Source organism: Sphingomonas sp. DC1600-2 (assembly GCF_049897605.1).
Classification (GTDB): Bacteria; Pseudomonadota; Alphaproteobacteria; order Sphingomonadales; family Sphingomonadaceae; genus Sphingomonas.
In genome coordinates this window covers 334999-392669 of the sequence record NZ_JAFCWO010000001.1, presented here as the reverse complement: position 1 = coordinate 392669, position 57671 = coordinate 334999, and the positions used below count along the sequence as shown (strand labels likewise).

Below are 57671 nucleotides of genomic sequence, written 5' to 3'. Positions count from 1 at the left end.
TGGGGCGATCGCGAACGCTTCTTCCAGACCTATTTCACGACCTATCCCGGCAAATATACCACCGGCGACGGCGCACGCCGCGATGCCGATGGCTATTGGTGGATCACCGGTCGCGTCGATGACGTCATCAACGTCTCGGGCCACCGCATGGGCACCGCCGAGGTCGAAAGCGCGCTGGTGCTGCACCCGGAAGTAGCCGAAGCCGCCGTCGTCGGCATGCCGCACGATATCAAGGGCCAGGGCATTTACGCCTATGTCACGCTCAATTCAGGGAACACCCCGTCCGAGGCGTTGCGCAAGGAGCTGATCGGCTGGGTCCGCAAGGAAATCGGCCCGATCGCCGCGCCCGACAAGCTGCAATTCGCGCCAGGCCTGCCCAAGACGCGCTCGGGCAAGATCATGCGCCGCATCCTGCGCAAGATCGCCGAGGGCGACGTGTCGAGCCTGGGCGATACCAGCACGCTCGCCGATCCGTCCGTGGTCGATGATCTGGTAGCCAACCGCGTGGCCTGACGCCCGCGCAGGCACGTGTTGCGGAGCCCCCACCCCACTGTTATGGTCAAGCATAACACAGGTTTTAGGGGGCTCCTTCATGCGTATATCCACCTTCGCCCGGCTCGCCGCCGCGGCCGCCATCGTCGCGCTCGCGGCACCCACGCTTGCCAAGGATGCCAAGAGCGGGCCGCGCTACGGCACCTTCGGCGTCGATCTGACGACGCAGAACAAGGCGATCAAGCCGGGCGACGATTTCTGGACCTTCGCCAATGGGGCGTGGGACAAGCGCACGCAGATCGCCGCAGATCGCACCTCGGCCGGCTATTGGGTGGTGATCAGCGACGAAGCCGAGCAGCACGTCCGCGACATCCTGACCGATCTTGCCGCCAATCCCTCAAGCTTTGGTGCATCGGGCAAGCAGATCGGCGATCTCTATGCGAGCTGGATGGACCAGGCCGCGATCGATGCGCACGGCACCGCGCCGCTCCAGCCCTATCTCGCCAAGATCGCCGCCGTGCAGGACAAGGCCGCACTGCAGACGCTGTTCGCCAGCGTCGGCTATGCCTCGCCGGTCGAGCTCGGCCAATTGCCCAATCCGTCCGACCCGACCCGCTATGTCGCTGCCGCCAGCCAGGGCGGGCTCGGCATGGGCGGGCGCGATTACTACCTGCTCGAAGGCGCGAAATATGACGGCTTCCGCAAGGCCTATCGCGACTATGTGATCCAGATGCAGACGCTGGCGGGCATCCCCGATGCCGCGACCAAGGCCGATGCGATCATCGCGCTCGAAACCGCGATGGCCAAGGAGCAGTGGAGCCCCGAGCGCCAGCGCAATCTGATGGAAATGTTCAAGCCGATGGACCGTGCGGGCATGAAAGCGCTCGCGCCGCAATTCGACTGGGATTTGATGCTGAAGACCGCCGGGCTCGACAGCATCCCGACCGTGATCATGGCGACCAGCACCGCGCTGACCGCCAATGGCAAATTGCTCGATTCGGTGCCGCTGCAGACATGGAAGGACTGGGTCGCGTTCCGCTTCGTCAGCGATCACGCACAATTCCTGCCCAAGGCGTTCGACGATGCGAGCTTCGCCTTTTACGGCAAGACGCTACGCGACCAGCCGACCCAGCGCGACCGCTGGAAGCGCGGTGTTGCCCTCGTCAATGGTGCGTTGGGCGAGGCGGTCGGGCAGATTTACGTGGCGCGCTATTTCCCGCCCGAGAGCGAAGCCAAAATGGGCGAGCTGATCGGCGATCTGCGCGGCGCACTTGGCGAAAGGCTCACGGCGAATAGCTGGATGGACGCCAAGACCAAGGCGGCGGCGCTTGCCAAGCTCGACAAGTTCGACCCGCGCATCGGCCACCCGGTCAAGTACATCGACTATGCCAGCCTCAAGATCGATCGCGGCGATCTGCTCGGCAATGCGATGCGCAGCGGCGAGTTTCAGCACCAGCTCGATCTCGACCGGCTGACCAAGCCCGTCGATCGCAGCCTGTGGGACATGACCCCGCAGACGGTGAACGCCTATTACAATCCGCTCTCGAACCAGATCACCTTCCCCGCCGCCATCCTGCAGCCGCCCTTCTTCGATCCCAAGGCCGATGCCGCGGTCAATTACGGCGCGATCGGCGCGGTGATCGGGCATGAAATCGGCCACGGCTTTGACGATCAGGGCAGCCTGTTCGACGGGACCGGCAAGATCAGCAACTGGTGGACGCCCGAATCCAAAAAGGCCTTCACCGCGCGCACCGCCGTGCTCGGCAAGCAATATGACGGCTATGAACCGATCCCCGGCACGCACATCAAGGGGTCGCTCACCATGGGCGAGAATATCGGCGATCTCGGTGGCGTGGAAATGGCCTATGCCGCCTATCAGCGCTATCAGGCCAAGCACGGCAAGGCACCCGTGATCGGCGGGCTGACCGGCGACCAGCGCTTCTTCCTCGCCTGGGCGCAAGTCTGGCAGGAAAAGGACCGCGAAGGCGCGCTGCGCCAGCAATTGCTGACCAATGCGCACAGCCCGGCCTTCTTCCGCGTCAACGGCGTCGTGCGCAATGTCGATGCCTGGTACAAAGCCTTTAACGTCAAGCCCGGCGACAAGCTGTACCTCGCCCCCGCCGACCGGGTGCATATCTGGTAAGGTGAATGAGACCGGTCGTCCTTCCCGCCGCGCGGGAAGGGCGATCGGTTACCGCAGCAGCACCAGTTCCTCCGCCATCGACGGATGCAGTGCGACCGTCTGGTCGAAGGCGTCCTTGGTCAGCCCGGCCTTCACCGCCACTGCCGCCGCCTGCAAAATCTCGGGTGCATCTGGACCGATCATGTGCAGCCCGAGCACCACGCCGGACTCGGCATGGCACACCATCTTGTACAGTGCGCGTTCGTTGCGGCCGGCCAGCACATTCTTCATCGGGCGGAAGTCCGAGGTATAGACCTTGACCGAACCGAACTTGTTCTTCGCCTGCGCCTCGGTCAGGCCGACGCCCGCCATCGGCGGATGGCTGAACACCGCGCTCGGGATATTCTCATAATCGACACGGTGCGGCTTGTTGCCAAACAGCGTATCGGCAAAGGCCTGCCCCTCGCGGATCGCGACTGGGGTCAGTTGCACGCGATTGGTCACGTCGCCGACGGCATAGATGCTGTCGCAGCTCGATTTGTTGTCGGCATCGACGACGATCGCGCCCTTGTCGTCCAGCGCAACGCCCGCCGCTTCCAGGCCCAGCCCCGCGGTATTGGGGGTGCGTCCGGTCGCGAACAGCACGCAATCGACCTCAATCGGTTCATGATTGGTCATCGACACCAGCAAGCTGCCATCGGCCTGCTTCTCGATGCCGCGGAACGCCGCGTTGAAGCGGAAATCGAGGCCCTTCATCATCGAGATCTGCAGCAGCCGGTCGCGGATCGATTCGTCATAACCGCGCAGGATCACATCGCTGCGGTTGATCAGCGTCACCTTCGCGCCGAATTCGTTGAAGATACCGGCAAATTCATTGGCGATATAGCCCGCCCCCGCGATCAGGATGCGCTTGGGCACGGCGTCGAGATGGAACACTTCGTTCGAGGTGATGCCATGTTCGTGCCCCGGGCATTCCGGCACCACCGGCGTCGCGCCGACCGCGATCAGAATGTATTTCGCGGTCACCTCGCGCCCGTCGCCCAGCCGCACGCTGTGCGGCCCGGTCACCTCCGCGCGATCGAGGATGATGTCGACGCCATTGTTGTTGAGCGTGGCGGTATAGGCACCGTTGATGCGGCTGACTTCTTCCATGACGTTGTCGCGAAGGCGGACCCAGTCGAAGCCGAGATTGTCGGGCACGTCCCAGCCGAAGCGCTTGGCGTCCTTCAGATCCTCGGCGAAATGCGCGCCGTAGACGAGCAGCTTCTTGGGCACGCAACCGCGGATAACGCAGGTGCCGCCGACGCGATATTCCTCGGCCACCGCCACCTTCGCACCATGCGCCGCCGCAACGCGCGACGCACGCGTGCCGCCGGAGCCGGCACCGATGACGAAGAGGTCGTAATCATAAGAAGCGGTGGTCATTGAAAGCTCCGTTAAGGAAATTCAGCGCAAGCCCGCGCGCCGCATCGGCATCGCGTCGATCGCGGCGATCAGGGTTGCGGGGGTAATCGGATCGGTCTGGCGCAGGGCTACATGCCCGTCCTTGCCGATCAACAGGACCGTGAAACGATCACGCGGTAGCGACCAAAGCTGGCGCAACGCCGCCGCGGAATCGCGCACGCCCGCCACGCGATCCGCCATGACCGTGACGATCACGACGTCGCGCGCGGCGAGCGGTTCCTGGCTTGCAGCAAGCGCAGCGATCTGCTGCTGCGCTTGCCGATCGGTTTCGGCGGGCGCGGCGATGACAAGCAATCGGTGGTGATGACGCATCTCCACCACCGATTGGGTCATCAACGCCAGCGCCGCCAGCAACATCAGCCGAACGCGCGCTTGATCAGGTCGGTGGTCGACACGTCGAACTCTTGCCCGCCCGCATCGGCCGCCTTGGCCATTTCCTTGCCCAACTCGACGCCGAACTGGTCGAACGGATTGATGCCGAGCAGCACGCCATTCACGAACACGCGCTGCTCGTAAAACGCGATCAGCGCGCCGAGCGTGCGCGCGTCGAGCACTTCGAGCAGGATCGTCGAGCTTGGCCGATCGCCCGAATAGCTGCGCGCGAGATCGTCATTGGGCCGCCCCTTCATCAGCGCCGCCCCTTGCGCAAAGGCATTGAGCAGCAATTGGCGGTGATGTTCCTCGGCCAGCGTATCGCCCGGCTCGATCACCGCGACGAATTCGACCGGCACCAGATGCGTGCCCTGATGCAGCAACTGGAACACGGCATGCTGCGCATCGGTGCCGACCCCGCCCCAGGTGATCGCCGCGCTCGGTCGGCCGAGCGGCTTGCCGTCGATCGTCACGCCCTTGCCGTTCGATTCCATTTCCAGCTGCTGGAGATAGGACGGCAGCAACCGCAACCGCTCGTCATAGGCGAAGGTCGCGCGCGTCTCGGCGTGGCGGACCTGCGTGTAATAGAGATCGGCAAACGCTGCCAAAGCCGGCGCATTCTGGCTGAGCGACGTCTGGCGGAAATGGCGGTCCATTTCGCCCGCACCGTCGAGCATGTCCTGGAAATTGTCCCATCCGAGCGCCAGCGCCGCCGGGAAGCCGATCGACGACCACAGGGAATAGCGCCCGCCAACCGACTCGGCGAAGGGCAGCACGCGCGTTTCATCGACGCCCCATTCGACCGCCTTGTCGGGGTCGGCGGTCAGCGCAACGACGCGGCCATAAACGTCATCCACCCCGCCTTCGCCCATCCACTGCAGCACCGATTCGGCGTTGGTCAGCGTTTCCTTGGTGGTGAAGGTCTTCGACGCGATCACCAGCAACGTGGCGGTCGGATCGAACTTCTTGAACACCTCTTCCAGTGCCGCACCGTCGATGTTGGAGACGATCGCGACGTCGTAGCGGCTGTCTTCGCGCCCCAGCGCGTCGATCAGCAGATCGGGCCCAAGTGCCGATCCGCCGATGCCCACGTGCAGCACATGGCGAATCGGCCCGAGCGCCTCGCCCTCGATCGCGTCGATCAACGCGCGCATGCGCGCGTGCAGCACCCGGGCCTGGGCGACATCGTCGACACTGCCTTCGCCACGCTCGGCGACATGGGTGACGGCGCGGCCTTCGGTGGTGTTGATGATCTCGCCCGCGAACAGCGCCTCGCGCTTGCCCGCCAGGTCCTGCGCCTTGGCCAGCGCCTCGAACGCGGCCACCGCTTGCGCCGTCAAATGCGTCTTCGACCAGTCGAAATGCAGGCCAGCCACATCGACGCTGAAGGCCGCCAGCCGGTTGGGGTCTTCGGCGAACAGGGTTTCCAGGCGCGGCGCGGGCAAGGCTTCGATCGCGGTCCAGTCGGCAGGCATTAGGGCACCTCTTTGGTCAATGGGGGCGGGGGGAGGGTCCGCCTTAGATTGCCCTAGCGCCGCGCGGTTACAACCGCCAGCTTGACGCGACACCGGAGCCGCACCAAACCGCGCGCATGGCCGACCCCACCTCCCCCGCCCGCAAATCCGAAACGCGCGAGACGCTCGTCTTCTTGCTGAAGCTCGCGGTGATCGTATTCGTGTTCCGCAGCTTCGTGTTCGCGCCGTTCAGCATCCCGTCGCAATCGATGCTGCCGCGATTGTACATCGGCGACTATCTGTTCGTGTCGAAATGGAATTACGGCTATTCGCGCTGGTCGCTGCCGTGGGGCGTTCCGCTGATCCCGGGCCGCATCCTTGGGCGCGATCCGGCACGCGGCGACGTGGTGGTGTTTCGCGGCCCGCCCGGAGAGGATCACGATGTTATCAAGCGCGTGATCGGCCTGCCCGGCGACACCATCCAGATGCGCCACGGCCAGGTGATTCTCAACGGCACGCCCGTGCCCAAGGTCCGTGTCGCCGATTTCACCATCCCGCTCAGCCCGAATTATCCCGGCGGCAGCGAATGCCCGAGCGAGTTCGAGGACAGCCTGAACGGCACCCCGATCTGCCGCTATCAGCAATTCCGTGAGACGCTGCCGAACGGCAAAAGCTACAACGTGCTCGACCGGGGCGAGCAGCCCAATGCCGATGAGACTGGCGTCTATGCCGTCCCCGCCGGGCATATCTTCGTGATGGGCGACAATCGCGACGACAGCGGCGACAGCCGCTTCGATCCGCCCGAAGGCATGGGCATGGTGCCGATGGAGCGCGTCGAGGGCAAGGCAGTCTTGTCGTTCTTCTCGACCGATGGTTCGGCCAACTGGTTCCTGCCGTGGACGTGGTTTTCGGCGGCGCGCTGGAGCCGGATCGGGGCAGGTTTTTGAGCAACACGCTGCACGACTGGCTGACCGCGGCGCTGGGCCACGCCCCGCTCGACCTGATACCGTTCGAACGCGCGCTGACGCATGGCAGTCAGGCCGCAGCGAATTATGAGCGGCTCGAATTTCTGGGCGACCGCGTGCTCGGGCTGGTGATGGCCGAATGGCTGTTCGAGCTGTTCCCGGGCGAGCCCGAGGGCGCCTTGTCCAAGCGGCTGAATGCGCTGGTGACGGGCGCGGTCTGCGCCGATGTCGCACGCGGCCTTGGCGTCGCCGCGCAGCTCCGCCTCGGCAAGCAAGCGCGCGACGATGGCGCGGCCGACAGCGACAATGTGCTGGGCGACGTGATGGAGGCACTGATCGGTGCCTTATACCTCGAAGCGGGGCTGGACGGCGCGCGCCGCGCGATCCGCAAGATCTGGGCGGACCGCCCCAGCCGCCAGATCGCCGCCCCGCAACACCCCAAATCCGCGCTGCAGGAATGGGCCGCCGCGCACAACCGCAAGACGCCGGCTTATGACGTGGTCGAGCGCTCTGGCCCCCACCACGCCCCGCGCTTCCGCGTAAAGGCCACGCTCGGCACCTTTGCCGAAGCCGAAGCCGAAGGCAGCTCCAAACAGGAAGCCGAAACGGCGGCGGCGGCGGCGTTGCTCGCCAAATTGCGCTAAGCGCGCGACAGGTTCAGGGCGAACGGTGTATGGGGGGCGGACGGTATCGTTACTTCCGTTCGCCCTGAGCCTGTCGAAGGGCACCTTCCCACACGGGCGAGGCTGACATATGGCGTTCTGGGCCTATCTCTTGCGCTGTTCCGACGGTAGCTTCTACACCGGCCATACCGAAGCGCTTGAACATCGCATCGGCCAGCATCAGTCCGGCCAGATCCCCGGCTACACGCACACCCGCCGCCCGGTGACCCTGGTTTGGAGCCAGGACTTCCCCTCTCGCCTCGAAGCGCTGGAGGCAGAGCGCCAGATCAAGGGGTGGAGCCGCGCCAAGAAACAGGCACTGATCGCTGGCGATTGGGAACGGCTTTCCTTACTGGCACGGAATCGCCAAGATACGAGCAGCCCTTCGACAGGCTCAGGGCGAACGGAATTGGCGGGCGATGTCTCCCGTACCGTTCGCCCTGAGCCTGTCGAAGCGCCCGCACTACCCAAGGACCACCAATGACTGACCCCACCCCCCAACATTGCGGCCTCGTTGCCATTCTCGGCGCGCCCAATGCGGGCAAATCCACCTTGGTCAATGCGCTGGTCGGGCAGAAGGTCGCGATCGTCAGCCCCAAGGCGCAGACCACGCGCGTGCGGCTGATGGGCGTCGCGATCGAGGGCGACACGCAGCTCCTGCTGGTCGACACGCCCGGCATCTTCGAGCCCAAGCGGCGGCTCGATCGCGCCATGGTGCAGGCGGCCTGGGGCGGTGCCGAAGGGGCCGACGTGCTCGCGCTGGTGGTCGATGCCAAAGGCGGGCTCGGCGCGAAGGTCACCGATATTGCCGAAGCAATCAAGGACCGCCGCGAACCCAAATACCTCATCCTCAACAAGGTCGATCTGGCCGACAAGGGCAAGCTGCTGCTGCATGCCGAGAAATTGACCGGCATGGTCGATTTCGCCGAGACCTTCTTCGTCAGCGCGGCGACCGGCGACGGCCTGCCCGAACTGAAGGCGCATCTCGCCAAGGCGATGCCCGAGGGCCCCTGGCATTTCCCCGAGGATCAGGTGTCCGACGCAAGCGAGCGCAGCCTCGCCTCCGAAGTGACGCGCGAGCAGCTCTATCTCCAGCTCCACGCCGAACTGCCGTATGCCTCGGCGATCGAGACCGAACAGTATAAGGAGCGCGAGGACGGCTCGGTCGAGATCCACCAGCAGATTTTGGTCGAGCGCCCGACCCAGCGCGCGATCGTGCTCGGCAAGGGCGGCGCGCGCATCAAGGAAATCGGCGCGCGCGCGCGGGCGGAACTCAGCGAGATCATGGGCCGCCCGGTCCATCTCTATCTGCACGTAAAGGTGCGCCCCGGCTGGGACGACGAACGCGACGTCTATCGCGAAATGGGGCTGGACTGGGTGGAATGAGCAAGACCGTGAAGGCCGCGCTGGTCCAGGCCGCCCCTATCCCGCTGGCGATCGGCGACGGCATCACCGCCCTGCTCGATCACGTTGCCGATGCCGCCGATATCGGCGCACAGTTGGTCGCGTTCGGCGAGACGTTTCTCGGGGGCTATCCGATCTGGCTGGATGAAGCGCCCAATGCGGCCTTGTGGGATCATCGCGGGACACAGGCATTGCATGCGATCCTGCTCGACCAGGCGCTGCGCCCCGACGATCCACGCCTGGAACCGCTGCAGCAATTGGTCGATGCAGCCAATATTCTCGTTTCCGTCGGCGCGCATGAACGGGTGCGCTCGAGCCTGACCAACACCCAATATCTCTTCCGCCCGGGCTTGCCGCCGCTGCTCCATCGCAAGCTGGTGCCGACGCATGGCGAACGCATGATCTGGGGCCGGGGCGACGGCTCGACGCTCGATGTGCATCAAGCACCGTGGGGCACCGTCGGATCGCTGATCTGCTGGGAGCATTGGATGCCACTTGCGCGGGCAGCAATGCACCATGCGGGCGAAGCCGTGCATGTCGCGGCGTGGCCGACGGTGCGCCCGATGTACCGCGTCGCCTCGCAGCATTATGCGTTTGAGGGGCGTTGCTTCGTGCTTGCGGCCGGGCTGGTCCAGCACCGCCGCGACTTGTTGGACGGGCTCGACCGCGTTGGCGGCAATGCCGATGCGCGCGACCTGATCCTCGGCATGGCGGATACCGACCTGCAATCCGGCGGAAGTTGCATCATCGCCCCCGACGGGACGATCCTGGCGGAAACCGGTGCCGAACCTGACCTGTTGATCGCCGATCTCGATCTCCATGCCATCGGGCGCGGACTGACCGCGCTCGACACCGATGGTCATTATGCCCGGCCCGACGTCTTCGAATTGCGGGTCGATCGTCGGCCCCGGCTGGGCGTGGCCGATGCCGAGGACGGATTCGCGCAGGGCTGAACGTTCAGGAAAGGCTCGTCAGCAGCGCATCGACCCAGGCTGGCACCAATTCTCCCGCGGGGCCGAGCCGGGTTTCGTGAAAATAGCCGCTGCCCGCCGACCGCTCCAGGTTCAGTTCCAGCGTCCGCGCGCCCGCATAGCGCGCACCCTGCACAAAACCGGCGGCGGGATACACCGCGCCCGACGTACCAATCGAAACGAACAGGTCAGCCTCCCCCAGCGCGCGCTCGATCCGGTCCATCGCATAGGGCATTTCCCCGAAGAATACGATGTCGGGACGCAGCGCCAGCCTCCCGCACGCGCCGCACGGTGCCCCGGGCGGCAGAGCCGTTACCCAGCGCACACGCGCGCCGCAGGCGGCACAAAGGGCCGATTGCAATTCGCCATGCATATGCACCAACCGCGCAGCGCCCGCGCGCTCATGCAGATCATCGACATTTTGCGTGACGATCAACAGTTCGCCACGCCACGCCGCATCGAGCCGCGCGAGCGCGACATGCGCCGCATTGGGGACAACAGCCGACAGCGCGGCGCGGCGTGCATCATAAAACCGATGGACCAAAGCCGGATCGGCGGCGAGCGCATGAGGCGTACATACATCCTCGACGCGGTGCCCCTCCCACAAGCCGCCAGGACCGCGAAACGTGGCAATTCCACTTTCGGCCGAAACACCAGCACCGGTCAGGATCACAAGATTGTGCGCGTCGGACATTAGACCACGCATAACTTAATCCTCGCCCCCGTGCCACGTCCGGTACCGTCATTCGACAAGATCCGTCCGTCGCCTCGGACAACAGAAGCGTCTGCACTTATATATGGTTAATATTTAAATAATTATTACAAAACGTTCTGCCGACACGATGCTCACTATTCCGACGCTCTACAATATAAAAAAATGAGCGATTGGATTTTAGAATGAACTTTCTTGCCCAAGTTAAAATCGGTAAACGATTGCTTATCATTGGCGCAGCATCACTGGCCGGTCTTTCGCTCGTATTGATCTTGTCGGTAAATCAGCTGAATTCGGCTTTGCGACAGGGCTTTAACGAGCGCACCAAGCAGACCCTTGAAGTGGCCTATAGCCAACTTCAGCGCTTCCAGGCCGAGGAAAAAGCCGGCCGGATGACGCACGATCAGGCTCAAGCCACTGCAAAAGAAGCGATCCGGACGATGCGCTTCGGCAAGGACAGCTATTTTTTCATCCTCGACACCAATTACAAGATGATCCTGCATCCGGTGAAGCCCGAGAAACAGGGCAAGATGGTCCGCGACGAAAAGGATGCCGACGGAAGAACGCACTATCAAACGATGGTCGAGGTCGCGACATCGCCTGCGGCTGCCGGCTTTGTCGATTATAATTTCAAGCTTCCCGATGGTTCGGGTTCAAAGCCGAAAATCTCGTATGTGCGCCTGTTCAAGCCGTGGGGCTGGGTGATTGCCACCGGCGTGTTCAACTCCGAGATCAACGAGGCCGTTTCCCGCTCGGCGTGGAACCTCGCGATCGTAGTGGTCCTGGTTCTTGCCGCGCTCGCCGCCGTAATCCTTACGATCAGCAATTCGATTACGGGACCGCTCAAGCATATCACCGCTCGCATGGGGAGCCTCGCCGACGGCGATACCCAGGCCGAAATCCCGGGCACGGAACGCGGTGACGAACTGGGCGGGATGGCGCGTGCGCTGCTCGTGTTCCGCGACAACGCCATTGCCAAGTCGTTTGCAGAAGCGGTCCAGGCCAAGTCGGACGCCGACCAAAAGGCGATCGTGTCGCTCCTTTCGGAGAAGCTGGAAGCTCTGTCCGAGGGCGACCTCACCAGCACGCTGCAGGACGGTGTTCCTGCCGACTATGTCGCGCTGAGCAACAACTTCAACACCGCGCTTTCCAACCTGCGCGATTTGATCGGCGTCCTCGCCGAGGGCTCGATGCGGATCGAAACCGGTTCGCATGAAATCGCGGCCGCCTCGGACGACCTCGCCCGGCGCACCGAGAGCAATGCTGCAAGCCTGGAACAGACGTCCGCGGCGCTTTCGCAAATGAACAGCCGCCTCCGCTCCAGCGCCGAAGCCGCAGACCGTACCGTCAATTCCGCGCAGCAAGCGATCGGCGTGGTCGGGTCGGGTCGATCGACCGCCGAACAAGCGACCGCCGCGATGATCCGCGTTTCCGATAGCGCGCGCGGCATCGACAGCGTCATCGAAGGTCTCGACAAGATCGCCTTCCAGACCCGCGTTCTCGCCATGAATGCGGCGGTGGAAGCTGGCCGGGCGGGTGAAGCCGGGCGCGGTTTTGCGGTGGTCGCCGATCTGGTTTCCGCACTGGCGATGCGCGCAGAGGAAGAGGCACGCCGCGCCCGCGAACAATTGACCGCGACGCAGACCGATATCGTTGTCGCAGTCGATGCCGTTAAGAATGTCGATAGCGTGCTGCAGCAGATCAGCGGCAGCGTCGAGCAAGTCCACGAGTTCGTCGAATCGATGGCGAACGACAACCGCGCTCAGTCGTCGACGATCAGCGAGATCGCCTCCGCCGTGAATGCGATGGACCACTCCACCCAACAGAATGCTGCCATGGTCGAACAAACCTCGGCCGCCGCGCGCAATCTGGCTGGTGAAGTTGCCACGCTCAGCCGCCAATCGGCCCGCTTCAATGTCGGCTCGACCTCGCCGACCAGTATGCCAAAGCCGGTGGCCATTGCAGCGCGCGCGCGGCCAAGTGGGAAAATCTCCCCGCCGCCGCTTGCCGCCCGCACACCGACCGCCGCCAACGCCGACTGGGCAAGCTTCTAACTCCCGAGCGGGGTGACCTGCGAAGGCCACCCCAAACACCGCTCCCTCCACGACACCACCGCTCCGCGCCCCGTTTGGGACGCCTGGCGGAGCCTTGCCAACAAGATCGAGGATCATCATGCGCATCTCCCGTTCCGGTTTCGCCATTGGCGTTTCGCTGCTTTCCCTTGTCACCGCGTCGGGCGCAGCCCACGCCGCACCGGATGCTTCGGCTTCGCCGAGCGCGCCCGCCGCCAGCCCGTCGCCAACCTCCGAAGCGAGCAGCACCAAGCCGACCGCCGTAGCCAGCGCCGCCAAGACAGCGCAGCAAGCCAATGTCGACCCCAACCGGTCAGTACCGCCCGCACAACGGTCGACCCCGCCGAGTGAAGCAACCGAGCAGCGCGCGCCCGCCAACCCGTCGGTGCGCACCTATCCGCGTCAGGCCGACGGCCATGGCATCATGCTGGGTGGCTATAACGCCTCGCGATGGGCCGAAGATTGGCGCGTGATGCGGGATCCTAAGAAGCGCAAGGATATCCTCGATCGCCTCAAATACATCCCGATCGACGACCAGGGCAAAATCTACATCACGCTGTCGGGCGAGGTGCGCTATCGCATCAACGACTATTCGGAGCCCAATCTGGTAAAATCGGGATATCGGCTGGAGGAACAGACGCGTCTGGTGGGCGGTGCCGATGTCCATATCGGTCCCGTGCGTTTCTACGGCGAACTCGGCCATGGTGGGTTGAGCGGGTACAATTACGGCGTGGCACCGGCAAAATCGCGCGACGCCCTCATCGCCCAGCAATTCTTCGGGGAAATCAGCGGGACGATCGGCAATTTCGGCCTCGGCGTGCGCTATGGCCGTCAGGAATTTACCGATGGCCCCTCCAATCTGGTGTCGCAAAAGGACAACAACACCATCCATACCTCGGTGCAGGGTCTGCGCGCCTGGGGCCAGACCGGCGACGTCCGCGCCGACATCTTCGATTTCAAGCAAGTCACGCTCGGCACGCAGGGGCTCAGCGACGATGTCGCCGACGACAAGACGCGTTTCTCCGGGGCGACGTTCGGCCTGGTGCTCGCCAATTCCGCGACCCGTAAGGTGTTCCTTGATCCGTTCGCCTGGCGCGAGCGCAATGATTCCCTGAAATGGGGCCGCGTGACCGGACGCGAAGTGCGCAACTATTATGGTGCCCGCCTGTGGGGCAGCCTCGATCGGTTGACCCTCGATTGGACGGTCGACCATCAAAGCGGCACCTTTGCCGGGCACGACATCAGCGCGTGGAACGCCTTCATCGCGCAAACCTATGTCATCGATCCCAAACACTGGAAGCCAAAGGTCGGCATCCATTTCGACTTTGGCGAAGGCGGCGGCAGCTATGGCAGCGGTACGCTTCATGTCGCCAAGGCCCCGTTTGCGGGGACGATCGCCTATAGCTATCAGGGGGCGCTCAACTTCACCAACCTGTTCCAGGCGTCGCCCAACCTCACGGTCTCACCCTTTAAAAAGCTGGATCTGACGACCGAATATCAACACAGTTGGCGGGTCAGCCCGCACGACGCGATCTACCGCGGAGCGGGCACCCCTTATACCGGCAGCGAAACCCTTCCCGGTAATAATGTTGGTGACGCGATCCGCCTTCAGGCGACGTTGAAGGTTACGCGTCGGCTGTCGATCGTCGGGCGCTATGAATATTTCATGCCCGGCCCGATCCTCGACCGGCTCGGCTATGTCGATTCCCACTATCTGGCCAGTTGGGTAAGCTACCGCTTCTGACGATCCGCCTGCCCCCGCCCTAGTCGCTGCGTTTCGACCAATTCCTGCATGGCGTCGGCGGCTCTGCTTCGGTAGAGCCGCCTCGCAGCAAATCGGGAGACGTGCGATGACCGCAATCGGGATTATCGGCAGCGCGGGCCGAATGGGCCAGGCGCTTGCCGCCGTAGTGCCCGACCTGGGCGCGACATTGGCTGGAGGAATCGACGCGGGTGGCGATCCCGCCGTGCTGGCGCTTGATGCTGACGTGCTGGTCGATTTTTCGACGCCGGCAGCGCTGGAGCGCACGCTTGCCGCGGCACGGCAAGCGCGCACGCCGATCCTGATCGGCACCACCGGACTTGCTCCAACGCATCACGCGCTGATCGACGTCGCCGCAGCCGAAATCGCGGTTTTGCAAACGGGCAACGTGTCGCTCGGTGTCACATTGCTTGCGAAATTGGTGCGCGAAGCGGCGGCGCAGCTGGGCCCCGACTGGGACATTGAAATCGCCGAAATGCACCATCGTCACAAGGTCGACGCCCCCTCCGGCACGGCCCTGCTGCTCGGCGAGGCAGCAGCTGCCGGGCGCGGTATCACCCTGGCCGAAGCCCGGGTGTCCGACCGCGCCGGGCTGACCGGTGCGCGTTCCGAAGGGACGATCGGCTTTGCCAGCCTGCGCGGCGGATCGGTTGCGGGCGATCATCTGGTGATCTTTGCCGGCGAGGGCGAGCGGATTGAGATCGGGCACCGCGCCGAAAACAGAGCGATTTTCGCGCGCGGTGCTATCACCGCCGCGCTGTGGCTCGCCGACAAGCCCGCCGGACGCTACAGCATGGATCAGGTGCTAGGGGTTTGAAAAAGGCCGACGTCGTCGAATTTTATGCCCGGCTGGCGGCGGACAATCCCCATCCGGAAACCGAGCTGGAGGCCGGCAACCCTTTCCAGTTGGTCGTCGCGGTCGCGCTGTCGGCACAGGCGACCGATATCGGCGTCAACAAGGCCACCAGGCGGCTGTTCGAACAGGTGAAGACGCCCGCGCAAATGGTTGCGCTTGGCGAGGACGGGCTGAAGGAGCACATCAAGACGATCGGCCTGTTCAACACCAAGGCCAAGAATGTGATCGCCTTGTCGCAGCGCCTGATCGATGTTTACGGTGGCGAGGTGCCCGCCGATCGCGACGCGCTGGAAACGCTGCCCGGTGTCGGGCGCAAGACCGCCAATGTCGTGATGAACGTCGCCTTCGGGGCCGAGACGTTCGCGGTCGACACACATATCTTCCGCGTCGGAAACCGTACCGGTCTGGCGCGCGGCAAAACGCCGCTGGCGGTCGAACTGAAGCTCGACAAGGCGACCCCGCAACCGTTTCGGCTGCACGCGCATCACTGGCTGATCCTGCACGGCCGATATGTCTGCAAGGCCCGCACCCCCGAATGCTGGCGGTGCGTCGTCCGCGACCTGTGCGCGTACAAGCCCAAGACGACAGCACCAAAGCGTGGCGCGACAGAAGCGACGTGACACGCATATGATGGCGCTGTGCCGGTCATGCCAGACCGCAGGTAGGGACTGGCGCAGCGCGATTGGCTTTGCTAGGCGAAGGATCAGGCACCCGTAGCTCAGCTGGATAGAGCGCTGCCCTCCGAAGGCAGAGGCCACTGGTTCGAATCCAGTCGGGTGCACCATAAAATCAATGATTTAGCTGAATGTCGCAGTGGCCGTACGGGAAACGTACGGAAACATCATCGGACGGAATGCGACTAATGAACGCGCGCCGGGACGATTCTTCGTGCGCAGCCCAGTGCAACGCACGCGCGGCCTGCCCCCTACCGATCGAATACGAATTCGCGAGGGAGCTTAGATTTCGCCCTATCTATACAGCTTCACGTCAGAATTTTGCCAATGGTTGCCGACGCCCCCCACATTCCTCCCCAAACTTTGGGCGATATTTAATGGAGCGTCACGACAGGATTTGCGATTGCTATGGCGCGAAACAACCGAACGAGCGGCGGGTTGCGAGACGGGGTGGGCGACCCGAACAGCCGATGTCGGGCCGATAGCGATCCCGCGGTTGACCTCGCTGAACGCAAGAGTGTGCGGTAGCACCGCACAATCTTGGCACCGCGCCATGCTGGACTTCCGTGTATCGGCCCGGCCATGCGATGGCCGCAAACGCCCAGCCCAAAACGATACCCGGCATCACCGGTCTCGGCCCATTTTATCAGGGCAACGATGCCGCCTGATTGGAAGGCTTCCTGTGCGGCGTTTTCGCGCAGGCGAGAGATACGCTCGTCGCAGGCGCGATAATCGAGCGCCTCTTCCTCGATTTCGTCAGCCGACTCGTCGACCCATGACTTGCTAAATCGCCACGCGCTTCATTGCACCAACCCGCCCTCCAGACCGGGGCGGGTCCTATGGCGCGAGGGGGAGATCCATAGTGAAGACGTTATGAGCGCCCTCCCGCTGATACGAGGCGGTCCCACCGTGCCGCAAGCTTGCGACGTGAACCAGCGCGAGGCCAAGCCCGATCCTGTCGCCCCGGCCGCCGAACCGCGCGAACGGATCGGCCCGGCGATCGTCAGGCAGTTCGGGCCCGGCACTGGTAACAAAGAACCGCACTTTTTCATCCAGCATGCGGACACCGTAATGAACCGTCGCTCCTTCAGGAGCAAATCGCACAGCGTTATCGAGCAGATTGTGGATCGCGCGCATCAGGAGGCCATGATCGCCATCAATCCAGATGCCGTTCTCCTGCGGATCGCTCTCATCGCGCAACGTCAGACGGCGCCGCTTCGCCCGTGCCCACGACATATCCGCCGCCTCTGCCGCCACGTCAGCAAGATCGACCGGTTCGCGCCGCAGCAACGCAGTGCGCGCCCGGGCAAGGCGCACGAAATCGTCCGCCATCGCCAGGCCGCGCTGCGCATGGCGGCGTAGCCAGTCCACCCGGAGGGTTTCACCGCGCGATTGATCAAGCAAGGTCAATATCTCCGCATAGGGAGACCGGATGTCATGGCCCAGTAAATGCAGCGTGTCCTCGCGCTCCCGCTCCATCGTACGCAGGGCCGTGACATCGGTGAGCCGGACGATCCTTTCACCCCCTCCAAGCTTGACCTCCGCCAAGACGAAAGCGCGGTCGGCCTGCGTAACCACCTGACCCGTATCAGCGTCCAATTGCCCAAGCGTACGGCGTAAATCGGCAAAGGACTGCCCGATGCACGCCATGCCGAAGATCTGGGTCGCCGCTGGATTGGCCGATCGAATGATGTCGTCGGGTGCCACGACGCATATCGCATCAGGAAGATGGTCGACCAGCCGCGCAACGAAACGTTCGAGCCGAATCAGTTCTGTTTGCAGCAAGGCTGCACGAAGCCCCATGAGCATCAGCCCGGCTCCTGCGGCCAGCGCTGCCGCTTGGGTCCCGATAGCGATAGCGACGAACATCGATGCAGCGCAGAACGCGGTCGGCATCAGCATGCCGATCAATCTGGAGTGTCGTATCCGGCATTGCCCCTCCCCAGCGGCCGCGTCGGCGAACAGAAACAGGAAAAACGGGATGGCAAACGTAACGTTGACGACATGACCGGGAGGTGGTGGATTCGGCCCCCTAAACACCCATCCGTTCATTAGGGCAGAGTCGAGCCAGTAGCTCGTCAGAAGCGCTGCCAATGCTATCGCGAACCTTCGATGCACAGGATCGGGTTGCGCCGCGATTGCGAAAATCGACAGCACCGCGGCGCCCATGTTGATAATCGCGTGGTATCGCGAGGTCAGCTTGTCCCACGCAGGATCGGCAGCATGCTGGTGCGGAAATATCGAGGGATAGAGGAGGTAAAAAAGCAGGCCCGCCAGCAGCAAGGCCTGTGCTCCATCGATCAAACGATAAGGCCGCGTCGCGTCGTGTTCCTGGCCGCGGGCGAGGATTAGCAAATACGGTATCAGCCGAAGCATAAAGAACAGTTCGTCGAAATAAATCCGAGCGCCATCAGGGTAATGCGCCTGCAACCACGTTATCGCCCAATAGGCCATGTCCCAGAGCACCAGCGCGAGACAGAGCATCACCCAATGCCAGCGAATTTCCGTGCCCGATCGGCACGCACGCGTGAGGCAAAATGCGACCATCACGCCAAGCACCAAGGTCACACCGAGCGCGGTGGTCCAGACATGGCCGACATAGCGGAGCGCCAGGAACGCATGACAGGTCGTCGCGCAAAGCAGCACAACGCACCACTTTCGATTGTCGCTATCCGGTGCCGAGGCGATCACAGCGCGTCCGCTACATCGTCCTGCGCGGCCGAGACATAGGTGTCGAGGCGATAGCCATAACCGAACACCGTCTGCAAACGGTAGCCGTTCTCCGATCGCAACTGAAGCTTCGCGCGCAACCGGGACACATGCATATCGAGCGTGCGCGTCGATAGCCCGGCTGCACTTTTCCAGACGCATTCCAACAAATAGGCGCGCGACAACGGACGGTCTCGCCGCTGGAAAAAATGGAGGGCGAGCGCATATTCCTTGGGCGTCAATTCAATCACGCGTCCGTCGAACAGAACATGCTCGCCCTGCGAGTCAAAGCTGTAGCGGCCGAACACTTCAGGCTCGTTGTCACCATCGCGGCGCAACGTCCGCCGCAGGACCGCGTCGATCCGAGCCGCCACGACCTTTGCCGTCTCCGGCTTTACAATATAGTCGTCCGCCCCTGCCTCCAAAGCGGCGACGATATCGTCGCGATCATGCCGAGCCGTAAGCATCAACATGGCCGGCGGCACGGCAATGTTCGCGCGCGCCCAACGAACAATCTCCAGCCCCCCGATATCCGGCAGGTTCCAATCGATGACGAGCAAATCGAACGTGTCACGCGGCAGCGTGCCGATCAAATCTCGCCCTCTGCGGAAGGGAACGCAGACATGCCCCCTTTCGGTCAACACGCTCCGGATGAACGCCAGAGCCGTCTCGTCATCATCGATTACACCGACCCGCATCATTATCCTGTCCGGTTAACGATCCCTAACACCCGATCGCGGCCGTAATCCACTATCCCCTGGCTTGGTTACATCTATTTACAACACCGGCGCTCGATCCCGACGGCGTTACATTCCGTTACACCATGTCAGCGGTTTCTCAGTGGACGGGTTCTACATCGCCTGATGCAGATGTCGGATCCCACAGGTAGACCGCTATGAAAATCAAAGTCCCCACCTCCGCTGTTGAGATCGGCATGTTCGTTGATTCCATGGAAGGATCGTGGTGGCTCAACCCGTTCTGGAAGAGCAGTTTCCTCATCGCCTCTCAAAAGGACTTGAAACGACTGACATCGAGCAACATCGCATGGGTCGTGATCGACGATAGTCGCGGTGTCGGTTTTAAAAAGGCACCGCGCACGGTTGCGGCGATCCCGCCGGAGCCCAGGCGGGCCCGAATGCCGACCGTCCACGTTCCGCCGCCCCCTACTCCCACACCATCAGCGAGACGTCCTGACTTCGAGACACAGCGCGTTGCCGCGATCATCGACCGATCGAAGCGTGAGGTAATTCGTCTGTTTACCGACGCGCGGATGGGCAAGGCGCTCGAACGGCGGGCGATGACGGCAGTGGTCGACGATATCTGTGATTCGGTCGGCGACGATCCGACCGCTGTCCTGAAAGTGACGCGCCTCAAAAAGAAGAACGAATACACCTATCTGCACTGCGTAGCGGTTTCCGCATTGATGATCGCGCTGGGTCGGCACTTGAAGCTCGGGGAAGACACCGTGCGCGAACTGGGCCTCGCCGGCTTGCTTCACGACATCGGAAAGATGACAATCCCAACCGACCTGCTCGAGAAACCCGGCCGACTGACTGCGGCCGAATTCGAGATTGTCCGCGCGCATCCGGAGAATGGATATGCGATGCTGATGGAGGACAATATGTCCTCCATCGTCCACGACGTCATTCTGCATCATCACGAAAAGCTCGACGGCAGCGGCTACCCGCACCGCCTGTCCGGTGACTCGATCACCTTGCATGCCCGGATCGGCGCGATCTGTGACGTCTATGACGCGGTGACCTCCAAGCGGTCCTATAAGCGCCAATGGACCCCGTCCGAGGCGCTGACCCAGATGCGGTCCTGGACGGGACATTTCGATCCCGAGATCCTCGACGCCTTCATGCGCTGCATCAGCATCTATCCGATAGGTCTTCTCGTTCGGCTGCGCAGCAATCGCCTCGCCGTCATTCTGACCGAGAATGTGACCCGCCCGACGGAAGCCATGGCGCGCGCCTTTTACCTGCCGCGTGAATTGCAATTCATCGAGCCAGCTGACGTACGGCTTTCGTCGGGTCTGAAGGGGGATGCCGTCGTCGAGATCGAGGATCCGGAACGTTGGTTCCCCGGCGAGTGGGAGGGGGTCCGCGACGCTGTGCTGTCAGGACAGCAGCCGACCTTCGCCACCCTTGGCGACCTTTCTGCCGCCACGGTGGCATCATGACCACGCAGGCCGAACGGAATGCCGTGGCAACGGGCACGCTCCGCACGCGCCCTGCCCCGCAGTGCGCACCGCCGTCGCGCCCGAAAATCCTCTCCCGGCTGCTGCGAGGATGGTCTAGCGAGGTCCCGGTCGCGGCGGACGCGCGCCCCTCTCATAAACGCAAACTCTATGACGAGATCGGTCACTTCCTCTTCGCCCATAACCTAGATTTGACGCCGCTAAACTTTGGATGCGCGCATGATTACGTCGTTGGTGGCGATCGACGTTTGGTTAAGGACGTCGATACGGCGCTCGATCAGCAAAGCGTTTCCAACGGCTGGATCGAGGACTATGTCGCCGGGCGACAGCGCCATTCGCTTGCACCAGAGATGCTGGTCACCATGGCTGCCCAGGCAGAGGGTGAGCTCAATCGCTGCCTTGTGATCATGAAGGCGTCTGCGGACCGCGCCAACGACTATAGCGAATCGCTGAGCGCGCCGCAGCCGGCGGTGACGGCGGAGGACATGATCGAACGCCTTGCGGGTTTGACCCGCGAGATGATTGGCCAGACGCGTCTCGCCGAGGCCGAGATGCGCGCCAGCTATAGCAAGGTCAGCCAATTGCAAACGTCGCTCCGCGCAGCCCGCAAGGCATCGGAGACAGACCCCTTGACCGGCCTTCCCAACCGGCGCGGTCTGGAACGGCGCTTCGGCGAGTTGTGCGCGACCCATGCACAGCGTCCAATGGCGATTGCGCTGTGCGATGTCGATCATTTCAAAGCAGTCAATGACCGGTTTGGACATGAGACAGGCGACCGCGTCCTAAAAACGATCGCCGGTGAGCTCCGCTCGGTAAAAAATCGCGGGGGATATGTCGTACGGCTAGGCGGCGAAGAGTTCGCCGTATTGCTGCCCGATCATGCACTTGAACGCGCAGGGGCGGAAGTGGACCGTGTCCGCGAACGGCTGGGCGCACGCAATCTGATCGACAGCGTCACCGAGCGGCCGATCGGCTCCATCACCTTCTCAGCCGGCATCGCAATGGTCGATGGTCAGCAGGGACTGAGGCGCGCCTTGCGACTGGCGGACGCGGCGCTCTACGCGGCCAAGCATGCCGGCCGAAACCGCATCTATGCTGCGTTCGGTGACGGACAAATGGCACCGATGCACAACGATATGCAGTGATCGACCGCCCTGCGATCGGGATAGCACGGTAGAGGGGTTCTCTCGCAACGCCCGTTCCATCATTTATCGGCTCAGCACGCCGACCACATCATCCGCTGGTGAAAATCTAGCGGGGGGTCGATGTCGCGAAAACCGAGCTTGAGATAGAGTGCGCGTGCCCGAAGGTTGGTATGGGCCACGTGCAAATCGAATCCCTTGCTGCCCGCCGAAACAAGCGCGGCCTTGGTCCAGTTGATCAACGCCACGCCGAAACCGCGTCGGCCGGGCAGAAACCCCATATCCAGCGCGCGCCACATGCTGCCGTGCCGGTCGAGATAATAGCGCCCGATCGGCACCACCGTCTCGCCCTGCGCGCGCTCTACGATCCAATAATCGGCGCGAGGAAACTGTTTGAGGAAATGGCGGTGCTGCAGGTCGAACTGTTCGCGGATGATCCGCTCACGGGCCTCTGCGCCCCATGGTGCCAGCACGAAATCGGGCGCGGTGAGGGCGCGGTGCAGCGCACGGAGAAAACCGAGATCGTCTCGTCCCGCCGCCCGGAGCCGCACCCCGGCAGCCTGGAGCGTAGCCGAGAGTTGGGGCGGCGCGGCACGCGGAAGGGGAAAGCGCGGCAAAGGGCGATCGACCGGCGTCTGAGTGGTTGCGCCCATGCTGGCAAGCTTTACCATTGACCAATGAATCGCAACGCCGCCGAAGCGGTACATTGGGGGATGACTATGAAACTGCCGACGCCGGAAGATTTCGAACCGTGGGTGGGCAAAGTCGTGCGCGTGTTGACCGTGCCCGAGCCGGTCGAGGTCCGGCTGCTACGGCTCCATCGCAAGGCCCATTTGGTCAACGAATTTCGCGAACCTTTCACACTCATCTTCGAATCGCCCGAAACCGTCTATCTGCTCGATGAAACCTATGAATTCGATTGTGGCAATGGTGGCCCCTACCCCATCGCCATAAGCCAGCTACAGCCGAGGCCCGGTCAGCCCCGGCTGTATCAGGCGACCTTTTGTTAGGGGTGCGGCGGCCAGATGCCGACTGTCGCGATCATGGTGAAAACCGCGATTACCGGCTGGATATTGGGCACTGGGGTGGTCCCACCCGCCAAACCGATGGTGACTGATCCCTGCGGCGTGAAGGGACCCCCAGTAACCGTAAGGCCGCCGAGATTGACGGCAGTCGTGCCTGAGCCTGCTGGCGCATAGACTTTCACCGTGCTGGGCCCGCTGGCGGGGAAGCCGTTGGCAAGCTGGCTTCCGGTGCTCGCAGCGTTCGTGACTTGCGTCGATGTAGCCGCAGTCAGCGCAGACAGGCTGCCCGAGGCGGACGTCATCCCTGGCAAACCCTGGAACGTCGCCTGGTGGTTGTGCAGCGGCATGTTGCTTTGGGTCAGCTGGTTGGCTTCGGTTCCGCTCTTTGCCCCCAGGGCATAGTTGGACAAGCCAGGCCCCTGGCCCGTGCCCACCAGCACACGACCGCGCGCATCGGGAATGCCAAACGTGCTTACGCCGTCACCACCGAAATTCGTACCGAGCAACGCAAACAGCGCCTGGTTTTGCGAAAGCGGTATAGTCTGCCCACTACACTGCAACCATCCGTCCGGAGCGTAGCTGAAGCCGACCTGGATGATCTGGCCGATAAAAGGGTCGGACATACTGATTCTCCTTGATTTGTTAAGAGTATACAGGACAAGAAACAAAGGTATGCGACGCTGTTTGAAGCCGCGCGATACACCGCGGCGCGCAATAATGCTGCCAATTAGCCTGCGGGGGCAAGAGCAATAGACCTTGATACGAAATTTTGTGCGCAATTTGCGTATTTTGTGCGGTGCACCATGAAATGATGTGCTCGCACGATTTTTAATATTAAAGAAATGTGGCACTTTAGCGAGCGCTGCCGCGTGCCCGACCCACGATTTTCCAACTTTTCTTAGAGTTAGCCGGGCTCGTTTGGCAATGTTGCGAAAATTCTATCCGCGTCAGGCCAACAACGCTGCGCATCCGCCGCCGCAGCGCAACACAAGCCGCCGCGCGATCGTCAAAAATGCCGGCTTGCAGTCAGCCCGATAGAGCGGGGCTGGCCGATAGTGCCAAAATACGCACCATAAATTGTGGCCCCGCCCAACGGATAGCTTTCGAGATACCGGATATCGGCGAGATTTTTGATCCACAGTTGGAGAGAAGTGCCGGATCGATCGTCCGTAAAGCCAAGCTGCGCATTGGCGATCCCGACATTCCCCAATCGGGAATAGCGGCTGTTGTCGATATTCCCGTAATAATGGGAGCGATACCCATAGTCGAAGCCGACCGACACCGTCCCGCTGGCCGCGATCTGGCGGGTATAGCGCGCCGACCCGTTCAGGATCCACCGCGGCGCATCCGCCAGCGGGCCGCCGCTCAAATCGCAGCTGGCAGACCCGAGCGTCTCGGGCGGGCAGGGCGCGGTAGGATAGCTGTCATAGTGCGCATCATTATAGGCGGCGGTCATGGCCATTTCGAACCGCGATGAGGCCCGCCACCGCGCCTCCATCTCCACGCCGCGCGTCGAAACGCGCCCGACATTCGCCAGGATCGCCCCGAACAAGCGGTTGAGCGTCGCCTGATAGGCACCAATCCGCGTATAGAAGAGGGCAAGGTCGAAATGGACATGCCCGCCCAACGCGCTCGATTTCAGGCCAAGCTCGAAGCTGTCGGCATGTTCCGGCCGCACGATTTGATCATCCGTCGCCGTCGCGACGATGGGATTGATTCCGCCGGCCTTGGCCCCGCGCGCATAGCTCGCGTAGAGATGAAGATCGCGGGATCGGGCATAGGTCAACGCGAGCGTTCCCGACGGGTCGACCTCCTCGACCGCGAGCGCCTGATGATAGCTCGACTGGGCGGCATTGGCCGGACGGTCGATCACGCCCGACTTGCGTTCATATGTACCACGCGCGCCGATCGTGAGCGCGAGCCTCGGGTGAAAATGCCAGGTGCCCTGCGCAAACACAGCTACACTTTGCGAATTCAAGTCGGCTTCGGTCGAACTCGTCACACCATTGAAGGCGACCAAGGATGGCGGCGGCACGGCCGTATTGCCCAGGAAATTCGCCGCTTTGGCACCAAAAGCGAGACGAAGCGCCGATTGTAGCGATTGCCGGAAGTAATAGAGCCCGGCCGTCGCATCGATCCTGCCGCCGCCGGGATTGGCGATGCGAACCTCCTGGCTGAATTGCCAGTCGTCGGTCGGCACGGACGCGTTCGTGTAGGCCTCGGCGCTCGACAGATCACCGTCGAAACCCGCCCGATAGCGCCATGCGCGATAGCCCGTCACCGACGTGATCTCCGCCGCCCCCAGGTCATAGACAAGATTGGCGGTGAGCCCGCCCTGGCGAACGCGCAGAAATGTTGGAGCGGTTGCCGTGGTGCGATAACCGGGGCCGCCCAGCACCGCATTACCGCCTGCAGCCGCAACCCGCGCACTGTAGGTCGCCGATGGAGGGCCCAAGGACCCTGCGACCAGCGTGCAGCAACTGTCGCGCTCATCGTGATATTCCGCAATCAACCGCAAGCGCAGGCGCGCGTCCGGCTCGATCAAAAACTGAAGACGGGCACCCGTGCGATCGGTGCCGTTCAGTCGGCCTCCGCCGTCGATCCGGTCGATCCACCCGCCCTGCCCGGTGTGATAGACCGACAGGCGCGCTGCCAGCACATCGTCGACCAGGCCCGTCGAGACGGACCCGCGGAACCGCACAAGGCCGTTGGTACCGACCGAGGTTTCGACGCTTCCCTCCGGCACAAAGGTCGGGGCCCTGGAAGTGATTACGATCGCGCCTGCCGTGGTGTTCTTTCCAAAGACCGTGCCCTGTGGGCCGCGCAGAATCTCGACCGCGTCGATGTCCGACAAATCATAGACCGCCATTCCGGGACGACCAAGATACACGCCATCGACGAAAATCCCGACGGCGGGTTCGAGCCCGTCGCTCGCCGGATTGCGACCGATACCGCGGATCGAAACGTAGTTTCCGCGCGGATTAAAATAGCTGATATTCAGGCTGGGCGCGAGTTGTTTGAGATCCTCGATCTGGTGAAGCCCGCGTCGATCGAGTGTCGCTCCGGTGACTTTCGTAACTGCGATCGGGACGTCATCGGCCTTCTCGTCGCGCTTTCGCGCCGTCACGACGATGTCGTCTTGCCGATCCATCGCCCCGGCCCCGGTTGCAGCCAAGATCGCAAGCAGGTGCCACGCCACCACCAGCAGCACCCTCTGCGTCTTTACGCTACCCGCCATTTGCCCTGAGTCCCGCCCCCGCGCCGAGCCTTATACGGGCTGTCCCGGGCGTACGAAAGGGACGCACAGCGCCGGTGTGGGCCACCACACACACCGCGGCCCGTTACAAATCGATTGACGGTCACCATCTTTATGTTAGTGTTACTAACATGGAGTTGGCATCACTGACCTGACGATTCGTTTGACGCGCCCTAGGTAGTGCGGCCGCACATGAGAGCGGAGGCTGAGACATGTTCGACGAGGTAAGCGCGCGCGACGATGCAGACACCCCCGCCGCCACCGGCGAGCAGTCGAACCAAGGCGACATCGACTCCCTCGGACTGTTGCTGCTTCGCATTCGTCACGGAGATCAGCGCGCCTTCAAACGGGTCTATGACACCACCGCGCCGCGCCTTTTGGCGAAGGCATTGTCGATCCTTTCGAACCGTGACGCGGCTGAAGACGTGCTGCAGGAGACCTATGTCCGTATCTGGCGCAACATCGCCCAGTTCGATCCCGCACGCGGCACCGCCGCGACGTGGATCATGCGTGTGCTCCGCAATGCAGCGATCGACCGGCTTCGGCACGATCGGACGATTGCACGCTACCAAACCACGACCGACACCATGCCCGACCTGCCCATCGCGCCGGAACCGGTCACCGACCGCATCGATCTTGACCGCGCGCTCGCCCGGATCTCGCCCGAACAGCGCCTGTCCATCTGCCGCGTCGTCGTCCATGGCTGGACGCACGATGAAGTCGGCAAGCTGGACGGCGTTCCTACGCCAACCGCCAAGGCCCGCGTACAACGCGGCCTACGCCGTCTGCACGCCGCTTTGGCCGATACTGACCTTGACGCAAGGGTGGCAAGACAGGCGGAAAAGGCATTAGCATGATCGAGCAGCGCCGTTGGATGATCGGTGCTTGCGTTGGTGACACTTGCAGGTTTGGTAGAGAATGACGAACGACGCCTCCAAGGCACCGTATCAGAGCCCGCTCCGCGCGCGCCTCAAAGAGCAGACATCGCTCATCATCCTCGATGCGGTCGAGTCTATCATCCGCAATGCCGATCTCGCCGCGGTCAGCATCGCGGAGGTCGCCCGCGTCGCCGAAGTTACCGAACAGACCGTCTACCGGCACTATCGCACCCGCGACGAACTGATCCGCGCGTTCATCAAATGGCATCTGGAACGTGCGGTCGGGGGGCCGGACATTCAGCTTCCGCGAACGATCGACGAACTGCTTATATGGTTGGAAAGTCGTTATCGGGCCTGGGAACGGGATGGACAGGTGGTCAGCGAGACCTACCTCTCGGCAATCGGACGGGAATTGCGCAAACCTTTGTATGAGCTGGGATATCAGAACCTGAACCGGATGCTTGGCAACGAACATCCCGAACTGAGCGACGCAATGCGCAATTATGTCGCATCGGCCATGCTCACGCTGATGAGCACCGAGAATTTCGTCTTCCTTCGCCACAACCTTGGATACGACGCGCGCGCCGTGCATGTCAGCGTGGTCAACGCGATCAATGCCATCCGGCGTGGCCTCCAACCCGATCTGTCGGCCGACTATATTTGAAAAAGGGTGTCGGTCACCCGTTTGCGGAGCTGGTGAGACGTGCCTGGATTGCGGTCCAAACGTCGGACGTCGGCATCTCGGATGCGCTCTCCTCCTGCCCCGCCCCGGGGGAGGAAACGAAGGAATCAAGCAATTCGCGGTAGCGATCGACAAGATCGCGAAACACACCGTCGTTGGTTACCCGATCTCTTGCCTGCTCCAGCAAAGGAGTGCGCAAAATTCCCAACACAAAATCCAACGCAAACGCCTGTTCAAATGACAGATTCTGGAAGTTATTTGTCGATATACGTGTAATTTGACGAGGCACTTTTTGCTTTTTCATCCGGCCACACGCCATCTATTTTAGTAGTTTTCAACAAAATTCAAGCTCATTTCCGAAAATGACTTCCGCGCAAGCGGTCGTATCATACGTTCGAGCGCGTGCCGAAAATACGGGGAGCACCGCTCCCCGTATTCCGGATGAACGCACACACCGCCGGAAGCGCCCGTATCGGGGGAAGCGATCGCTCCCGCCTGTGTGTGCCCCGATCACGAATGCCGATCCCTGGGGTTGGGCGGGTCGGCACCGTCATGCCGACGTGGCTGACGCTTTTCCTACGGAATCCGAAGGGGTTTTGGACGCATGCTCGCGAAAATTTCGTGACCGCCGCCGACATGTGCCCAAAAAAATCTGAGGCCTGTGCATCCGCGATCAATGCACGGCCGTAATGAGAGCATCGGCGGGCAGATTTCTAAGATCCTGCTTTCTCCGGTCGCACAGATGACTTGTGCGTTCATCTGTATCTTCAGAATTATTGCCCATCTATTTTACAATATTGCAACAATGAAGGACATATCCATGAAAAAGACCATCTTTGCTTCGATCCTGCTCGCCACCGCAAGCGTTGCCGGCGTCGCCACTGCTGCAATGGCAATGCCCGCGCCGGTCACCGTTGGCGGTGCGCCAATGTATGCCAACAAGAACATCATCCAGAATGCGGTGAATTCGAAGGATCACACCACGCTGGTCGCCGCAGTGAAGGCCGCCGGTCTCGTGGAGACGCTGTCGGGCCCCGGTCCGTTTACGGTGTTCGCGCCCACCAACGCCGCCTTCGCCAAGCTGCCCGCCGCCACGGTTCCGACGCTGCTGAAGCCCGAAAACAAGGGCCAGCTCACCTCGGTCCTCACCTATCACGTGCTGCCGGGCAAGCTGTCGGCCACCGCGCTGCGCGCAAAGATCAAGGCCGGCAATGGCCGCGCAACGTTCAAGACGGTCCAGGGTGAGGAACTGACCTTCACCATGGCGGGCCGCCGTCTCCAGATCACCGATTCCAAAGGTGGCAAATCGACGATCACGATCGCCGACGTCAACCAGAGCAATGGGGTGATCCACGTCGTCGACGCAGTGCTACTCCCGTAAGGCATTGCTCCGACCTGGGGGGAGGCCAACCTCCTGCGCTTCCCCCCAGTTTCTTTGTCCGATGGCGCAGGATCCCGACATGACAGCGCGCAGCCTCGCCAAACCACGCCGTGTGACGATCCACCCGCTGATCGTGCGGCTGTGCCACTGGATCAACGCGGTTGCGATGATCGTGATGATCCTGAGCGGCTGGGCGATCCACAATGCGGACCCAATCGCGCCGTTCGTCTTCCCCAATGCGATCACGCTCGGCGGCGGGTTGATCGGCGGGTTGCAATGGCATTTCGCGGCGATGTGGGTGCTGTTCGTCAACGGCATCCTGTACCTGGTCTATGGTTTCGTAAGCGGCAGGTTTGCGCGCAAACTCCGCCCGATCAGCCTGCGCGATGCGGTTATCGATGGGATCGCCGCGCTACGCGGTCGGCTCGGCCATGCCGATCTGTCGGTCTATAACGGGGTGCAGCGCCTGCTGTATGCCGGTGTCATCGCGCTCGGCGTGCTGGTGGTGGCGAGCGGCCTGTCGATTTGGAAACCGGTGCAGTTCGGCTGGCTGACTTGGTTGTTCGGCGATTTCGATGTCGCCCGCATCGTCCATTTTGCGGCGATGAGCGGCATCGTTCTCTTCTTACTGATCCACGTCGCGATGTCGCTGCTGGTGCCGCGCAGCCTGCTCGCGATGATCCGGGGAGCGTGAGCCATGAACGACGAAACCCGCTATATCCTGAGCGACGCCGCGCGCGGCCTCGATGTGCCGACGCGGCGGCTGTTCCTGCGCAACGCGCTGGGGCTTGGCACGCTTGCGATGCTGAGCGGCTGCGACGTGGTCGACGGCCTGAGCGCCGAGCGCGTGCTCGGATCGATGTCGGATTTCAACGATCGCGCGCAGGCATGGTTGTTCAACCCCAACACGCTCGCGCGCGAATATCCGGCGCGGATGATCACCCGTCCGTTTCCGTTCAATTCCTTCTACACGCCCAATTCACCCGATCTGGCCCCGCGGATCGACCCGCGCGACTTTGTGCTCAACGTCACCGGCCTGGCCGAGCGCAAGGACGATTGGACGCTGCGCCAACTCTACGCGTTGCCGCGCTTCACCCAGATTACCCGCCACGTCTGCATCGAAGGCTGGAGCGCGATCGGCAAATGGACCGGGGTGCGCTTTTCCGATTTTCTGGCGCGGGTTGGGGCGGACCGGCACGCGAAATACGTCACCTTTCGCTGCGATGACAATTACACCACCTCGATCGACATGGCGACCGCGCTCCATCCACAAACCCAGCTGTGCTTCTGGATGAACGACGCGGTGTTGCCACGCCAGCACGGCTTCCCGATGACGTTGCGCGTGCCGACGAAGCTCGGGTTCAAGAACCCCAAGCACATTGGCGAGATCGCGATCGGCAATGACTATACTGGCGGCTATTGGGAAACGTACGGCTATAACTGGTTCAGCGGACTCTGACCGAAGCCCACGGTCACGCCGGGCGCACGACCAGGATGTGGAACGTGCCCGGCAGCATCGCCGGTCGCCCACCGCCCGCCGGGGCAGGTCCGAACTTCGCGCTGGGCAAATAGAGCGTGCCGGTTTTGGGATCGAGCGCGCCGGTTCGGGCACCCACTTCGGTCTTGACCGTGCCGACATGCGTCACGGCGGCACCCGCCAGCGAGAGAATATCGAGAACGCCATCCTTGCCGCACGGAACGAACGCCAAATGCCGCGCTTCATCCAGGATGACCGCGTCTGGCCCCGCGCCGATCGCGATCAAGCTCGTCAGCGTGCGGGTCGCGACATCGACGACCGCCGCTTTGCCATTGGCGCACGCCGCGATGAGGCGGTTGTGGGGCTTGTCATAAGCGAGGCCGGTCGGCGCGTCGCAGCCGAGCAGCGGAATCGGTGAACCTGCTACCCCCCGTGCGACATCCACCGTCTCGATTTCGTTGGCGTCCTCATTATTGATGAACAGCGTCCCGTCTGCGGAGAATGCCGCATATTCCAGCGCCGGTTTGACGGCGATGGTCTTGGTCAGCTTGGCCGTGGCGAGATCGATCACCGACACGGTGCCGCTGGTCGCGTTCATCACATACGCGTGGGTCTTTGCGGGATCGAGGATTGCAGCGTCGGGCTTCTTGCCGACGGCGATGGTGGCGGTCTCGGTGCCGGAGACGGGGTCGAGCAAGCGCACGGTGCCATCGGTCCCGCTGGTCACCAGCAGCGCGCCGCCCGGCAGCGGTAGGGCCGCATGGCCGCGCTGAACGTTTCCGATCGACGAAACCTTGCGCGTCGCGAGATCGACCACGGTAACGTTGGTGCCCCGCGCGATGTAGAGATGGGTGCCTTCATCGTCCGTGCGCGCATAATCCCAGGGACCATCTGGGCCGGCGATCGCAGCGGCGACCGTATAGCGCGGCGCGGCGGCCGCGCCTCCCGCCAGCGGCAAGGCAAGAGCAACGAACGCGGCAAGAAGCGATTGAGGACGCATGGCGGTCTCCACGATAAAGCGAGGCGGCCCTTCTGACGGCATCTCCTACGCACGTCACGTTAGCGTTTCCTAATGCGGCATTTTGCAGCAAAACGGCGATGACCCGCGCGGCATTAGGCCAGATTGTGAAGAATCAATGTCCAATCCCGGCTATCTGCATCCATAGCGCGAGCATCGCTTTCCAACGCCATGCTCGGAATTTCATGAACGGCGACCCACGGCCTGCGCGGCGACTTGTTCCTCGCCCGACGACGATCCTGCTCGCGGCACTGCTGAGCGGCTGCGCCCACTATGCCGCGCTGCCGTTGGCTGCCGATCCACTGCTGGCACCCACGATCGCGGTGTTGGATCATCCGGGAGCTGCGCTGCCGACCGGCCCGTTGTCCGTGTCTGACGTTGTCGACCTCGCGCTTGCCAACAATCCCGAGCTCAAGGCGGCCCGACTGAAGCGTGCCATTGCCGCCGGGCAGACGAAACAGGCCTCGACCTTGCCCAACCCGTCGCTGACCGGCGCGTTTCTGCCGCTGCTGTCGGGCGTGGGCACGGTCCCGGCGTGGAATGTGGGCCTCGGCCAGGATCTCAAGACGCTGCTCACCTATCGCACCCGCCGCCGCGCCGCGCGGGATAGCGAGCAGCAAGTCGCCGCCGATGTCGTGTGGCAGGAGTGGCAAGTCGCGGGCCAGGCGCGCCAGATCGCCAGCGACCTGATCGTCGGGCGCAACAGCCGCGCGAGCTATCTCGCCGCTTATCAGTTGCTCGCCGCGCGCAATGCGAAGCTGGAGCAAGCGCTGGCGGCGCGAAACGTGACGCTGGTGACCGTCGCGCCCGATCGCGTCGCGCTGCAGGCGGCGCGCAGCGCGCTCAACGCGCTCGACCAGAAACAGCTCGCCTTGATGCATCAACTCAATGCGTTGCTCGGCCTTGCCCCCGATGTTGTCGTGCCGCTGGCGACGCAGGTCGAGTTGCCCCCGTTCGACCCGGCTGCGATCCGCGCCGGGCTCGCCACGCTGCCCGAACGCCGCCCGGATCTGATCGCGCTGCGCATGGGCTATGCGGCGGCAGACGAGCAAGTGCGCCAGGCGATCCAGTCGCAATTCCCCGATCTGGTGCTCGGCGGCAGCCTCAGCAGCGACAATTCCAGCGTCGTCAATGGCGGCCCGACCGCGTCGCTCAGCCTGCCCGTGTTCGATCGCAACCAGGGCAATGTCGCGATCACGCAGGCAACGCGCGCACAACTCCACGCCGATTATGCCGCGCGGCTGGCATCGACGGTCGGGACGGTCGGCGCGATGCTGCGCGAGATGGAGCAACTCAGCGCCCAACTCGCCGAGGCGCGCCGCGACCTTCCCGCCGCGCGCCTCGCCGCCGAGCGCGCGCAAGCGGCGTTCGGTGCCTCCAATCTCGACGAACGCGGCTATGTCGATCTCGTCTCGAACCGCTTTGCCAAGGAACAGGACATCATGACGCTGGAACTGGCGCTGCTCGACCGGCAGATCGCGCTGCAAACGCTGGTCGGCGACGGCCTGCCGACGGTCGACACCGGGGCGACCGCGCAATGAGGGCGCTGATCACGTTGACCGCAGCGCTTGCGCTCGCTGGCTGCGGTGCCGCGTCCGAGGAGACCAAGGCCGAGCCGCAAAGCGTGCTGGTTTCTACGGCCCCGGCGAAGCAGGGCGCGCTGCCGCAAACGGTCACCGCTTACGGATCGGTCGCACCCGCGCTCAACGGAGCCCAAACCTTCAGCGAAGCGCAGCCGGGGCAAGTGACCCGGCTGCTCGTCACGCCGGGCGCGACGGTGCGGCGCGGGCAAGCGCTGGCGGTGTTTGTCCCTGCGCCCGCCAGCCGCAGCGGCTATCTTCAGGCGGTCGAGGCGCTCGATTCGGCGCGCAAGCAACGCGCCACCACCGCACAGCTGCTTGCGCAGCAACTGGCGACACAGGATCAGCTGGTTCAGGCCGACAAGGCCGTGGCCGATGCGCGGACTGCGTTGGCCGCACTGCAAGCCGAGGGTGCTGGCCGCGCCGTCCACACGCTGACCGCGCCGTTCGATGGCATCGTCACCGCCGTAAGCGTTGCGCAAGGCGACCGCACGCAAGCCGGAGCCACACTGCTGACCGTCGTACGCGCGGGGGGTATCGTCGTCACCGCCGGGATCGATCCGGCGGAGCATGGCACGGTCGCGGTCGGCCAGTTGGCCTCCTTGCTCCGTTTGTCGGGCGGCGCGGCGCTTACCGGCCATGTGCTGCGCGTCAGCCAGGCGCTCAACGCCAAAACCCGCATGGTCGATGTCGATATCGCCGTTCCCGCAGGGGCCTTGCTGCCCGGCGAAGGCATTCAGGTCGCAATCGCGACCGGGCAAGTTTCGGGCTGGATCGTGCCGCACCGCGCGGTGGTGACGGCGGGCGGGGTGCCGCATGTCTTTCAAATCTCGGGCAGCAAGGCCAAGGCGGTGCCGGTTACCGTCCTGCTCACCTCCAATGCGGGCGACGTCGTCAACGGCGCGATCGATCCGCACCGCCGGCTGATCGTCGAGGGGGCGTATCAGGTCGGTGATGGCGATACCGTGCGGTGGGCGCACTGATGCTCGAACGTTTGCTGCGCGAGCAATCGCGCGCCTTCGTTCTGATCGCGCTCGCGGTCGCGCTGGCGGGGATTGTCGCAGCGCTCGCCTTGCCGGTTGGGCTGTTCCCGCAAGTCTCCTTCCCGCGCGTGGTGGTCGATCTCGATTCGGGCAGCCGCCCCGCCGACCAGACCGCTTTGACCGTCACCCGCCCGGTCGAAGAGGCGATCCGCGCCATTCCCGGCGTGCGCGATGTGCGCTCGGGCACCAGTCGCGGCACCGCGCAGATCTCGATCGATTTCGGCTGGGGTCGCGACATGACCGCCAGCACCTTGCTGGTCGATTCCGCTTTGGCGCGGACGCTGCCAACGCTGCCACCGGGCACGCAATATACCGTGCGCCGGATGGACCCGACGGTGTTCCCGATCATCTCTTATGCTTTGGTGTCCGAAACGGTCGATCCGGTGGCGCTGCAGGAGATCGCCAAATATCAGGTGACACCGCTGCTTTCCGCCATTCCGGGGCTGGCGCGCGTCGGCGTACAGGGCGGCGGCACTGCCGAGGTGCAAGTCCTCGCCGATCCGCACCGACTGGCCGATCACAATCTGTCGATGGCCGACCTCAGCGCGGCGATCAGGAACGGCAATGTGCTGAGCGCGGTCGGGCAAGTGCAGGATCGCGGGCGGCTGTCGCTGGTCATCGCCGATCGCAGCGTGGCGAGCGCGGCGCAAATCGGGGCGATCGTCATCACCGCCGATCCGCAAGGCGTGCTGCGCGTCCGCGATGTGGCGACGGTGCAGGAGGGCGCGGTGCCGGTGTGGCAGCGCATCGTCGAGGATGGCAAACCCGCCGTGCTGTTCAACATCTATGAACAGCCCGACGGCAATGCCGTGCAAATTGCTCAGGCGGTGCAGCAGAAACTGGCGGGGCTGGCGCTGCCGAGCGGCGTCAAGCTGGTGTGCTGGTACGACCAAAGCGCGCTGGTGACCGAGGCGGTGGCGAGCGTGCGCGATGCGGTGCTGATCGGCCTCGTACTCGCCGCTTTGGTGTTGCTGGCGTTCCTGCGGAGCTGGCGCGTCACGCTGATCGCGGCGATCGTGGTGCCCGCGACGCTGGCGGCAACCGTGCTGGTGCTGAGCGTGCTCGGCATGAGCTTCAACATCATGACGCTGGGCGGGATCGCGGCGGCGGTCGGGCTGCTGATCGACGATGTCATCGTGATGGTCGAACATATCGCGCGCCGCGCGGGCGCGACCGGCGCGGATGGCACGCCGCGCGGCGATGCCGCCGTCATCCCGGCAGCGCGCGAGTTTCTGGCACCGCTGACCGGATCGAGCCTCGCCACGCTGATCGTATTCGTGCCCTTGTCCTTCCTGACCGGGGTGACCGGGGCCTTTTCCAAGGCGCTTTCGCTGACGATGGCCGCGGCCTTGGCGATTTCCTGGGCGATGACGGCGTTCGTAGTGCCGGTGCTGGTGCGCTGGCTGGTCGATTTCGATGCCTGGCATGATCCGGGCGAAGGCAAGGACGACCGCGTCGCGCGGTTGCACACCCGCGCGCTCGACCGGCTGAATGCGCGGCCGTGGCTGCTCGCGGTGATCGCGGTGCCGCTGCTGCTGCTCGGTTATGTCAGCTACAGCAATGTGCCGAGCGGTTTCATGCCCAAGGTCGACGAAGGCGGGTTCGTGATGGACTATTATACCCCGCCCGGCACCTCGCTCGACGAGACCGAGCGGGAGGTCGGCCAGATCGATGCGATGCTGCGCGCCAATCCCGATGTCCTGACCTTCTCGCGCCGCCTTGGCACTGGGCTGGGTGGCGATTTGGGGCAAAGCTATCATGGCGACTATTTCGTCCGGCTGAAGCCCACCCACACCCCGACCGAAGAGGTCGCCGCCGAAGTCGCGCGACAGGTGACCGCCAAGGTGCCGGGCGTGCAGATCGAAGTGGCGCAATTGATCGAGGATTTGATCGGCGATCTCACCGCCGTGCCGCAGCCGATCGAGGTGAAGCTGTATGCGGCGGATCCGGCGGTGCTGCCGGGCGAGGCCAGAAAGGTCGCCGCGCTGATCGGCAAGATCGATGGCGTGGTCGAAGTGAAGGACGGCGTGCAACTGGCCGGCGATGCGCTCGACGTGAAGATCGATCCGGTCCGCGCGGGGCTGGAAGGCGTTACCCCCGCCGATATCGAGACCCAGCTTAACGCGGCGCTGACCGGCAGCGTGGCGACCACGCTGGCGCAAGCCAGTAAAGCGGTCGATGTGCGCCTGCGCTTGCCCGAGGCGCTGACGATCAGCGAGACCGGGCTGGCGCAGCTCCCGATCCGCGCGACCGACGGGCATGTGTTCCCCTTGTCGCGCGTGGCCTCAATCCAGCCGGTGACCGGCCAGCCACAGATCGGCCGCGAAAATCTGGAGCCGATGATCGCGGTGACCGGGCGCATTCAGGGGCGCGGAATCGGGGCCGCCGTCGCCGATGTCACCGCCGTGCTCGATCGGCCGGGTGCGCTGGCCTCCGGCATCCGCTACGAACTGGGCGGCCTGTATCAGCAGCAACAGATTGCCTTTGCAGGTTTGGTCAAGGTGTTCGGGGCCGCGCTGATCGCGGAATTCGCGCTGCTGCTGATCCTCTATCGGCGCTTTTGGCTGCCGGTCATCATCATTGGCTGCTCGCTATTGTCGACCACCGCCGTGTTCACCGCCTTATGGGCGTCGGGGGTCGATCTCAACATCACCGCGCTGATGGGCATGACGATGATCATCGGCATCGGCACCGAAATGGCGATCTTCTACGTGTCCGAATTCGAAGACCTTGCCCGGCACATGCCACCGCCCGAGGCCGCGCGCGCGGCAAGCCGCAATCGCCTGCGCCCGATCACCATGACCACGCTGGCGGCGATCTTCACGCTGCTGCCGCTGGCGCTGGCGATCGGCCAGGGGGCCGGCATCCAGCAACCGCTCGCCATCGCGATTATCGCCGGGCTGCTGCTGCAATATCCGCTGGTGCTGCTCGCCATGCCAGTGCTGGTGCGGTTGACCACACGGAGAGATGCTCTGATTCCTTAAGGCGTCCCGCCTTTTCGCCGATGGTAACGCAACCGGCACGCCTTGGCGTTTCTGCAGGAGCGCGGTACGACCTGCGGGAAGAGAGGAATTCCGATATGACGTTTCGCGTTGCGGCCATGCCGTTGCTGCTGGTCGCTGCGGCGGCCTCCGCCCAGGTCGCAGCCCCGCCCCCGCCGTCGCAGACCCCTCCCGACGCGGGTATGCCGCTGTTGCCCGCATGGACGAAGCCTGCGTTGCGCGGTGCCTGGAACGATATCCGCCTGTCCCCCGATGCGCGCGCCACGGCGCTGGTCGCGGCCATGACGCGGGACGAAAAGCAGACCTTGGTCTTCGGCTATTTCGGCACGGACTTTCCACGGCTGCAATACCATGCACCCGCCGATGCGCATAGCGGCTCGGCCGGTTATGTGCCGGCGATCGCACGGCTCGGCATCCCGGCGCAGCATCAGACCGATGCCGGGGTCGGCGTTGCCACTCAGGGCGGTGCCCCGGTCAAGCGCGAGCGTACTGCGTTGCCCTCCAACCTTGCGACGGCGGCAAGCTGGGACGTGGCGATCGCGCGCGCCGGGGGCGCGATGATCGGCGATGAAGCGCGCCGGTCGGGCTTCAACGTCATGCTGGCAGGTGGCGTCGATTTGCTGCGCGAGCCCCGCAACGGCCGCAATTTCGAATATGGCGGGGAGGATCCGCTGCTGGCCGGTACGATGGTTGCCGAACAGGTGATCGGCATTCAATCGAACCATATCGTCTCGACGATCAAGCATTACGCGATCAACGACCAGGAGACCGATCGTAACGCCGGCAATTCGGTGCTCGATCACAGCGCGGCGCGCGTGTCCGATCTGCTGGCGTTCCAATTGGCGATCGAACGCGCCGATCCGGGCTCGATCATGTGCTCGTACAACCGCGTCGATAGCGTTTACGCCTGCGAGAATAGCTGGCTGCTGACCGAAGTGCTGCGCAGCGATTGGGGATTCAGGGGCTATGTAATGAGCGATTGGGGTGCGACGCACAGCACCGTCGCCGCCGCCAAGGCCGGGCTAGACCAGGATTCGGGATTTCCGTTCGACAAGGAACCCTATTTCGGGCGGCCGCTGCGGGACGCGCTCGATCATGGCGCGGTCCCCGCGGCCCGGCTCGACCTGATGGCGCACCGCATCCTGCGCGCGCTGTTCGCGCAAGGCGTGTTCGAGCGTCCGGTGAGCGAGCAGCCGATCGACTATGCCGCCCATGCCGCGGTGACGCGCGCCGGGGCGGAAGCCGGGGCCGTGTTGCTGAAGAACGAACATGGTTTGCTGCCACTTGCCGCCAGCGCGAAGCGGATCGCGGTGATCGGCGGCCATGCCGACAAGGGCGTGCTCGCCGGGGGCGGATCGTCGCTGGTCTATCCAGTCGGCGGCAATGCCGTGCCCGGCTTGCAACCGACGATTTGGCCCGGACCGATCCTGTATTACCCGTCCTCGCCGCTCGACGAGATCAAGCGGCAGGCCCCGGGGGCGACGGTCCGCTACGCCGATGGCAGCGATCCGGCGGCGGCGGCGGCGCTGGCACGGGACAGCGATGTGGTGATCGTGTTCGCCACACAATGGGCAGGCGAATCGTTCGACGTAGCGATGGCGCTCGACGGCAATCAGGATGCGCTGATCGGCGCGGTCGGCGCGGCCAACCCCAACACCGTGGTGGTGCTCGAAACCGGCGGGCCGGTGGCGATGCCGTGGATCGATCAGGTCGGGGCGGTGCTCGAAGCCTGGTATCCGGGCACGGCCGGGGGGAAGGCCATCGCCAACCTGCTGTTCGGCAAGGCCAATCCCTCGGGCCGCCTGCCCGTGACCTTCGCGCGCAGCATCGATCAACTGCCCGATCCCGCCCAGCCGCATAGCGGCGACGTGGTGTATAAAGAGGGCGCTACGGTCGGGTATAAATGGTTCGATGCCAAGGGCATCGCGCCCTTATTCCCCTTCGGCCACGGCCTGTCCTACACGCGCTTCGTCAGCGAGGGCCTGCAGGCCACCACGCCGGGCGGCGTGCTCACCGCGACCTTCTCCGTGCGCAACACCGGTGCGCGGGCCGGGGCAAGCGTTCCGCAGCTTTACGTCGCCCCGGTCGCGGGCGGGTGGGAAGCCCCGAAGCGTCTTGCCGCTTTCACCAAGGTCGCGCTGGCACCCGGCGCACGCAAGGCGGTGACGCTGACGGTCGATCCGCGTTTGCTCGCGACCTGGGACGAAGCCCACCATCGCTGGCACATTGCCGGGGGCACCTACAAGGTCATGCTGGCGGACTCGGCCCGCGACATCCGGCAGACGGTCACGGTGACGCTGCCCGAGCGCACCCTGCCCGCGACCTGGCGCGCCCGCTAAAGCGGGGCGCGTCAGGCGTTGCCGGTTTCCGGCACGCGCAACATTGCAAGGGCCGCCAGCGCCATCACCGCCGCCGCAAAGGCCATGGTCCAGATCGGCTCGGTCGGAAAGAATGCCTTGAGCACCGAGCCCATCACGGTCGCCACCAGCAATTGCGGCACGACGATGAACACGTTGAACAGGCCCATATAGATGCCGAGCTTGGCCTGCGGCAGGCTGGAGGCGAGGATCGCATAGGGCATGGCGAGGATTGAAGCCCAGGCGATCCCGACCCCGATTTCGCTCAAAACCAGCATATTGGGGTCGCGAATGACGAGGAAGCTCGCATAACCAAGCGCGCCGCAGAGCAGCCCGATCACGTGCGTGCGCACCTTGCCGATCCGCGCTGCCAGCTGCGGCAACACCAACAGCGCCACGATCGTCGCGACGCCGTTATACACCGCGAACAGCACCCCGACCCAATCGCCACCGGCATTGTACGCGGCGCTGGTCGGGTCGCTCGCGCCGAAGGCATATTGGGCGACGACCGGGGTGGTGTAGATCCACATGATGAACAGCGCCGACCAGCTGAAGAACTGCACCAGCGCCAGCCGCTTCATCACCGTCGGCATTCCCGCAAAATCGCCGATGATCAGGCTGAGCGGATTGTCGCCCTTGCCGCCGCGCGCGAGCAGGATCGCCGCGATGCTGGCCAGACCATAAGCGATCAGCAACGCCCCCAGCAGATAGACTTCCTTCTGCAGGCCAAGCGTGGGCACCGTGACCACGACGCCCGCGCCCGCCGCGATCCAGCCGAGGCTCGCGCCGAGCCCGCGTGCCGCGAGCGCGTGGACGGGTTGCGTCGCGGGCTCGCCGAGCATCGGCTCGCCAAAGGCCTGCATCTCGGCCGGGCTATATTCGCGTGTCGTGCCGACGGTCCACAGCACCGCCAGCAGCAACGCTGCACCGCCGAACCAGAAACTGTAGCGGACCGTCGCCGGAATCCCGCCCAGCACATCGCCCGACACGCCAAGATGCGTCAGCACGAACGGGAAGAGCGAACCGACCACCGCGCCCGCGCCAATGAAGGCAGTCTGCAGCGCATAGCCCGCCGTATGCTGGTCCTTGCGCAGCATATCGCCGACAAAGGCGCGAAACGGCTCCATCGACACGTTGATCGACGCATCGAGCACCCACAGCGTCAACGCGGCGAACCACAGGATCCGGGCATCGGGCATGACGAACAACGCCAGCGCCGCCAGCACCGCACCCGCGAAGAAATATGGCCGCCGCCGCCCAAAACGCGTCCAGGTGCGGTCGCTGTAATGACCGATGATCGGCTGCACCAGCAGCCCGGTGAGCGGGGCCGCGATCCACAGATAGGACAGATCATCCAGCGATCCGCCAAGCGTCTGGAAAATCCGGCTCATATTCGCGTTTTGCAGCGCAAAGCCGATCTGGATGCCGAAGAAGCCGAAGCTGATATTCCACAACCCGCCGAAGCGCTGCACCGGTTTCTCGTTCAAGCCCACCTCCCCTGCTGCGGCTCCCCGCAGTCTGTCGTGCCTGACTGCCGACAAGCCCGGTAGCGCACAAGGGTGCATACGAATACGCAAGCCACCACGCCGCTTGCGAGGATCGTCCCGAGCCGGGCATGACGGTGCGATGTCGATGACCGTAACCCTCCACCACCAAGGGCAGGAGCAGCGCCCGCTGCTCCTGCTCGACTCGTTCTGGAGCGACCCCGAATTGCTCCGTGAAGATGCCGCCGCGCTGCGGCTGACCCCGATCGGACCGCATTATCCAGGCGTGCGCGCGCCCGTGCCGCCGCGACTGGCCGAGGCGATGCGGGCGAAGGTGGCCCCACTGCTCGCCACGCATTTCGAGCTCGAGCGCGCACCGGCGGTGTCAGAGGCCTATTACTCGCTCGTCACGACGCCGCCGAGCGCGCTCGCGCCGATCCAGCGGCTGCCGCATTTCGACGGCGTGGAGCCGCGCCGCATCGCGCTGCTGCTGTTCCTCGGTCACGCCGCGCAGGGCGGCACCGCCTTCTACCGCCAGCGCGCCACCGGGTATGAAAGCGTCGACGCCGCACGGCTGGAACGCTACTCGACCGAGCTCGACGCCGGAGTCCGTGCACACGGGCTGCCCGCACCCTCCTATATCGCCGGGGACACGCCGCTGTTCGAGCAAATCGCGGTACAGCCGGGGGTGTTCAACCGCGCGCTCGTCTATGCGGGCAACACGCTGCATTGCGCGTGGCTGCCGCCGGAGGTGCCGCTTACCCCGGACCCGTTGGTCGGGCGGCTGACGCTCAACCTGTTCCTGTTCGACGATTGAGGCTCACGCGCCGCTGCTGGCGCGCGCGATCAACCGGGTCGGCAGCGGCGGCGGTGTGATCGCCGTACCGCGCAACTGGCCGAGCAAGGTGCTGACGAGCAACGCACCCGCCTGTCGTGTGTCCTGCGCCACCGTCGACAGCGGTGGCGTGGTCAGCGAGGCCGAGGGAATATCGTCGAACCCAACCACCGCGACATCGCCCGGGATGCTCCGCCCCTCCGCCGCCAGCGCCCGCATCGCGCCGATGGCGATGCTGTCGCTCGCCGCGAAAATCGCGTCATAGACGGCACCGCGCGCCTTGAGCGTGGCAACCGCCTCGACACCAGCCTCCTCGCTAGTGATTGCATCGACGCGAAGTGCCGGATCGGCGACCAGCCCCGCTTGCGCCAGCGCATCCCCATAGCCGCGATGCCGTTCCTCAAGCTCGGGATAGCGGCTGTCGGCCGAACCGAGGAACGCAATCCGTCGCCGCCCCTGCGCGATCAGATGCGCCGTCGCTTGCGCACCGCCCCCGCGATTGTCAGAACCGACGGTGATCCCTGCCGGGTCGGTGCCGACCGCCCCCCAGCGTACGACATGCGTGCCCTGTTCGGCCAGATGATCGAGCCGCGCCCGATACGCCTCGTAATCGCCATAGCCGAGCAGGATGATGCCGTCGGCCTTGTGGCTGTCCTGATAGTCGACGTGCCAGTCGCCCGAAAGCTGCTGGAACGAGATCAGCAGGTCGTACCCCGCTCTGGCGCTGGCACGCGTGATCGACCCGAGCATCGACAGAAAGAACGGATTGATCGTCGCGTCCTCGTCCGCCGTCTCTTCGAAGAACAGCAACGCAAGCGTGTTCGACGCCTGGCTGCGCAGGCTCGATGCGTGTTTGTCGACCGCATAATGCAAGCTGTGGGCAATTGCTTCGATCCGCGCGCGCGTCTGCGCGTTGACCGATTTCACCCCGCGCAACGCACGCGACACCGTCGGCTGCGAGACACCGGCAAGTTGTGCGATATCGAACGAAGTCGGCCGCTTGGCCATCCCAGTCATACCTGTGTATTGTTTAAATAATACAGCAGAACCCCCGACCCGCTTCCCCTGTGAATACGTATGCCCGCCACTTTTGCAATGACCTCGTCCGAAATATAGCCTGCTCCTAGCCAATCGACGCGGATGACGACGTCGAGGAAACTGAATTTCGTGAGGATGTGCGGGTTCGTCCCGCTTGAGGGGAAACCAAATGACCAAATTCATGCCGGCCCGCGCCGATCGCGCGGTTGCGCCGACGCGCCACCTGTCCTTATCCGCGCGGCTCGCGGAATGCGCCAGCACGACCGCGCTCGCTGCCGCATTGGTGATGCCGGGCGTCGCCTTCGCGCAGGCCACCACGCCCAACGCCAACCCGACCGCCAAGGCGCAGGTCGAGGCGACCACCAGCCAGGCCGATCCGACGCCGCAACCCGCCACCCCGGCAGTGCCCGCGCCCGCCGAACCGCAAGCCGAGGCCGATCAATCGATCGTCGTCACCGGCATCCGCGCCGGCCTTGAATCATCGGCGAAGATCAAGCGCCAGTCGGTGTTGATCGTCGACTCGGTCTCCGCCGAAGACGTCGGCAAGCTGCCTGACGTATCGATCGCGGACTCGCTCGCACGCTTGCCCGGCGTGACCGCGCAGCGGCTTGAAGGCCGCGACCAGCGCTTGTCGATCCGCGGCCTCGGCCCCGATTTCTCGACCACGCTGCTCAACGGCCGCGAACAGGTCACCGTCGGCGACAATCGCGGCGTCGAATATGACCAGTATCCCTCGGAATTCTTCAAGACCGTCAACGTCTACAAATCCGCCGACGCCTCGCTCGTCGCCGCCGGCATTTCGGGCACGGTCGACCTGCGCATGCTGCGCCCGCTCGATCAGGGCAAGCGCGTCATCGCGGTCAGCGCGCGCGGGGAAATGAACGGGATCAACAAGCTCAATCCCGACGGCACGCGCTACGGCTATCGTGCCTCGGCAACCTATGTCGACAAATTCGCCAATGATACGCTCGGCATCGCGCTGGGTGCCTCGGCCACGCTGACCCCGTCGCAGGACGAGCGCTACAACGCCTGGGGCTATGCCGGCAGCGGCACGGCGGCCAGCCCGTTCGTGCTGGGCGGTGCCAAGCCCTATGTCCAGTCGAACGAGCTCAAGCGCTATGGCGGCGTGGCGACGATCGAATGGCGGCCGTCGGATGTGTTCCATTCGACCTTTGACGCGCTCTATTCGCATTTCGAGGAAACGCAGCATCTGCGCGGCATCGAATTCCCGCTCGGCTTTTCCAGCCCCACGCAAAGCGGCCTGACGGTCAATAATGGCTTTGCCACGACCACGACCTTCTCCGGCGTGCATGCGATCCAGCGCAACGACTATAACCAGCGCAAGGCGGAGAATTTCTCGTTCGGCTGGAACAACGACCTGAAGGTGAGCGAGAAGATTCACCTCAACGTCGATGCGAGCTGGAGCCATGCCACGCGCACCGACTTCCTGCTCGAGACCTATACCGGCGTCGGCTATGGCGGCACTGGCCCCAACGACACCGTCAAGGTGACGCAGCAGGCGAACGGCATCTACAAGATCGTGCCGACACTCGATTATACCGACACCAGCGTGTTCAAGCTGACCGATCCGCAAGGCTGGGGCTATAACGGCACGCAGGCCGTGGTGCAGTCCGGCTTCCTCAACCGCCCAAGCTTCAAGGACGACCTCAAGTCGCTGCGCGCCAGCCTGAATGGCGAGTTCGACAACAGCATCGTCAAAAGCTGGGAGGCCGGTGCCAATTACAGCCGCCGCGAGAAAACCAGCGCCTACCAGTCCTACTTCCTCTGCCCCAAGGGCGCGGGCACGAATTGCACCGTCGCAAGCGGCACGCCCACTTCGGCACCGATCCCGAGCCAGGCGATCCTCGGCAAGATCCCGCTCGACTATCTCGGTGTGCCGGCGGTGCTCGCGCTCAATCCGCTGTATCTCTACAATAACAGCTTCAACACCTTCTACGACAACCGTCCGTCGTCGTTGGTGCGCGACAATGTCGTGACCGAAAACGTCTATACCGGCTATGCCAAGATCACCATCGACGGCGACGTGGGGGGCAAGGCGCTCAAGGGCTCGATCGGAACGCAAGTCGTGCATAGCGAGCAGCGCTCCGACGGCCAGATCGCCAGTGTCGTCAACGGCGTGGTGACGATCGCCCCGGCCTCGCAGAAGGTGAGCTACACCAACGTGCTGCCCTCGGCGACGATGGCGGTGGAGCTGATCCCGCTTGGGTACGTCAAGCTTGGTGCATCGCAGACGATGGTGCGCCCGCGCCTCGATCAGGAGCGCGTCACGCAGGATGTCGCCATCAACGTCGCCAACATCCAGACCAACAATACCAATGCCGGGCTCAATCCGGTGTTCACCTCGTCCGGCGGCAACGTCGCGCTGAAGCCCTATCAGTCGACCAATATCGACGTGTCGCTGGAAAAATATTTCCACGGCGGCGGCTATGTCGCGCTGTCGGGCTATTTCAAGCATCTCACCGACTTCGTCGATCCCAATAACAGCTATGCCTATGACTTCTCATCGCTGCTCGGCGCGTTGACCCCGGCCCAGCAAGCGATCGTCACCGCCAACAAGCTGACCATCGGCAATGTCAGCGCCCCCGCCAACACCGGGCGTGGCACGGTGCTGGGGCTGGAGGCGACGGTGTCGGTGCCGTTCAAGTCGCTGACCAAGGTGCTGGATGGTTTCGGGGTGTTTGTCTCGGGCAATTACACCGAATCCGAGATCAAGTTCGCGAGCAACCCGACCCAGCCGATTACGTTGCCCGGCCTGTCCAAATGGACCGGCAGCGGCACCGTCTATTACGAGAAGAACGGCTTCCAGGCGCGCGTGAACTATCGCTACCGCTCGTCGTTCCTGGCCGAGGTGGCCGGCCTTTCGGCCAACCCGACCTATCGCACCGCGCGATCGGAAGGCATCCTCGACGCGCAGATCGGTTATGAATTCCAGGAGGGCTTCCTCAAGGGCTTCGCGATCCTCGCCCAGGCGAAGAACCTCACCGACCGGCCGTTCGTGACCTATCAGAATGACGACCCGCGCCAGGTGATCGATTACCAGCGCTACGGACGGGACTATTATCTGGGCGTCACGTACAAGTTCTGAACGACGATGCCATCGGCGAGCGGTGGGGGCTCCTCACCGCTCGCCCTTCCGGTACCTGAAATTGAGTAAGCGGGGACGCGGACCATGGCCAATCCTGCGGAGCCGAATGGCTCCAGACCGATCCGGATCGTCATTGCCGGCGGCGGCACCGCCGGGTGGATGACTGCGGCCACGTTCGCGCGCTTTCTGGAGGTCGGCTTCGAAATCGACCTGATCGAATCCGAAGAGATCGGCACGGTCGGCGTGGGCGAGGCGACGATCCCCCAAATCCGGCTGTTCAACGACGCGCTCGGGCTGGACGAGGACGCGTTCCTGCGTGCAACACAGGGGACGTACAAACTCGGCATCGAATTTGTCGATTGGGGTGCACCCGGCCAGCGCTACATGCACGCCTTTGGCGACATCGGCCGCGATGTCGGGTTGCTGCCGTTCCATCATTATTGGCTGCGCGCGCGAAAACTGGGGCTGGCGGGCGATCTCGCGGCCTATTCGCTGAACAACCAAGCGGCGCTGGCGGAGCGGATGCAGCGCGGGGCGGCGCGCACTGCGCGCGTGCTGCCGGACATGCCTTATGCCTTTCACTTCGACGCCGGTCTCTATGCGCGCCATTTGCGCCGCTACAGCGAGACGCGCGGCATCAACCGCATCGAGGGCAAGATCGTCCGCGTGACGCAAGGTGATACGGGCGACGTGTCGGGGCTGGTGCTCGAAGACGGCACCACCGTCAGCGCCGATCTGTATATCGATTGCACCGGCTTTCGCGGGCTGCTGATCGAACAGACGCTCCACACCGGCTATGACGACTGGACGCATTGGCTCCCCGCCGATCGCGCGCTGGCGGTGCCGTCGGCGCGCAGTGCCGCCTTCACACCCTATACCCGCTCAACGGCGAAGGCGGCCGGTTGGCAATGGCGGATCCCGCTCCAGCATCGCACCGGCAACGGCATCGTCTATGCCTCGGCGCATCTGAGCGACGACGAAGCGACCGCGACGCTGCTCGCGGGGCTCGACGGCGAGGCGCTCGCCGACCCGCGCCCGATCCACTTCCGCACCGGCAAGCGCCGCAAATTGTGGAACCGCAATGTCGTCGCGATCGGCCTCGCCGGGGGCTTCCTCGAACCGCTCGAATCGACCAGCATCCATTTGATCCAGTCGGCGATTGCGCGGCTGATGAAGTTACTGCCCGGCCACACCAGCGCCGAGGCCGACCGCGTCGAGTTCAATCGCCAGAGCGACTTCGAATATGAGCGCATTCGCGACTTCATCATCCTGCACTACGCCGCCAACGCGCGCAGCGAGCCGTTCTGGCGGATGTGCCGCGACATGGAGCTGCCCGAAACGTTGTCGACCAAGATCGACCTGTGGCGCGGCAACGGCCATATCACGCGCGAGCATGAGGAGCTGTTCACCGAGGTCGGCTGGCTGCAGGTGTTCGCCGGGCAGGGCGTGATGCCAACGGGGCACCATCCGCTCGCCGACGCGATCCCGGCGAGCGACCTCGCCGAATTCATGGACACGATCGCCAAACTCAATGCCCGCGAGGTCGCCCAGATGCCGAGCCATGCCGATTTCATCGCGCGCCACTGCGCCGCGCCGCAGCCGGTGACGGCATGAGCATCGCCGCCGCGCTGCTGCTGGCGCTCACTGGCCCGGCGATTGTCCCGATCGAGCAAGTGCGCGCGCGTGCGGCCGAAGACGAAATCATCTATTTCGTGCTGCCCGATCGCTTCGACAATGCCGATCCGACCAACGACACAGGCGGGCTGACTGGCGACCGGCTGGCAACCGGCTATGATCCGACGGCCAAGGGCTTCTATCATGGCGGCGATCTGAAGGGGCTGACACGGCGGCTTGACTATATCCAGGCGCTTGGCGTTACCGCGATCTGGATCGGGCCGATCTTCAAAAACAAGCCGATCCAGGGCGCGGCGGGACAGGAGAGCGCGGGCTATCACGGCTATTGGATCACCGACTTCACCACGGTCGATCCGCATTTCGGCACCGATGCCGACTTTTCCGCGTTCGTTGATGCGGCGCATGCGCGCGGGATCAAGGTCTATATGGACATCATCGCCAACCACACAGCCGACGTGATCCAGTATCGCGAATGCATCGGCAAACCCTGCGCGTATCGCAGCACGGCCGATTACCCGTATCAGCGGCGCGGCGGCGTAAGCGGCACGCCGATCAATCCTGGCTTTGCCGGCGATGCCGTGCAAACGCCCGAGAATTTCGCGCGGCTGACCGACCCGGCTTATGCCTATACGCCCTTCGTCCCCGTAGCGGAGAAGACCGTCAAAGTCCCGGCGTGGCTCAACGACCCGCGTTATTATCACAATCGCGGGGACTCGACCTTTGCGGGCGAATCCGCGCGCTATGGCGATTTCGCCGGGCTCGACGACCTGATGACCGAGGACCCACGTGTCGTCGCCGGATTCATCGCCATCTACGGAAGCTGGATCGATCGCTTCGGCATTGACGGCTTCCGTGTCGACACCGCACGGCACGTCAATCCCGAATTCTGGCGGGCGTTCGTCCCGGCAATGCAAACGCGCGCGGCGGCGCGCGGCATCCCCAACTTCCCGATCTTCGGCGAAGTCTATTCGGAGACCGTCGATCCCGGTTATACCGCACAATATACCCGCCGCGACGGCTTCCCCGAAATCCTCGATTTCTCGTTCCAGGCGGCGGCGCGCGCGATGCTTTCGGGCAAGGCCGGGACCGACCTCTTCGCCAAGCTGATCGACGGCGACGTCCTCTACGAAGGCGGCGACGCCACCGCGCAACGCTTGCCGACCTTCCTTGGCAATCACGACATGGGGCGGATCGGGCATATGCTCGATCTGGCGTGGCCCAATGCGACCGAGGCCGAGCGGCTGCAGCGCCTCACGCTCGCGCATGTCCTGCTGCTGTCGGCGCGCGGCGTACCGACAATTTATTCGGGCGACGAACAAGGCTTCACCGGCCATGGCGGCGACCAGGACGCGCGCGAGGACCTGTTCGCCAGCCACGTCGCCAGTTACAACGACAACCGCCTGATCGGCACGGCGACGACCACCGCGACCGCGCATTTCGGCACCGAAAACCCGATTTTCCAGACGATCGCCAAGCTCGCCCAAATCCGCCGCGACCATGCCCAATTGCGCCACGGCCGCACCGTGGTGCGCGCGGCGTCGGACAAGCCCGGCCTGCTCGCCTTCACCCGCGGTGCCGATGACGGGCATGAAATCCTGGTCGCGCTCAACACCTCGAACCAGCCGGTCAGCGCCAATGTCGAAATCGGTGCGCGTTCGGCGGGCTTCACCACGCTCGCGGGCGCGTGTCCCGCGCGCGCCACCGCGCCGGGCAGCGTCTCGATCACCCTGCCCCCGCTCGGCTATGCCATCTGCGCCGCCCTCCCCAGCGAATGAGCCTCATGACCCCATCGACCGCCCAGCCGAAACCCGATCCCGCGCCCACGACGCCGTGGTGGAAGGGGGCCGCGATCTATCAGATCTATCCGCGCAGCTTCGCCGATTCGAATGGCGACGGTATCGGCGATTTGAATGGCATCACCGCCCATCTCGACCATGTCGCGACGCTCGGCGTCGATGCGGTGTGGCTGTCGCCCTTCTTCACCTCGCCGATGAAGGATTTCGGCTATGACGTCGCCGATTACCGCGATGTCGACCCGATCTTCGGCACGCTGGCCGATTTCGACGCGCTGATCGCGCGCGCGCATGCGCTCGGGCTGCGCGTGATTATCGACCAGGTGTATTCGCACACCTCGAACGAGCATCCGTGGTTTCAGCAAAGCCGCGCGAGCCGATCGGGCGACAAGGCCGACTGGTATGTCTGGGCCGATGCCAAGCCCGACGGCAGCCCGCCATCCAACTGGCAATCGGTGTTCGGCGGCCCGGCCTGGACGTGGGACGCGCGTCGCCAGCAATATTACATGCACAATTTTCTGAAGGAGCAGCCACAGCTCAACGGGCATAATCCGGCGGTGCAACAGGCATTGCTCGATACCGCGCGCTTCTGGCTCAATCGCGGGGTGGACGGCTTCCGGCTCGATGCGATCAATTTTGCGATGCACGATCCCGCGCTGACCGATAACCCGCCCGCGCCCGCCACCAACCGCGCACGCACGCGGCCGTTCGATTTCCAGCTCAAGCTGCACAATCAGGGCCATGCCGATATCCCGCCCTTTCTCGAGCGGATCCGCGCCTTGCTCGACGAATATGGCGCAGGGTTCACCGTCGCCGAGGTTGGCGGCGAGGACAGCGACCGTGAAATGAAGCTGTTCACCACAGGCGGCACACGGCTCGACAGCGCGTATGGCTTCGACTTCCTCTATGCCGAGCGGCTCACCCCCGCGCTCGTTGCCGATGCGGTGGCGCGCTGGCCCGATGCGCCAGGCATCGGCTGGCCGAGTTGGGCCTTCGAAAATCACGACGCGCCCCGCGCCTTGTCGCGCTGGACCACGCCCGAGCACGCCCCGGCCTTTGCGCGCATGAAGATGCTGCTGCTGGCGTGCCTGCGTGGCAACATCTTCCTGTACCAGGGCGAGGAATTGGGGCTGACGCAAGTCGACATTCCGTTCGATGCGCTGCTCGATCCCGAGGCGATCGCCAATTGGCCGATGACGCTGTCGCGCGATGGCGCGCGCACGCCGATGCCGTGGATCGGGACCGCGCCCGATCTCGGCTTTGGCAGCGAGACGCCGTGGCTCCCGTTCGGGGGCGACCATGGCGCGCTCGCCGCCGACCGGCAGCGCGCCGATCCGGACTCGCTGCTGCACTGGACCCGGCGGGTGCTCGCGGTGCGCAACGCCCATCCCGCGCTGCGCCAGGGCGACATCCGCATCCTGCACAGCGACGATGCGGTGCTCGCCTTCGAACGCCGCGATGCGGGCGAGCGCCTGCTGTGCGTGTTCAACCTGGGCGATGCAGCGCGCGACTGGCCGCCCCGCCTCGCACAGACAGGGACGGTGCTGCTCAGCGCGAACGACGCAAGCCCCAGCGCGCTTCCGCCCTTTTCGGGGCTGGTGCTGCGATCGTGACGCAAGCGGCGGCAGGCAAGGCGATCGTCATCCTCGGCGGCGGCACCGCCGGATGGATGGCCGCCTGTCTGATCGCGCAGCGGTGGCCGCACGCGCAGGTAACGCTGGTCGAAAGCCCCGAGATCGGCATTGTCGGAGTCGGCGAAGGCTCGACCCCGCAGTTGAGGCACTTCTTCGACCGGCTTGGCATTGCCGAGGCCGAATGGATGCCGGCGTGCGACGCGACCTACAAGCTCGGCATCGGCTTTCACGGCTGGTCCGACCGGGCGGGCCATGGTGCCTATTTCCACCCCTTCCCGACCGCGCTCGACAGCCACACCGCACCGCATTTCTTCTACAATACGCGCGCGCGGAGGACCGGGCGCGATGTGGTGGCGCATCCTGATCGGTTCCTGCTCCCCGCCCGGCTGGCGGCGGCGGCTTGCGCGCCGCAGCCGGACGCGAATTTCCCGTTCGAGGTGAGCTACGGCTATCATTTCGATGCCCACAAGGTTGGCGCGTTCCTCGGGCACCATGCGACGACCAAGCTGGGCGCGGTTCAGCTCCAGCGCACCATCGCCACTGCCGAGCGCGACGCAAGCGGCGATATCGCGGCGCTGCTGTGCGACGATGGCGAGCGCATCCCGGGCGACGTCTTCCTCGATGCCAGCGGCTTTCGCAGCATCCTGTTCGAAAAGACGCTCGGCGTGCCGTTTCAGTCCTTTGCCGATACCCTGTTCAACGATCGCGCGGTCGTGCTGCCCACGCCGCGCGACGAGGCGGCACCCTTGCCCAGCCAGACCCGCGCCACTGCGCTCAGCGCCGGATGGGTGTGGGACATCCCGCTCACCACGCGCACCGGCAATGGCTATGTCTATTCCAGCCGCCATCTTTCGCCCGATCAGGCCGAGGCGGAATTGCGCGCGCATCTCGGGGTAGGCGACGTCGGCACCGCGCGGCATCTGACGATGCGCGTTGGCCGGGTCGCCAAAAGCTGGTCGCACAACGCGCTGGCGATCGGCCTGGCGCAGGGCTTTATCGAGCCGCTTGAGGCAACGGCGCTGCACATCGTGATGGCGACGGTCGAGGCGTTTCTGGACGCCGTCGATGCGAACGGCTTCACCCCCGCCGCCAGCGCGCCCTTCAACGAGGCGATCGCCGCGCGCTATGACGGCGTGCGCGATTACATCGTCGCGCATTACCGGCTCAACCAGCGCGGCACCGACCCGACCGGTTATTGGGCCGAGGCGCGCGCGCTGGCGCAACTGTCGGATCCGCTCAAAGCGCTGATGTCGGCATGGTTCACCGGGGCCGATATGGCCGCGCTGGTCGAACAAATGGGAATTGGCCGCTATTACAACGCGATCAGTTGGCATTGCCTGATGGCGGGCTATGGCACATTCCCTGACGAGCACCGCCTGGTGCCCGCCGGACCCGATATCGAACGGATCGACCTGCACAAGATCGACGACTTCCTCGATCGTTGTGCGCTGAACTTCCGCCCGCACCTGACCCACCTCCCCCGGCATTTGAAATCGAGAGACACGCGATGAAACACCTATGTCTTGCAGCCTTGCTGACCACCGCCGCGCTGCCGCTGGGCGCGACCGCCGCGCACGCCACTGCGCCAGCTGCGGCGCTGAGCGCCCAACGCGATGGCGTCGAGGTAACGGCAGGCGCGCTCAAGATGCGCCTGACAGCACTTGCCGACGGCCTGGTGCGTGTGCGTATCGCGCGCGACGGTGCGTATCCCGAAGACGCCAGTTGGGCGGTGCTGCCCGAGCAGCGCAAGGCGCGCGCCAAGGTGACGCCGACCGCGGACGGCTTCACCACCGCCAGCCTGCGCGTCCGCATCGGCGCGGGCGGCGCGATCACCTTCGAAACACTCGACGGTAAGATCATCTCGGCCGATGCCGCGCCCGTCGCGATCGACGGCAAGAGCTTCACGCTGCGCAAAAGCCTGCCGATCACTGAGCATTTCTATGGCCTTGGCGACAAGACCGGGGGCCTCGACCGGCGCGGCAAGGAATTTGTCGACTGGAACACCGACGCGTTCGGTTTCACCAGCGCCGACGACCCGATCTACAAATCGATTCCGTTCTTCCTCTCGACCGGCGCGCCGGGCGGCAGTTACGGCATCCTGCTCGACAATACCTATCGCACCTGGTTCGATTTCGGCCACCGCGATGCCGATACGCTGACCTTTGGTGGCCCCGACGGGCCGATCGATTATTATTTCGTCGCCGGTCCCAGCCTGGCCGAGGTCACGCGGCATTATGCCGATCTTACCGGCCACGCCCCGCTCGCCCCGAAATGGGCGCTGGGCTATCAGCAGTCGCGCTACAGCTACATGTCCGCCGACGAGATCCGCGAGATCGCGCGCCATTTGCGCGCGGATCGCGTGCCGACCGACGTGATCTGGATGGACATCGACTATCAGGATCGCAACCGGCCCTTCACCACCAACCCCAAAACCTTCCCCGATCTGCCCAAACTGACCGCCGACATGAAGGCGCAAGGAATCAAGCTGGTCGCGATCACCGATCTGCATATCGCCAAGGTCGAGACTGGCTATGCGCCGTATACGAGCGGCAAACGCGGCGACGAATTCGTCAAGAACCCCGATGGCACCGATTATGTCGCGCCGGTCTGGCCCGGCGCGTCGGTCTTCCCGGACTTCACGCAAACCAAGTCGCGGACGTGGTGGGGCACGCTGTACAAGGGGTTCCTTGATGACGGCATCGCCGGTTTCTGGAACGACATGAACGAACCGGCGATCTTCAACACGCCGACCAAGACGATGCCGCTCGACACCGTCCACCGCATCGCCAGCGACGATTTCGCGCCCCGCACCGGCGACCACCGCGAGATCCACAACGTCTATGGCATGCAGAATACGCGCGCGACCTATGACGGGCTGCTGAAGCTGCGCCCCGACGAGCGCCCCTTCGTGATGACGCGCGCCAGCTATGCCGGGGGGCAGCGCTATGCCGTCACCTGGACCGGCGATAACAGCGCGACCTGGGATCACCTGAAACTGTCGGTGCAGCAGATCATCAATCTTGGCCTGTCGGGCTTTGCCTATAGCGCCGCCGACGTCAGCGGGTTTGCGGGCGGCCCGAGCCCCGATTTGCTGACGCGCTGGTTCGAGATCGGTGCCTTCACGCCCGTGTTCCGCGATCACTCGGCGACCGGCACGCCGCGCGTCGAGCCATGGGTCGATGGCCCCGATCACCTCGCGATCCGCCGCCGCTTCGTCGAGGAGCGCTATCGGCTGATGCCCTATTTCTATGCGCTGGCGGACCAGAATAGCCGCTTCGGCGACCCGATCATGCGCCCAGTGTTTTACGATTACCCAAGCGCCGCAAGCATGGGCTGCAACCAGTCCATGGCCTTCACGCTCGGCAAGGCGCTGCTGATCGCGCCGCCGCCCAGCCCGGAATCACCGCAAACCTATGATGTCTGCCTGCCCGCCGGTGGCTGGTATGATTATTGGACCGGCCTGCGCGCGGGAACGCCCGAAGCGGCCACCACCGGTCCGATCCAGTCGGCGACGCAAGCCGTGCCGACCGAGCACGCCAAAAGCGAGCGCGTGCTCGAGACGCCGCGGCTCGATCGCTTGCCGGTGTTCGTTCGCGCCGGGACGATCCTGCCGCGCCAGCCGCTGGTCCAGAGCACCGCGCAAACCCCGTCCGGGCCGCTGATGCTCGACATTTATCCCGGCGGCGACTGCAGCGGTACGCTGTACGAAGACGATGGCACCACGCTTGGCTATCAGCGCGGCGCGTTTTTCCGTCAGACCGTGCGCTGCGCCACCACTGCGACGGGCATCACCGTTACGTTCGACAGCAAAGAAGGATCGCTTGCGCCATGGTGGAAGCAGATCGCGGTGACGCTGCATGGCTGGCAAGGCCCGGGCCGCGTGACGCAAAACGGAGCGTCGCTCAATGCGGAAAGCGACGTGTCGGCTCAGACGCTGCGCTTCACCATCCCGACGCCGGGCAAGGCGGCGCTGATCAGGATCGAGAAGAACTGAAGCCAAAGGTCGTGGGTTAGGCCCAGTGCCGACGATAACTGCCAGAGGCCGGGATCGTTACCGCAAAGCGCTCGGTGCCGAGCCGGATCTTCACCGTCGATCCGGCCGGCGCCGAAAGCGTGAGCGCGGTCGCACGGCCCTGCCGCCATGTCAGATCGACGCGGACGCCACCGCGTGCCCGGACTCCCGCGATCGAACCGTCGGGCCATGCCGTTGGCAGAGCAGGGAGCAAATGCAGTTCGCCGCCCCAGGACTGCACCAGCATTTCGAGAATACCCGCCGCCCCGCCGAAATTCCCGTCAATCTGGAAGGGCGGATGCGCGTCGAACATGTTGGGATAGGTGCGCTGCGGACCGAGCAGTCCTTTGAGCACCGTATAGGCGTGATCGCCCTCGCCCATGCGCGCCCACAGACACACGCGCCATGCGGTCGCCCAGCCGGTCGATAGATCGCCGCGTTGGCGCAAGCTGACCTTGGCCGCCTCGATCAGCGCCGGCGTGTCGCGGACGTTGATCTGCCCGCTCGGATACACCGCATAGAGGTGCGAAACGTGCCGATGGTGTTGATCGGGGGCTTGCGCATCCCAATCCTCGAGCCATTCCTGAAGCTGCCCCGCCGCGCCGATCCGATCGGGCGCAATGCGCACACCGACCTGTTCGAGCATGGCGAGCCATTCGGTGTCCCGCCCCAGCATCCGGCCAGCGACCACCGTATTGGTGACCAGGTCGCGGACGATTTGCCGATCCATCGCCGGGCCGACGCACAGCGACGATCCGAACGGATGTTCGTTCTCGGGCGAGAGCGAGGGCGACGTCACCAGCCCGCGCCCCTTGGGGTCCTCGATCAGCGTGTCGACGAAGAAGTGCGCCGCTCCCTTCAGCAACGGGTACAACCGCGCCAACAGTGCCGGGTCGCGGGCAAAGTCCCAATGCGTGAACAGCGTGTTGCAGAGCCACGCGCCGCCGCACGGCCATAGGCCCCATAACGGTCCATCGATTGGAGCGGTCGCGCGCCAGAGATCGGTATTGTGATGCGCGACCCAGCCCCGCGCGCCGTACATCGTCCGCGCGGTCCGCGCGCCGGTAACGGACAAATCCTCGACCATCCGCACCAGCGGCTCGACGCAGAGGCCGAGCCCGCCTGGGTCAGCCGCCCAGTAATTCATCTCGGTGTTGATGTTGATGGTGTATTTGCTGCCCCAGGGCGGGGTGGTCCCCTCATTCCAGATGCCTTGCAGCGTCGACGGCTGGCTACCCGGCCGCGACGAGGCGATGAGCAGATAGCGACCATATTGCAGATACAGCGCCGCCAGCGCCGGATCGACCGCGCTTGCGCCCGCCGCAATGCGTTCGTCGGTCGGCAACGCCGCCGCCGGGCTGGTGCCCAGATCGATCTTCACCCCGCCGAACAGCGCCGCATGATCCGTCACATGCGACCGTCGCAACGCGTGATACGCCTTGTGTTCGACCGCCTGCCCGGCGGCGCGCACCGCGCCAACGGGGTCGCCGCCCGTGTCATCATAGCGGCGGTAGCTGGTCGCGGCGGCGATCAGCAGGGTCACGCGGCGCGCGCCGGACACGGTTATGCCCTTTTGGTTCGCAACGATGACACCGTCCCCAACCGCCTGCACGCGCAGTGCGTAGCGCAACCCCGCAGGAGCACCGAGCGCGGCCTCGTTCGACCCGGTAACAAGCAGCGCATGCGCTCCGTCGGCGGCGATCGTCACGTCCGGTCCGGGCCGGTCCGCATCCTCGCGCTGCAGCCACTCGGTCGGGCGCGTGGTTTGGGGCGTTGCCCCCTCGGAGAATTGCGCGCGGGGGGTGCTGATCGCACGGGGCGCGCGATAAGCCAGATCGAAGTCGAGCGTGCCACCTTCCGCTTCCAGCCGCATCACGATCACCTGATCCGGGGCCGACGCGAACAGCTCGCGCCGGTAACGGCCGTCTGCAGTTTCGAACTCCGTCGTGGCAATGCCCGATGCGAGGTCGAGCTCGCGCCGATAGGCGGTCGGGACCTTCGCGGATGCGAAGGTCAACAGCAGATCGCCGAGCGTGCCATAGGGCATCTGGGCGGGCGGTTTGCCCATCATTTTTGCGGAAGCCAGATCCGTCGCGTCCCTATAGCGCCCGGCGGCCAGCAGCGCCCGGACCTCGGGCAACGCGGCCAAGGCCTCGGGATTGTCCGGATCATAGGGCGCACCCGCCCATAGCGTGTCCTCGTTGAGCTGAAGCCGCTCCTGCGCGACGCGACCGAACACCATTGCGCCCAGCCGTCCGTTGCCGACCGGGAGCGCCTCGGTCCAGGCTCCGGCAGGCTGCCGATACCAAAGCCGCAGGTCGCCGCTCGAATCGCTCGCCTTCGCCGCCAGCAGCGTCGGCGCAGCCGCAATCGCAAGCCCCGCCGCCAGCGTCTCGCGTCGA

General features: G+C 64.3%; 44 protein-coding genes and 1 tRNA gene (2 of these 45 only partly in view). 31 read left to right on the top strand and 14 right to left on the bottom strand.

Annotation, left to right across the window (positions count from 1 at the left end):
• Both acs and ACP7BL_RS01830 read left to right on the top strand, forming a co-directional pair.
• Positions 1-513 carry the end of an acetate--CoA ligase gene (acs, locus tag ACP7BL_RS01835; protein ID WP_426257464.1) on the top strand. Its footprint begins 1428 nt before the window's first position, so the window shows 513 of its 1941 coding nt (coding positions 1429-1941); its start codon lies beyond the left edge, outside the window; the stop codon is at positions 511-513.
• 79 nt (positions 514-592) lie between these two features.
• Positions 593-2635, top strand: coding sequence for a M13 family metallopeptidase (locus tag ACP7BL_RS01830; RefSeq protein WP_426257463.1), 2043 nt, complete (start codon positions 593-595; stop codon positions 2633-2635).
• Between the two features lie 48 nt (positions 2636-2683).
• Here the strand turns inward: ACP7BL_RS01830 and gorA are convergent, their stop codons facing one another.
• From gorA to pgi, 3 genes are read right to left on the bottom strand one after another with little or no spacing between them, the layout of a single operon-like run.
• Positions 2684-4039, bottom strand: a complete 1356-nt coding sequence (gene gorA / locus ACP7BL_RS01825; RefSeq protein WP_426257462.1) for a glutathione-disulfide reductase — start codon at positions 4037-4039, stop codon at positions 2684-2686.
• A 21-nt stretch (positions 4040-4060) separates the two neighbouring features.
• A complete protein-coding gene (locus ACP7BL_RS01820; RefSeq protein WP_426257461.1) occupies positions 4061-4435 on the bottom strand; it encodes a DUF4174 domain-containing protein in 375 nt (124 codons plus the stop codon).
• Complete coding sequence (gene pgi / locus ACP7BL_RS01815; protein WP_033964572.1) at positions 4435-5925, bottom strand: glucose-6-phosphate isomerase; 1491 nt, start codon at positions 5923-5925, stop codon at positions 4435-4437. Before pgi ends, ACP7BL_RS01820 begins: the two co-directional genes overlap by 1 nt.
• A gap of 116 nt (positions 5926-6041) precedes the next feature.
• On the opposite strand from pgi, the gene lepB reads away from it, so the two are divergent.
• The 5 genes from lepB (at position 6042) to ACP7BL_RS01790 (ending at position 9888) form a co-directional block, all read left to right on the top strand.
• Positions 6042-6851, top strand: a complete 810-nt coding sequence (gene lepB, locus ACP7BL_RS01810; RefSeq protein WP_033964547.1) for a signal peptidase I — start codon at positions 6042-6044, stop codon at positions 6849-6851.
• The gene (gene rnc / locus ACP7BL_RS01805; protein ID WP_033964548.1) at positions 6848-7513 is read left to right on the top strand and encodes a ribonuclease III; all 666 of its coding nucleotides are present in this window, start codon (positions 6848-6850) and stop codon (positions 7511-7513) included. Before lepB ends, rnc begins: the two co-directional genes overlap by 4 nt.
• 109 nt (positions 7514-7622) lie before the next feature.
• Positions 7623-8015: a GIY-YIG nuclease family protein gene (locus ACP7BL_RS01800; protein ID WP_081988672.1), complete on the top strand. Its 393-nt coding sequence runs from the start codon at positions 7623-7625 to the stop codon at positions 8013-8015.
• On the top strand, positions 8012-8917 hold the full coding sequence (era, locus tag ACP7BL_RS01795; protein ID WP_126845104.1) for a GTPase Era: 906 nt from the start codon (positions 8012-8014) through the stop codon (positions 8915-8917). The genes ACP7BL_RS01800 and era overlap by 4 nt, the downstream gene beginning before the upstream one ends.
• Positions 8914-9888 carry a carbon-nitrogen hydrolase family protein gene (locus ACP7BL_RS01790; protein WP_299110513.1) on the top strand — a complete coding sequence of 325 codons (975 nt, stop codon included), beginning with the start codon at positions 8914-8916 and terminating at the stop codon, positions 9886-9888. Before era ends, ACP7BL_RS01790 begins: the two co-directional genes overlap by 4 nt.
• Positions 9889-9892: 4 nt before the next feature.
• On the opposite strand, the gene ACP7BL_RS01785 is transcribed toward ACP7BL_RS01790, so the two are convergent.
• A complete protein-coding gene (locus tag ACP7BL_RS01785; RefSeq protein ID WP_299110511.1) occupies positions 9893-10600 on the bottom strand; it encodes an NAD-dependent deacylase in 708 nt (235 codons plus the stop codon).
• Between the two features lie 203 nt (positions 10601-10803).
• Between ACP7BL_RS01785 and ACP7BL_RS01780 the strand changes: the two genes are divergently transcribed.
• From ACP7BL_RS01780 to ACP7BL_RS01760, 5 genes are all read left to right on the top strand, one after another.
• Positions 10804-12672: a methyl-accepting chemotaxis protein gene (locus ACP7BL_RS01780; RefSeq protein WP_126845105.1), complete on the top strand. Its 1869-nt coding sequence runs from the start codon at positions 10804-10806 to the stop codon at positions 12670-12672.
• A 118-nt stretch (positions 12673-12790) separates the two neighbouring features.
• Positions 12791-14434, top strand: a complete 1644-nt coding sequence (locus tag ACP7BL_RS01775; RefSeq protein WP_299110509.1) for an alginate export family protein — start codon at positions 12791-12793, stop codon at positions 14432-14434.
• Positions 14435-14540: 106 nt separating this feature from the next.
• Positions 14541-15269 carry a 4-hydroxy-tetrahydrodipicolinate reductase gene (gene dapB, locus ACP7BL_RS01770; protein ID WP_299110508.1) on the top strand — a complete coding sequence of 243 codons (729 nt, stop codon included), beginning with the start codon at positions 14541-14543 and terminating at the stop codon, positions 15267-15269.
• Positions 15266-15928, top strand: a complete 663-nt coding sequence (nth, locus tag ACP7BL_RS01765; protein ID WP_126845108.1) for an endonuclease III — start codon at positions 15266-15268, stop codon at positions 15926-15928. The genes dapB and nth overlap by 4 nt, the downstream gene beginning before the upstream one ends.
• Before the next feature lie 87 nt (positions 15929-16015).
• Positions 16016-16092, top strand: a tRNA-Arg gene (locus tag ACP7BL_RS01760).
• Positions 16093-16819: 727 nt separating this feature from the next.
• Here the strand turns inward: ACP7BL_RS01760 and ACP7BL_RS01755 are convergent.
• Both ACP7BL_RS01755 and ACP7BL_RS01750 read right to left on the bottom strand, forming a co-directional pair.
• Positions 16820-18673 (bottom strand): sensor histidine kinase, encoded by a 1854-nt coding sequence (locus tag ACP7BL_RS01755; RefSeq protein ID WP_299107935.1) that lies wholly within the window; start codon positions 18671-18673, stop codon positions 16820-16822.
• Positions 18670-19389: a response regulator transcription factor gene (locus ACP7BL_RS01750; RefSeq protein WP_426257633.1), complete on the bottom strand. Its 720-nt coding sequence runs from the start codon at positions 19387-19389 to the stop codon at positions 18670-18672. Before ACP7BL_RS01750 ends, ACP7BL_RS01755 begins: the two co-directional genes overlap by 4 nt.
• 197 nt (positions 19390-19586) lie before the next feature.
• Between ACP7BL_RS01750 and ACP7BL_RS01745 the strand changes: the two genes are divergently transcribed.
• Both ACP7BL_RS01745 and ACP7BL_RS01740 read left to right on the top strand, forming a co-directional pair.
• Positions 19587-20873: an HD-GYP domain-containing protein gene (locus tag ACP7BL_RS01745; protein ID WP_299107929.1), complete on the top strand. Its 1287-nt coding sequence runs from the start codon at positions 19587-19589 to the stop codon at positions 20871-20873.
• Entirely contained in the window at positions 20870-22036 is a 1167-nt protein-coding gene (locus ACP7BL_RS01740; RefSeq protein WP_299107926.1) for a GGDEF domain-containing protein, read from the top strand. Before ACP7BL_RS01745 ends, ACP7BL_RS01740 begins: the two co-directional genes overlap by 4 nt.
• A gap of 71 nt (positions 22037-22107) precedes the next feature.
• Here the strand turns inward: ACP7BL_RS01740 and ACP7BL_RS01735 are convergent, their stop codons facing one another.
• Positions 22108-22686 carry a GNAT family N-acetyltransferase gene (locus tag ACP7BL_RS01735; RefSeq protein ID WP_137903063.1) on the bottom strand — a complete coding sequence of 193 codons (579 nt, stop codon included), beginning with the start codon at positions 22684-22686 and terminating at the stop codon, positions 22108-22110.
• Positions 22687-22752: 66 nt separating this feature from the next.
• Between ACP7BL_RS01735 and ACP7BL_RS01730 the strand changes: the two genes are divergently transcribed.
• Positions 22753-23043, top strand: a complete 291-nt coding sequence (locus tag ACP7BL_RS01730; protein WP_033966619.1) for a DUF6916 family protein — start codon at positions 22753-22755, stop codon at positions 23041-23043.
• On the opposite strand, the gene ACP7BL_RS01725 is transcribed toward ACP7BL_RS01730, so the two are convergent.
• Together ACP7BL_RS01725 and ACP7BL_RS01720 are read right to left on the bottom strand one after the other, a co-directional pair.
• On the bottom strand, positions 23040-23681 hold the full coding sequence (locus ACP7BL_RS01725; protein WP_299107918.1) for a phage tail protein: 642 nt from the start codon (positions 23679-23681) through the stop codon (positions 23040-23042). The genes ACP7BL_RS01730 and ACP7BL_RS01725 overlap by 4 nt on opposite strands.
• A 383-nt stretch (positions 23682-24064) precedes the next feature.
• Positions 24065-26296, bottom strand: a complete 2232-nt coding sequence (locus ACP7BL_RS01720; protein ID WP_426257460.1) for a TonB-dependent receptor — start codon at positions 26294-26296, stop codon at positions 24065-24067.
• Between the two features lie 230 nt (positions 26297-26526).
• Between ACP7BL_RS01720 and ACP7BL_RS01715 the strand changes: the two genes are divergently transcribed.
• Together ACP7BL_RS01715 and ACP7BL_RS01710 are read left to right on the top strand one after the other, a co-directional pair.
• A complete protein-coding gene (locus ACP7BL_RS01715) occupies positions 26527-27171 on the top strand; it encodes an RNA polymerase sigma factor (RefSeq protein ID WP_299107914.1) in 645 nt (214 codons plus the stop codon).
• A 61-nt stretch (positions 27172-27232) separates the two neighbouring features.
• Complete coding sequence (locus tag ACP7BL_RS01710) at positions 27233-27856, top strand: TetR/AcrR family transcriptional regulator (protein ID WP_033966606.1); 624 nt, start codon at positions 27233-27235, stop codon at positions 27854-27856.
• 13 nt (positions 27857-27869) lie between these two features.
• Here ACP7BL_RS01710 and ACP7BL_RS01705 read toward each other — a convergent pair whose 3' ends face one another.
• Positions 27870-28178, bottom strand: coding sequence for a hypothetical protein (locus ACP7BL_RS01705; RefSeq protein ID WP_126845117.1), 309 nt, complete (start codon positions 28176-28178; stop codon positions 27870-27872).
• A gap of 516 nt (positions 28179-28694) precedes the next feature.
• On the opposite strand from ACP7BL_RS01705, the gene ACP7BL_RS01700 reads away from it, so the two are divergent.
• From ACP7BL_RS01700 to ACP7BL_RS01690, 3 genes are all read left to right on the top strand, one after another.
• Entirely contained in the window at positions 28695-29255 is a 561-nt protein-coding gene (locus ACP7BL_RS01700; RefSeq protein ID WP_137903061.1) for a fasciclin domain-containing protein, read from the top strand.
• A gap of 79 nt (positions 29256-29334) precedes the next feature.
• Positions 29335-29949 (top strand): cytochrome b/b6 domain-containing protein, encoded by a 615-nt coding sequence (locus ACP7BL_RS01695; protein ID WP_299107899.1) that lies wholly within the window; start codon positions 29335-29337, stop codon positions 29947-29949.
• 3 nt (positions 29950-29952) lie between these two features.
• Positions 29953-30714, top strand: a complete 762-nt coding sequence (locus tag ACP7BL_RS01690) for a molybdopterin-dependent oxidoreductase (protein ID WP_299107896.1) — start codon at positions 29953-29955, stop codon at positions 30712-30714.
• A 13-nt stretch (positions 30715-30727) separates the two neighbouring features.
• Here the strand turns inward: ACP7BL_RS01690 and ACP7BL_RS01685 are convergent, their stop codons facing one another.
• Entirely contained in the window at positions 30728-31732 is a 1005-nt protein-coding gene (locus tag ACP7BL_RS01685; protein WP_299107893.1) for a YncE family protein, read from the bottom strand.
• A 203-nt stretch (positions 31733-31935) separates the two neighbouring features.
• Between ACP7BL_RS01685 and ACP7BL_RS01680 the strand changes: the two genes are divergently transcribed.
• The 4 genes from ACP7BL_RS01680 to ACP7BL_RS01665 all read left to right on the top strand — a co-directional run bounded on the left by ACP7BL_RS01680 (position 31936) and on the right by ACP7BL_RS01665 (position 39714).
• Positions 31936-33291 carry a TolC family protein gene (locus ACP7BL_RS01680; RefSeq protein ID WP_299107891.1) on the top strand — a complete coding sequence of 452 codons (1356 nt, stop codon included), beginning with the start codon at positions 31936-31938 and terminating at the stop codon, positions 33289-33291.
• The gene (locus tag ACP7BL_RS01675; RefSeq protein ID WP_299107889.1) at positions 33288-34313 is read left to right on the top strand and encodes an efflux RND transporter periplasmic adaptor subunit; all 1026 of its coding nucleotides are present in this window, start codon (positions 33288-33290) and stop codon (positions 34311-34313) included. Before ACP7BL_RS01680 ends, ACP7BL_RS01675 begins: the two co-directional genes overlap by 4 nt.
• Positions 34313-37357: an efflux RND transporter permease subunit gene (locus ACP7BL_RS01670; protein ID WP_299107887.1), complete on the top strand. Its 3045-nt coding sequence runs from the start codon at positions 34313-34315 to the stop codon at positions 37355-37357. Before ACP7BL_RS01675 ends, ACP7BL_RS01670 begins: the two co-directional genes overlap by 1 nt.
• 95 nt (positions 37358-37452) lie before the next feature.
• Complete coding sequence (locus ACP7BL_RS01665) at positions 37453-39714, top strand: glycoside hydrolase family 3 C-terminal domain-containing protein (RefSeq protein WP_299107884.1); 2262 nt, start codon at positions 37453-37455, stop codon at positions 39712-39714.
• A gap of 11 nt (positions 39715-39725) precedes the next feature.
• Here the strand turns inward: ACP7BL_RS01665 and ACP7BL_RS01660 are convergent, their stop codons facing one another.
• Positions 39726-41225, bottom strand: coding sequence for an MFS transporter (locus ACP7BL_RS01660; RefSeq protein ID WP_426257459.1), 1500 nt, complete (start codon positions 41223-41225; stop codon positions 39726-39728).
• A gap of 139 nt (positions 41226-41364) precedes the next feature.
• Between ACP7BL_RS01660 and ACP7BL_RS01655 the strand changes: the two genes are divergently transcribed.
• Complete coding sequence (locus ACP7BL_RS01655; protein WP_299107878.1) at positions 41365-42033, top strand: DUF6445 family protein; 669 nt, start codon at positions 41365-41367, stop codon at positions 42031-42033.
• Positions 42034-42036: 3 nt separating this feature from the next.
• Here ACP7BL_RS01655 and ACP7BL_RS01650 read toward each other — a convergent pair whose 3' ends face one another.
• Positions 42037-43059, bottom strand: a complete 1023-nt coding sequence (locus tag ACP7BL_RS01650) for a LacI family DNA-binding transcriptional regulator (protein ID WP_426257632.1) — start codon at positions 43057-43059, stop codon at positions 42037-42039.
• Between the two features lie 199 nt (positions 43060-43258).
• Between ACP7BL_RS01650 and ACP7BL_RS01645 the strand changes: the two genes are divergently transcribed.
• The 6 genes from ACP7BL_RS01645 (at position 43259) to ACP7BL_RS01620 (ending at position 55251) form a co-directional block, all read left to right on the top strand.
• On the top strand, positions 43259-46195 hold the full coding sequence (locus tag ACP7BL_RS01645; RefSeq protein ID WP_299107872.1) for a TonB-dependent receptor: 2937 nt from the start codon (positions 43259-43261) through the stop codon (positions 46193-46195).
• 84 nt (positions 46196-46279) lie between these two features.
• The gene (locus ACP7BL_RS01640; protein WP_299107869.1) at positions 46280-47809 is read left to right on the top strand and encodes a tryptophan halogenase family protein; all 1530 of its coding nucleotides are present in this window, start codon (positions 46280-46282) and stop codon (positions 47807-47809) included.
• A complete protein-coding gene (locus tag ACP7BL_RS01635; RefSeq protein ID WP_299107866.1) occupies positions 47806-49605 on the top strand; it encodes an alpha-amylase family glycosyl hydrolase in 1800 nt (599 codons plus the stop codon). The genes ACP7BL_RS01640 and ACP7BL_RS01635 overlap by 4 nt, the downstream gene beginning before the upstream one ends.
• A gap of 5 nt (positions 49606-49610) precedes the next feature.
• Positions 49611-51236, top strand: coding sequence for an alpha-glucosidase family protein (locus tag ACP7BL_RS01630; protein WP_426257458.1), 1626 nt, complete (start codon positions 49611-49613; stop codon positions 51234-51236).
• Positions 51233-52768, top strand: coding sequence for a tryptophan halogenase family protein (locus ACP7BL_RS01625; protein ID WP_426257457.1), 1536 nt, complete (start codon positions 51233-51235; stop codon positions 52766-52768). Before ACP7BL_RS01630 ends, ACP7BL_RS01625 begins: the two co-directional genes overlap by 4 nt.
• Positions 52765-55251 carry a TIM-barrel domain-containing protein gene (locus ACP7BL_RS01620; RefSeq protein ID WP_426257456.1) on the top strand — a complete coding sequence of 829 codons (2487 nt, stop codon included), beginning with the start codon at positions 52765-52767 and terminating at the stop codon, positions 55249-55251. Before ACP7BL_RS01625 ends, ACP7BL_RS01620 begins: the two co-directional genes overlap by 4 nt.
• 16 nt (positions 55252-55267) lie before the next feature.
• Here the strand turns inward: ACP7BL_RS01620 and ACP7BL_RS01615 are convergent, their stop codons facing one another.
• Positions 55268-57671 carry the 3' portion of a glycoside hydrolase family 95 protein gene (locus tag ACP7BL_RS01615; RefSeq protein ID WP_426257455.1) on the bottom strand. It continues 35 nt past the right edge of the window, so 2404 of the gene's 2439 nt are visible here — the last part of the coding sequence; the start codon falls outside the window, past its right edge — the gene reads right to left on this strand; it ends in the stop codon at positions 55268-55270.

What these genes read in the sequence shown, in the direction of transcription:
- ACP7BL_RS01830 (WP_426257463.1), top strand. Translation starts at nt 593, where the DNA reads ATGCGTATATCCACCTTCGCCCGGCTCGCCGCCGCGGCCGCCATCGTC.
- gorA (WP_426257462.1), bottom strand. Translation starts at nt 4,039, where the DNA reads ATGACCACCGCTTCTTATGATTACGACCTCTTCGTCATCGGTGCCGGC.
- ACP7BL_RS01820 (WP_426257461.1), bottom strand. Translation starts at nt 4,435, where the DNA reads ATGTTGCTGGCGGCGCTGGCGTTGATGACCCAATCGGTGGTGGAGATG.
- pgi (WP_033964572.1), bottom strand. Translation starts at nt 5,925, where the DNA reads ATGCCTGCCGACTGGACCGCGATCGAAGCCTTGCCCGCGCCGCGCCTG.
- lepB (WP_033964547.1), top strand. Translation starts at nt 6,042, where the DNA reads ATGGCCGACCCCACCTCCCCCGCCCGCAAATCCGAAACGCGCGAGACG.
- ACP7BL_RS01800 (WP_081988672.1), top strand. Translation starts at nt 7,623, where the DNA reads ATGGCGTTCTGGGCCTATCTCTTGCGCTGTTCCGACGGTAGCTTCTAC.
- era (WP_126845104.1), top strand. Translation starts at nt 8,012, where the DNA reads ATGACTGACCCCACCCCCCAACATTGCGGCCTCGTTGCCATTCTCGGC.
- ACP7BL_RS01790 (WP_299110513.1), top strand. Translation starts at nt 8,914, where the DNA reads ATGAGCAAGACCGTGAAGGCCGCGCTGGTCCAGGCCGCCCCTATCCCG.
- ACP7BL_RS01785 (WP_299110511.1), bottom strand. Translation starts at nt 10,600, where the DNA reads ATGTCCGACGCGCACAATCTTGTGATCCTGACCGGTGCTGGTGTTTCG.
- ACP7BL_RS01780 (WP_126845105.1), top strand. Translation starts at nt 10,804, where the DNA reads ATGAACTTTCTTGCCCAAGTTAAAATCGGTAAACGATTGCTTATCATT.
- ACP7BL_RS01775 (WP_299110509.1), top strand. Translation starts at nt 12,791, where the DNA reads ATGCGCATCTCCCGTTCCGGTTTCGCCATTGGCGTTTCGCTGCTTTCC.
- dapB (WP_299110508.1), top strand. Translation starts at nt 14,541, where the DNA reads ATGACCGCAATCGGGATTATCGGCAGCGCGGGCCGAATGGGCCAGGCG.
- ACP7BL_RS01750 (WP_426257633.1), bottom strand. Translation starts at nt 19,389, where the DNA reads ATGCGGGTCGGTGTAATCGATGATGACGAGACGGCTCTGGCGTTCATC.
- ACP7BL_RS01745 (WP_299107929.1), top strand. Translation starts at nt 19,587, where the DNA reads ATGAAAATCAAAGTCCCCACCTCCGCTGTTGAGATCGGCATGTTCGTT.
- ACP7BL_RS01740 (WP_299107926.1), top strand. Translation starts at nt 20,870, where the DNA reads ATGACCACGCAGGCCGAACGGAATGCCGTGGCAACGGGCACGCTCCGC.
- ACP7BL_RS01735 (WP_137903063.1), bottom strand. Translation starts at nt 22,686, where the DNA reads ATGGGCGCAACCACTCAGACGCCGGTCGATCGCCCTTTGCCGCGCTTT.
- ACP7BL_RS01730 (WP_033966619.1), top strand. Translation starts at nt 22,753, where the DNA reads ATGAAACTGCCGACGCCGGAAGATTTCGAACCGTGGGTGGGCAAAGTC.
- ACP7BL_RS01725 (WP_299107918.1), bottom strand. Translation starts at nt 23,681, where the DNA reads ATGTCCGACCCTTTTATCGGCCAGATCATCCAGGTCGGCTTCAGCTAC.
- ACP7BL_RS01720 (WP_426257460.1), bottom strand. Translation starts at nt 26,296, where the DNA reads ATGGCGGGTAGCGTAAAGACGCAGAGGGTGCTGCTGGTGGTGGCGTGG.
- ACP7BL_RS01715 (WP_299107914.1), top strand. Translation starts at nt 26,527, where the DNA reads ATGTTCGACGAGGTAAGCGCGCGCGACGATGCAGACACCCCCGCCGCC.
- ACP7BL_RS01710 (WP_033966606.1), top strand. Translation starts at nt 27,233, where the DNA reads ATGACGAACGACGCCTCCAAGGCACCGTATCAGAGCCCGCTCCGCGCG.
- ACP7BL_RS01705 (WP_126845117.1), bottom strand. Translation starts at nt 28,178, where the DNA reads ATGAAAAAGCAAAAAGTGCCTCGTCAAATTACACGTATATCGACAAAT.
- ACP7BL_RS01700 (WP_137903061.1), top strand. Translation starts at nt 28,695, where the DNA reads ATGAAAAAGACCATCTTTGCTTCGATCCTGCTCGCCACCGCAAGCGTT.
- ACP7BL_RS01695 (WP_299107899.1), top strand. Translation starts at nt 29,335, where the DNA reads ATGACAGCGCGCAGCCTCGCCAAACCACGCCGTGTGACGATCCACCCG.
- ACP7BL_RS01690 (WP_299107896.1), top strand. Translation starts at nt 29,953, where the DNA reads ATGAACGACGAAACCCGCTATATCCTGAGCGACGCCGCGCGCGGCCTC.
- ACP7BL_RS01685 (WP_299107893.1), bottom strand. Translation starts at nt 31,732, where the DNA reads ATGCGTCCTCAATCGCTTCTTGCCGCGTTCGTTGCTCTTGCCTTGCCG.
- ACP7BL_RS01680 (WP_299107891.1), top strand. Translation starts at nt 31,936, where the DNA reads ATGAACGGCGACCCACGGCCTGCGCGGCGACTTGTTCCTCGCCCGACG.
- ACP7BL_RS01675 (WP_299107889.1), top strand. Translation starts at nt 33,288, where the DNA reads ATGAGGGCGCTGATCACGTTGACCGCAGCGCTTGCGCTCGCTGGCTGC.
- ACP7BL_RS01670 (WP_299107887.1), top strand. Translation starts at nt 34,313, where the DNA reads ATGCTCGAACGTTTGCTGCGCGAGCAATCGCGCGCCTTCGTTCTGATC.
- ACP7BL_RS01665 (WP_299107884.1), top strand. Translation starts at nt 37,453, where the DNA reads ATGACGTTTCGCGTTGCGGCCATGCCGTTGCTGCTGGTCGCTGCGGCG.
- ACP7BL_RS01655 (WP_299107878.1), top strand. Translation starts at nt 41,365, where the DNA reads ATGACCGTAACCCTCCACCACCAAGGGCAGGAGCAGCGCCCGCTGCTC.
- ACP7BL_RS01650 (WP_426257632.1), bottom strand. Translation starts at nt 43,059, where the DNA reads ATGGCCAAGCGGCCGACTTCGTTCGATATCGCACAACTTGCCGGTGTC.
- ACP7BL_RS01645 (WP_299107872.1), top strand. Translation starts at nt 43,259, where the DNA reads ATGACCAAATTCATGCCGGCCCGCGCCGATCGCGCGGTTGCGCCGACG.
- ACP7BL_RS01640 (WP_299107869.1), top strand. Translation starts at nt 46,280, where the DNA reads ATGGCCAATCCTGCGGAGCCGAATGGCTCCAGACCGATCCGGATCGTC.
- ACP7BL_RS01635 (WP_299107866.1), top strand. Translation starts at nt 47,806, where the DNA reads ATGAGCATCGCCGCCGCGCTGCTGCTGGCGCTCACTGGCCCGGCGATT.
- ACP7BL_RS01630 (WP_426257458.1), top strand. Translation starts at nt 49,611, where the DNA reads ATGACCCCATCGACCGCCCAGCCGAAACCCGATCCCGCGCCCACGACG.
- ACP7BL_RS01620 (WP_426257456.1), top strand. Translation starts at nt 52,765, where the DNA reads ATGAAACACCTATGTCTTGCAGCCTTGCTGACCACCGCCGCGCTGCCG.